This window comes from Paenibacillus rhizovicinus (assembly GCF_010365285.1).
GTDB lineage: Bacteria > Bacillota > Bacilli > Paenibacillales > Paenibacillaceae > Paenibacillus_Z > Paenibacillus_Z rhizovicinus.
In genome coordinates this window covers 2194731-2252401 of record NZ_CP048286.1, presented here as the reverse complement: position 1 = coordinate 2252401, position 57671 = coordinate 2194731, and the positions used below count along the sequence as shown (strand labels likewise).

Here is a 57671-nt window from a genome sequence, read left to right as displayed (position 1 = left end):
CTCAAATCAATGCTTTGTGCGAACGTTAATCCGAAATATTGGAGAAGGTGTTGAAGGATGGCGGTTGCGATCAAAGATTTGCGGCGGAGCTCGGGGCTTCCGCGGCGAGGGTGTTTCGTTCGTTGAAAGCCGGACATGCGCGCCGCGCAGGCGTTTCGCGGGCGCCTTAAGAAACGGCCTGCAAGGGTCGTGTACAAGGGTCGCCTGGGAAGCGGCAATCCGCTTCCGCTGTTCGGTCATCGTGCTGCGAAGCATTAGTCTCCATAAGGAAATGCGCGCCAGACCGCGATTTCCGCGACAATCGATGCATCTGCCGCGCAACCGGCACCTCGCCGCCCCCACCGCGCAGCCGCTCACGCCGCCGTCGTCGAGGCGAGGAAAAAAGCAAACAAAACCGCGTCGTGCGCTGATTTGGCGAACGATGCTTTTTTTTGCGTCTTTGGGGCCGAAACCGCATGAGTCCATAGGCCGAGAGACGGAGCATACCGTTCAAGATGGGCATCAGCGCCAAAAAAAGAAAGCGTTGACAAAAAATACAGCGTGGATTTAAGATGTTTATGCGAACGTTCGCAAAGAATATTGCATGATGAAGGCATTTACATACGTTGTATCTTGTGCGAACGTTTTCTGATTTATCACCTTTCGAGAGGTGTGATGAGATCGGCTTAAGGGGAGTCGGCTATTCGTCTGCATGCACGTCCGCACCAACCGCAATCATTCAAATTCGATTCGATCAGGAGGAGAAACAGTGAAAACAAGAAACAAACTCGCTATGCTAAGCAGCATGCTTTTGAGCTTGACCCTTGTCCTTTCCGCTTGCGGAGGAACGAACAACAACAGCAGCAACACCGCGAACGATACGAACAAAGCCAGCAATGCAGGCAGCGCCGACAAAACCAACAACGCTGGCACTAACAGCACGGCGAACGCTAATGCGGCAGATACGGAAAGCGCTTCCGATACGAATGCGGCGGCAGCAACGGAAGTGAAACACGACCCGGTTACGCTTCGAATCGTCAGCTGGGCAGGAGACGACTATGTGCCGCTCTACCAGAAATTCCACGAGAAGTACCCATGGATCACGATCGAGAACGTACCGGTTAACGGCAAGTCGATTCTCGAAGTCGTGGCTGCGAACCAAGCGGCCGGAACGCCTGCCGACTTGTCGTGGGTTGACCAAGACTTATACTCCTTCGAACAAAACGGCGTCGCCGAGGATCTGACCCCGTACCTCGATACGGATCCGACGATGCAAAGCGTGCAATTGAAGAACGGTTTGCTCGATACGTTCAAGATCAACGGCAAACGCGTAGCCGTTCCTTTCGTAGACGTGCCGATGTGGATTCTCGTCAACAAGGACCTGCTTGCCAAGAACGGTCTCGACATGCCGCCTAACGACTGGACGTATGACGATCTCCGCGAGGATGCGAAGAAGATGACCAATCCGGATGCGGGCGAATACGGCATGACGACGATGCCGGAATGGCAAATGCGTCTCCTCAGCACGAAGTCGATCGCGGACGGTTACGCGAACAACCTGCAGTTCATGAACACGGACCTGACGCAAAGCATGATGGGAACTCCGGGAGTCGTGGATGAATTCAAGTGGCTTAAAGAGTTCGTGACGAAAGACGGCTCGATGCTGAATTATGCCGACGCCAAAGCCAAAGGCGATGCCATGTCGAACTTCCTGAACGGCAAAACCGGCTTCGCGATCGGCGGAAGCTGGAACATTCCCGAGCTCCGGAGCAAAGCGAACTTCGATTGGGACGTTCTGCCGTTCCCGAGAGGCACGAAAGGCCAGCCTAGCTACAGTATCTGGGGCCCGATGACGCTGCTCGCAGGCTCGAAGCACAAAGCGGAAGCGTTCCTGTACATCAGCTTCCAATTCTCGAAAGAGATTCAGAAGTGGAAAATGGAGCAAGGCAACAACCCGGCGATCATCGATCCGGAACTGGATGCTTACTATGACCAAATCCCGCTGTGGAAAGACAAGAACACGGACGCGGTCCGTATCTCCAAAGAGAACGGCATCCCGGAAATGGGCTATATGATTCCGGCGTTCGGCGAATATCAATGGAACGGACTCGGCAACAAGATTATTTTCGAGGACGGAGACACCAGCGAACTGATCGCATCGGCCGAAGGCTGGAACAAGCGAACGCAAGAAGTGCGCGCGGCGTTGAAGTAGCCGATTCCTCGGTTGTTGTGGCTGTTGCGGCTGTTGTGTGATCGCTAGCACGGCATGCTGCGGAAGTCTCGTTACTTGTCAGAAGGCGCCGTGCCCGGGATTGCCCGGGCCGGCATGCCGCGGAAGCAGGGAAGAAGCGGCAGACCAGACTTTACTAGAGGTGAGTTAGGATGGGAAGCATCACATTCAACCACGTGTTCAAACAATACAAAGGCGAATCGCGCCCGGCCGTGAACGATTTCCATCTGACGATCGAAGAAGGGGAATTCCTCGTCCTGGTCGGGCCTTCGGGCTGCGGGAAGTCTACGACGCTGCGCATGCTTGCCGGATTGGAAGAGATCTCGAGCGGCGACCTGTATATCGACGGCAAGTTCATTAACTACACTTCGCCGAAGGACAGAGACATCGCGATGGTATTCCAGAACTATGCGCTGTACCCGAATTTGACGGTGTACGAGAATATCGCGCTCGGTTTGAAGCTGCGCAAGACGCCGATGTTCGATATCGAGCTTCGGGTTAACCGCGTTGCGCGCATTCTGGAGATTGCGCACTTGCTGGACCGCAAGCCGAATCAATTGTCCGGCGGCCAGAAGCAGCGGGTAGCGCTCGGCCGCGCAATCGCGCGCGAGCCGCAAGTATTCTTGATGGATGAACCGCTGTCGAACCTGGACGCGAAGCTGAGAGCGCAGACGCGCGCGGAGATCATCAAGCTCCAGAAGGATTTGAAGCGCACGACCGTATATGTGACCCACGACCAAGTCGAAGCCATGACGATGGGCACGCGCATCGTCGTGATGAAGGACGGCGTCATTCAGCAAGTCGCCCCGCCGCGTCAGCTGTACGATCGACCGGCCAACATGTTCGTCGCGGGATTCATCGGTTCGCCGCAGATGAACTTCATCACCGGCAACATCACGCTTGAGGACGGCCGTTACTACTTCAACAACAAACGAATGAAGCTACTCATTCCGAGAGAGCATGACCGGAATATAGCGCGCATGAACGGCGCGGTTCGCAACGTCGTGCTCGGCGTAAGGCCGGAGCACTTGCTCATTAAGCCGGCGTATTCCGAGGCGGACGAACGGAATGGCTACGTGCAGGGAAGCGTGCAATTCTCGGAAGTGACGGGCGCGGACAGCTACGTCTATTTCACCGTCGGCGATTCGAAGCTGATCGTACGCACCGATCCAAGCGATTCGTACCTCAGCGAAGAGGAGCCCGCAATCGGCTTTAACATGAACAAGGTGCACTTCTTCGATAGCCATACAGGCGTATCGTTGGCGGTTGGAGGAGATCAAGGATGAGGAAGAAGCGGACTCGAATCGCCATCCGGCTCGCGCCGATTCTCGTCATCCTCTTCGGCGGCTATCGCTGGGCTTATGGCGGGGAACCGGTCACTTACGCCTCGACCCTTACCGCCGCAAATATGCTGACGTACAAGGCTGCGGGAGATTTGCTTCCCTACGCGAAGGTGATGGCCGACAACCAAGTGACTGCCGAATCGTCATCCGGCGCGCCGATTGCGATCAAGGCGAGCGAATTCAGCGATTCCGCGCCTGACGCGCAAGCAGAGAAGACGAACGATGCGGACGGCGAGTCGCTGCATTGGAACAGCGACCAAGGGTGGGTGGAGTGGAGCTTCGACGTCGCGACCGCCGGCTGGTACGAACTCGATATCGATTATATGCCGCTTCCGGGCGGCAACGACTCGGTCATCCGCGGCATCCAGATCGACGGCAAATATCCGTTCTCGGAATCGCAGCACGTCGAGCTCGAGCGTCATTGGAAAGACGCGAAATACCCGTACGACCGCAACGAGATCGGCATGCAAGTCCGGCCGGAGCAGGTCGAGATCGCCGGCTGGAACGAGAAGGCGGTCAGCGATTTCACGACCTCATCCGAACCGCTGCTGTACCGGCTTGAAGCCGGGAAGCATACGCTTCGTCTTGTCGGCAACAAGGAGAAAGTTGCGCTTCGCTCGTTGACCTTCAAGCCGAAGAAGGCGATCAAGACGTATGCGGAGTATCAAACGGCGAACCCGGCTCCGTCGAGGGAGAAGGAATGGTACGGGAACGTCGAAGGGGAGAACTTCCTCGACAAGTCGAGTCTGATGATTCAGACGGATCACTGGTCGGAGCCTTATATCTCTCCGGATCCGAAAGGCCGCACGACGTATAACGTCATCGGCGGCGACAGATGGCGCAACCCCGGCGAGGCGATCGAGTGGACGATCAACGTGCCGGCGGACGGGTGGTACGAGATCGATCTGAAAGCCTACCAGAATTATCGCAATGGATTCAAAGCCTACCGCACGATCGAGATCGACGGCGCGGTTCCGTTTCGCGAGATGCTGCATTACCCGCTGCGATTCAACGGCGAATTCACGGTCGAGACGATTCGCGACAAGGACGACAAGCCTTACCGGTTTTATTTGACGAAGGGCGACCACAGGCTCAAGATGACGGCTGACGCTTCGGAGATGCAGCCGATTCAACTGGCTTTGAATAACGAGCTTCAGGCATTATCCGATTATGACCGTAAAATCCGCTTGCTGACGGGCGCGTATAGCGTCAGCTCCTTCGATGCGAATCTGGATACGACGAGAACGTGGGACATGAAGAAGTACGATCCGAACGTGGAGCAGACGATGGACGGCTTTATCAATCGCTTGTCGGACATCCGCGATTATATCAACGGCGTCAACGGCATCGATTCGGATCTCGCGGAAGGGATTCTAAGCTCGATCGACCTGCTGAAGGAGCTCCGCAAGAACGTCGACGAAATTCCGAACAAGATCGATACGTTCTCGACGATTCAGAGCAATATCGGCACGTGGATGACGACGCTCACGCAGCAGTCGCTGCTGCTCGACTTCATTACGGTCCGCACGCCGGATACCGATCCGGGCTTCAAGGTGCCGACCGCATGGTCCCGCATCCCGTACTCGATCAAAGATTTCGCCCGTTCCTTCTATATGGACTACGACGTCAGCAAGAAGAACGACAAGGATTCGCTGACGATCTGGGTGTCCCGCGGACGCGATTACGTCGACTTGCTTAACGAAATGATCGATACGGACTTCACGCCGAAGACCGGCATTCATGTAAACGTCAGCTTAATGCCGAACGCGAACCAGCTCATCCTGGGCAACGCCGCCGGCGAAGTGCCGGACGTAGCGCTCGGTATCGGCGAAGCGACGCCGGCCGACTATGCCATGCGGGACGCGGTGGAGGATCTGTCCAAATATCCCGGCTTCGAGGATGTAGCCAAACGCTTCATCCCGGGCACGTTCCGCGCCATGGCATACGACGGCGGCACTTACGGCTTGCCGGAGACGCAGAACTTCAGCGTAATGTTCTATCGTACCGATATATTCGACAGCCTGGGCTTGAAAGCTCCGGACACCTGGGACGACTTGTTCACGATCTTGCCGACGCTGCAAGAGAACGACATGACGATGAGCTATCCGAAGGCCGACTTCACCACGATGTTCTTCCAGAACGGCGCCGAGCTGTACGCGCCTAACGGGTTGAAGAGCACGCTTACGACGCCCGAGGGCATGGCTGCATTCAAACGCTGGACGGACCTGTACTTGAAGTACAATCTGCCGATCGATATTCCGGCCTTCTTCCAGCATTTCCGCAACGGGGACATTCCGATCGGGATCGCGGACTTTAACACGTACGTCCAGCTGCTCGTCGCGGCTCCGGAAATTACCGGTCACTGGAAGATCGCTCCGCTGCCCGGCGTGAAGCAAGCGGACGGCACGGTCGCCAGATGGTCTCCGCAGGGGATCTCGGCCGGCATGATCATGAAGAAAAGCGATAACAAGGACGAAGCCTGGAAATTCCTCCAATGGTGGACGTCCGACGAGGTTCAAGCGCATTACGCGAAAGACATCGAGTCGTATTACGGCATGGAATACCGCTGGAATTCAGCGAACACGAACGCGATGAAGACGCTCCCTTGGTCGAACGAGGATATCGCCGTGCTGCGCGAGCAGAGCAAATGGGCGAAGAACATGCCTTACGTGCCAGGCTACTACTTCCTCTCGCGGGAAATGGACTTCGCTTGGAACAGTACCGTATTCGACCGCGTGCCCGCGCAAGAGGCGTTAGAGAAAGCGCAAACGGAGATTCAACGGGAAATGGACCGCAGGCAGGTCGACTTCGGCATTAAGAAAACCGACGACCTGCATGTCCCGCAAATTAAGAAACCTTTTAATTGGGAGGAATCTCAATGATCAATACGGAGCTTTCTCCCGCGCTGGCCAAGGTTGGACGCAAGTCCGGCCTTGGTACCAAGCTTGGCCGATTCTTCAAAGAACTGAAGCGCGACACGTTCGCGTACTTGTTCATCGCGCCCTTCTTGATCTGCTTCATGATCTTCATCGTCATTCCGGTCTTCATGGCCGGCACGCTCGGATTTACGTCGTATAACGGGTTCGGCTCCCTGCACTTTATCGGGTTCGACAACTATCTCATGCTGTTCACGAACGACATCATCTTCTTGACCAAAGCGCTGCCGAACACATTCTTGTTCGCGCTCATCGTAGGACCGGGCGGCTATGCGTTGGCGTTCCTGTTCGCTTGGCTGATCCATCAGCTGCCGATCCGGATTCGCGACTATTACACATTGGCCTTCTACGCGCCGTCGATGGCCGGCGCCGTCGCGTTGTCGGTCGTATGGATCGCGGCGTTCAGCGGCGACCGCGTCGGATACGTCAACCGGTTCCTGCTCAAATTCGGCCTGATCGACAGTCCGGTCATATGGCTTCAGAATCCGGATTATTTGCTTAAAGTAATGATTCTCGTATCCCTGTGGATGAGCTTCAGCGTCGGCTTCCTGGCCATGCTGGCCGGGTTGCAGACCGTTAACCGGGAGCTGTATGAAGCGGGGAGCATCGACGGCGTATCCAACCGCCTGCAGCAAGTGTTCTATATTACGCTGCCGTCGATGAAGCCTCAACTGTTGTTCAGCGCCGTCATGACCATCGTCGGCACGCTGAAGGCCGGCGCCATCTCCACGCAGCTGACGGGGATGCCGGTTACGCCGCAATATGCAGGGCATCTCATCGTCAACCATATTGACGATTACGCCTTCATTCGGTTTGAACTCGGCTATGCCTCGTCGATCTCCGTCATGCTGCTGCTCGTCAGCTATTTCGCGATGCGATTCGCGTATCGGCTGTTCGGGTCGAAGGAGGAGATGTAGCCCGATGATCGCAACCTTTAGAAGACGAATGCGTAAAGTGACGCCTTTCCAAATCATCCTGACGGTTTGTTTCACCGGGCTGGCCGCGTTCATGGCGCTTCCGCTTATCTTCATTCTCAATCATGCGTTCAAGCCGCAGAACGAGCTGTTCTTGTTCCCGCCGAGATTCTGGGTCCATAATCCGACCTGGCACAACTTCGAAATCCTGTTCCTGCATGCGAGCAACGGGGCGGTGCCGTTCACCCGGTACTTGTTCAACAGTTTTCTTGTCACGGGAATAACGCTCCCCAGCGTCATCATCGTCAGTACGATGGCGGCCTACGTGCTGGCGAAGTACAACTTCCATTTCAAGGGTCTCATCATGGGGCTCATTACGCTGTCGCTGATGTTCGCGCCGGAAACGGTCAGCATCCCGAGATATTTGATCATCAGCGGGCTGCATATCAACAATACGTATTTCGGCCATGTCCTGCCTGCCTTGGCATCGCCGCTCGCGGTGTTCATGCTGATCGGCTTCATCTCGCAAATTCCGAACGAGCTGCTCGAAGCGGCCAAGATCGACGGTGCAAGCCAGCTCGGCATCTTCATGCGGATGGTGCTGCCGCTTACGGTGCCCGCGATCGCCACGATCTCGATCTTCACGTTCCAGGGCATGTGGGGCGATGTCGAAACCTCGACGCTCTTCATGCAGAGCGAGACGATGCGAACGCTCGCCTTCTACGTCAACAGCTTGGTGAGCGGTCTTCAGAATAGCGTTGCCGGCCAGAATATGGCGGCGGCGGCGGGTTTGCTGATGTTCATCCCGAACTTGATCATCTTCTTGCTCTTCCAGCGGAAAGTGCTCGAGACGATGGTCCATTCCGGAATCAAGTAATTAACTCCAGCAAAGGAAGTCGGAACAATGAAGAGATTGCTTGTTTTCCTGCTTCTGGCAGTGATTACAGTGCTGGCCGTGCCAAGCGAGGCTTATGCCCGGCTCCCCTATGTGACCACCTACTTCGACAAGAATCAAGGCACATGGACGCGCATTCAGGATTTCTACAAGCCTGTCAATGCCTTCAATGATGGATTCGACGAGCCTGTCGACATTCAAATCGACGCCAGCGATAAGGTGTACGTGGTCGATAAAGGCAGCGACTCCGTCTTCGTGCTCGACGATGACGGCAAGCTGATCACGACGATTTACGCGAAAGACGGACCAGGCTCGCTGGATGCTCCGGAAGGCGTGTTCGTCGCGTCCGACGGCAAGATCTATGTCGCGGATACCGGCAACGGGCGGATCGCCGTGTTCAAGAGCGACGGCACGTTCCTCCAAGCGTACGCGAAGCCCGATTCGCCGCTGCTTGCCAGCGATCCTTTCATCCCGACCAAGCTCGTCGTAGACCGGCGCGGCGTCATGTACGTGAACATGAAGGCATCTTACCAAGGGCTGATCCGGATCAATCCGAAAGGGCAATTCATGGGCTACTTCGGAGCGAACAAGGCGCATCAATCGTTCATGAACTGGATCAAGAAGCTTGTCCTGAACAAGGAACAGCTGAAGAAGGAAACGCCCAGCCTGCCGAAGCCGATCGCGAACGTATCGATCGACGCGGACGGATTCATCTACACGACGTCGGGCGGCGATTTCGGCAAGGCGGCGATACGCAAGCTGAACGCCGGGGGCGTGGACGCCTTCAACGGAAGAGAGTTTCAGCATAGCCATGGTATCGTCGACGTTGCGATTGACGGCAATGGTTTCATGTACAACATCGACCAAGACTTTGGCGGAATCAATGTCTTTGACCGAAACGGCGACGTGCTGTTCGACTTCGGCATGACGAACGTGAACACGCAGCAGTTCGGCGTGTTCGGATTCCCGACCAGCATTGCGATCGACTCGAAGAACAACATCTGGGTCGCGGACAGCGGGACGAGTACGGTTCATAAATTCCGAAGAACGGATTTTGGCAACGATGTCATGCAGGCGCTCGTCATGTATGCGGATGGCCGCTACGAGGACAGCAAGCCTTACTGGGATCGCGTATTCGAACGCAACGAGATGTTTACCGGCACCTACCAAGGCCTCGGGCAAGTGTACCTGGAAGAGGGAGACAACGCCAAAGCGCTGGATTATATGAAGGAATCTTTCGATACGAAAGGGTACTCCGAAGCGTTCTGGGAGATTCGGCTTGACTGGTTGCAGCATCACTTCCTGGCGCTGCTGATCGGAATCGTGATCATCGCCGTCATCCTGACTTACCTCCCTAGAACGGTGCGCAGGCTGCTGAAGCGGAAGCCGCTGCCGAAGTCGTTCGACAGGCCGCTTGCGGATATCAGGAACTTCTTCTACACGATGTTCCATCCGTACGAGGGGTTCTATCAAATGAAGGAAGCGCGCGTCGCTCCATGGATTATCATCATACTGCTCGTAGCAGTCGTGGCGATGAAGGTGATAGCAACGTATTATACCGGCTTCCTGTTCCATCCCGTCGATCTGTCGGAGCTGGACCTGTATAAGGACCTGGGATTATTCGTCGCGCCATGGGTAACATGGGTGATCGCGAACTATCTCGTCTGCAGCGTCAAAGACGGCGAGGGGAAGTTCCGCGAAGTCATTCAGGGCAGCACGTACGCCTTGGCTCCGTACCTCGCATTCTCCATACCGATTCTGATCTTGTCCAACATCCTGTCGCTGAACGAGAGCGTGCTGATCCATTCGCTTTCCTCCGTGATGATGCTGTGGATGCTCTCGATGTTCTTCGTGATGACGCAGGTCATTCATAACTTCGAGTTCGTGCAAACGATCAAGAACTCGCTGATCACCGTGTTCGCGATCTCGATCATTTGGCTGTTCGGCTTCATCATCTTCGGCCTGTCGACGAACCTGTACGACTTCTTCTACCAGCTTTACAAAGAGGTGAGTATGTATCGTTAACTTCATCAAGCTTCTATCCCTTCGCGTCAAACTCATAGCGGCCGCGGTTGTCGTCGTTCTCGTTCTCGTGCTGCTCATCCTGAGCGGGGGAGAAACGCCGTTCGATCAAGCGTTAGCCAACGCGGGCATACCCGAGCCGGCGAACGATCACGCTCCGCTCTACACGGGAGAAGCATGGCAGCCGGCAGCGGAAGCCGACGGCTACGCCAAAGCGCTGGAGAATGAAGAGTATGCGCTCTATTACCGGCCGGACAATACCCAGATCGCGGTTGTCGACAAGAAATCGGGAGCGCGCTGGACGAGTAATCCGTCCGAAGCCCAATTGGCGAACGAGGCGGTCAAAGGAACGCCGCTCCAAAACATGCAATCGACGTTCGTTCTGACCTACGTCATGAACGAAGGCAAAGACCAAACGCTCGAGAAGACCGTGAACGCCGTCGATAAGACCGTCGAGAAATCGGCGGTGAAGACGGATCGCGCGCTGCAAGTCAATTATCGCTTCCCCAAAGTCGGTCTCAGCCTCTCGATCCAATACGAATTGACGAAGGCGGGCTTGACGGCCCGGATTCCGACGGACGGCATCAAAGAAGAAGATAAGTACGTCGTCTATACGGTCAGCTTGCTGCCGTACTTCGGCGCGGCGTCCAGCGGCGAGAACGGTTACTTGCTGCTGCCGGACGGACCCGGCGGAATCGTGAAATTCGACAAGGCGCATATGAATCTCACGCAAGGTTATCTCAACCAGGTATACGGCGGGGAAATTACGAACGATAACAACTACACGAAGACATCGTACTCGCGCAGGGAGCAGGTATCGTACGGCGTCTTCGGCGTGAAACGCGACGATCATGCCTTCGTGGCGATTCTCTCCAAGGGCGGGGGTTCGGCGAGCATTGCGGCTAACCCGCCAGGTTCCAAAGTGTCGACGAATTTGTTCAACGTCGGTTCGGTCATGAGTTACCGCGAGAAGTACCTCTACTACCGCACGCGGAACACGCCTCCGATCGAAGACGTGCAGCCGGATCGTCTCGACACGGATCGCGAAGTCCAATACCGCTTCTTGAACGGCGACCAGGCGAACTATATCGGCATGGCTGGCGCGTACAGGGACTATTTGCAGGAGAACGACGAGATTCGTCCGCAGCTTCAGCAGACGGACCATATTCCGCTCTTGCTGGAATTGGAAGGCGGAAGCTACTCCTCGCAATTCAATAAGACGAAGTACGTCGCGGCGACCACGTTCCCGCAAGCGGCCGAAATCGTCCAAGGCTTGAAGGACAAAGGCGTAGCTAATATGACGGTCGCCTACTACGGCTGGCAGCATCTAGGGGGCAAAGACAGCTACGACCGCTTCCCGATCGAGCCGAGTCTCGGCGGGGCATCCGCCGCCAAGAGGTTCATCGCCGGGGCGAAGAAGCTTAACGTGCCGGTGCTGTTCTATGACGATTATCTCAATCTTTCGACGAAGTCGAGTCTCTCGGCAAGCGCGAACGGGATCCGCGGCATTGAAGGCATAACGACCGTCTACGACGGCTGGTACTTCAGCAAGCCGGCAAGAACGGTTGATATGGCGTACGACACCATCAACAAGCTCAAGTCGATCGGCGTATCCGGCATCTTGTTCGAAGCGCTCGGCGATACGACGTTCAACGATTACGACAAGAAGACGTATCTGACTCGCCAGGATACGAACGAAATCTATCAGGGCCTGTTGAAGTACACGCGTGAGAAGCTTGGCCAAGCAGGCGTATTCAGAGGGAACGATTATTCGCTGAAGGAATCCTCCATGGTCGTTAATTTCCCGCATGACTCCAGCTACGACTTCATGATCGACGAGACGGTACCGTTCTATCCGGCGGTCGCGCACGGCTTCGTATCGTATACGTTCGACGAGGGCAACTTGCGGAACGACGTGAAGACGGAGTTCCTGAAGGAAATCGAATACGGAGCGATTCCGTCGTTCTTCCTCACGTACGACGAGACGCGCAAATTGAAGGATACCGGCTTTAACTGGCTGTACAGCAGTCAATATTCGCAGTGGGCCGACCGTATCGGCGAAGAGTACCGGCAGTTCGACTCGCTCGCGAAGCTGTACAATCAGAAGATCGTCGGCCACGAGGAGACGGGCAGCAACGTATTCGCGACAACGTATGAAGACGGGACCCGCGTGGTCGTCGACTATAACAAAGGGACATTCGTCGTCGAAGGAGGGGGAAGCCAATGAACAAGCCGCTAGATATCGCTCGCCAGCGTTATTTGTATCTATTCAAAAAATACGGGGTCGGCATGCTGTTCATGCTTCCTTGGATCATCGGGTTCTCTGCGTTCGTCGCTTATCCGGTCGGTTATTCGATGTTCATGTCGCTGCATAAGGTCGACATTGGTCCGGACGGCTTTCAGTATCACTGGCTTGGCTTGAAGAATTTCCATGACGCTTTCGTCGTCGACAACGAGTTTCCGATCGACTTGATTTCGTTCTTCCAGCAGATGCTGCTCATGGTGCCCATTATCGTGATATTCGCGCTGCTGATGTCGCTCATGCTGAATCAGAAGTTCCCGGGCCGGTTCATTTACCGCGCGATCTTCTTCTTGCCCGTTATCTTCGCCACAGGTCAAGTATTAACGGAATTGTTCGCGCAGGGCGCCGGCGATATTCCGTTCGTCGACCAATACAACCTCGGACCGCTCATTCAGAAGTACGTCGGGCGCGAGTTCGCGGATACCGTCATGTACGTTCTGGGCAAGGTGATCTTGATTCTGTGGTATTCCGGCGTGCAGATTCTGATCTTCATCGCCGGTTTCCAGACGATATCGCCTTCGATCTACGAAGCGGTTCGCATCGACGGGGCGTCTCCATGGGACAGCTTCTGGAAGATTACGCTGCCGGCCAGCGTGCCGTTCATCAGCTTGAACATGCTGTATACGATCATCGACCTGTTCACCTTCCCGGATAACCCGATTATCAAGCACATTAAGAACAATATGGTCAAGATCGATACCGGATACGGCTATGCGAACGCCCTTGCCTGGATTTATTTCGGCTTTATCTTCGTCCTGATCGCGATTGTCATGTGGTTCTTCAGCCGAAGCATGAGTAGAAGGAGTGTTCGTTCATGAGTACCGGAGTATGGACGGAAAGGGCCGAGAAAGTCAGCCAAACGGTAAAAGGCATCTTCTGGAGCCGGACCTCGCAGCGGATCAAAGTATTCCTGCTCGGCCGCAGCCTCTCGGACGGATTGATCGCCAAGCTCGTGCTCTGCGTGCTGCTGTCCATCGTCGGCTATCTCTACATGCAGCCTCTGATCTACATGGTCAGTACGATGCTCAAGCCGCTTAACGATCTGCTCGATCCGACGGTCGGCCTGATTCCGAGGGAGCTGACCTGGGAGAATATGCACACCGCGTACAGGGGCTTGGTGTATGGGGAGGCGATTCGCAATACGGCTTTGCTGTCCGTATCCTGTTCGATCGTTCAAGTGTTCATCTGCGCGGTGACGGGTTACGCGCTGGCGAAGATGAACGTGCCGTTCAAAGGCTTCTTCTCGGCGATGATCATCCTGTCCTTCTTGATTCCGCCGCAAGTCATTATCATTCCGCTCTATGTCATCTACAGCAAGCTGCATCTGCTCGGCACGATTTGGGTATTCCTGGTGCCGGCCGTCTTCGGCCAAGGCGTCAAGAGCGCGCTGTTCATCTTAATTTTCCGCCAGTTCTTCAAGGCGCAGCCCATCAGTCTGGAAGAAGCGGCGAAGCTTGACGGAGCCTCGACGTTCCGGTTGTTCTTCTTCATCATGCTGCCGCTCGCGCGGTCGGCGTGCCTGGTCGTCTTCTTGTTCTCGTTCATCTGGTACTGGAATTTATATTACGAGCCGGGCATGTTCCTCACGAACAGTTTCACGCCGCTTTCGATCAGGCTCGATCACTTGCAGGAAGTGCTGAACCCGTCGCCGTTCGGCGCCAATACGGTGCAGTCGGATGTCGATCCGACGACCGAGAGCGCGAAGATGGGCGCAGCCTTCTTGATTATCGCGCCGCCGATCATCGTGTTCATGTTCCTGCAGCGCTGGTTCGTCACCGGTATTGAAAGAACGGGTATCGTGGAGTAATGTAGTTGAGAATCGCATAAGAAAGGTGTTGATTGTCATCGCGAAACAACTGCAGAGCTCGGCGGGTATCGTTCGCTTCGACCGGCCGGCATCCCGATGGGAAGAGGCGCATCCGATCGGTAATGGCAAGCTGGGCGCCATGGTGTACGGAGATCCCCGCAAGGAGAAGCTGGCTCTCAATGAAGACAGCGTCTGGTACGGCGGTCCGAGCGACCGCAATAATCCCGATGCGAAAGCCCATCTGGACGTCATCCGCGAGATGATCGGGGAAGGCCGCCTGCGCGATGCGCAGGAGCTGGCGGCGATGGCGCTATCCGGCGTGCCGGAGTCGCAGCGCCACTATATGCCGCTCGGTGATTTATCATTCGGTATGCGTCTTGCCCCTGGAGAAGTGACGGATTATTCGCGCGAACTCGATCTGTCCGAAGGGATAGTTCGCGTATCGTACCGCACGGATGATGTTCGGTATACGCGCGAGACGTTCGCCAGCTTCCCGGATCATGTCATCGTCGTCAGATTTACGAGCAGCGTCGCCGGCGGGATATCGTTCAAGGCGCGCATGACACGCGGCAATAACCGATACTACGACGCCCTCGCGCAAGCGGACGCCTCGACGATCGTCATGCGCGGCAATTGCGGCGGTACCGGCGGCTCGGATTTTCGCGCCGCTTTCCGGGCCGTCGCCGATGGAGGCAGCGTCAAGCTGATCGGCGAGACGATGCTTGTCGAGCAAGCCGACAGCGTGACGCTGCTCATCGCGGCGGCAACTTCGTTCCGCCATGCCGATCCGGAGGCGGAAGCGCTGCGGGCGCTGGACGCCGCGTCGGAACAATCCTATGAATCGCTGAGAGCCCGCCATGCCGCCGACTTCCGCTCGCTGATGGACCGCGTATCCTTCTCTCTGGCTTCTTCGGAGGCGAGCGAATCGGAGGAGGGGGAAATAGCGAATCTGCCGATCGACGAGAGATTAAAGCGCGTTCATGACGGCCGGTCCGATATCGGCCTCATACCGCTCTATTATCAATTCGGCCGGTATTTGCTCGTATCGTGCAGCCGTCCGGGGTCGCTGCCCGCGAACCTGCAGGGCATCTGGAACGACAAGATGATGCCGCCTTGGGACAGCAAATATACGATCAACATCAATACGCAGATGAACTATTGGCCGGCTGAAACCGGCAATCTGGCCGAGTGCCACGAGCCGCTGTTCGATCTGCTGGAAAGAATGCGCGAACCGGGCAGGCATACGGCGAAGGTCATGTACGGCGCGCGCGGGTTCGTCGCCCATCATAACACGGATATCTGGGCGGACACGGCGCCGCAGGATATCTATGCGCCGGCGACGTATTGGCCGATGGGCGCTGCCTGGTTCTGCCTGCATCTGTGGGAACATTATGCCTACGGGCAAGACCGCGCGTTCTTGCAGCAAGCGTATCCGACGATGAAGGAAGCAGCTACATTCTTCATCGACTTCTTGATCGAGACGAAGGACGGATATGTCGTCACTTCACCGTCGGCGTCTCCGGAGAATACGTACGTGCATCCGAACGGAGAGTCCGGCACGCTATGCCAAGGTCCGGCGATGGACAGCCAGATTTTGGCCGAATTATTCTCGGCATGCATGCGTGCGGCGGAATTGCTCGGCGTGGACGAGGAATTCGCTGCGCAGCTCGCGGGCTTGAGAGCGAAGCTGCCGGAGCCTCAAGTCGGCAGGCACGGGCAATTGCTGGAGTGGATGGAAGAGTATGAAGAGGCGGAACCCGGCCACCGGCATATCTCGCACTTGTTCGCCCTGCATCCGGGCACGAGATTCACGGTTCGCGAGACGCCGGAATGGACGGCTGCGGCACGCGTTACGCTGGAGCGCCGGTTGGCGCATGGCGGCGGCCATACGGGCTGGAGCCGCGCATGGATCATCAACATGTGGGCGCGTCTTGAAGACGGAGAGCAAGCGCACGGGAACGTGCAGGCGCTGCTGTCTCATTCGACGCTTCCGAATTTGCTCGACAACCATCCTCCGTTCCAGATCGACGGCAACTTCGGCGGCGCGGCGGGCGTTGCGGAAATGCTCATGCAAAGCCATGCGGGAGCGATTCACCTGCTGCCGGCGCTGCCGATAGCCTGGGCGGAAGGGCAGATCGCAGGCTTGCGCGCGCGCGGCGGCTTCGAAGTCGATATCGCTTGGGCGGACGGCAAGCTGACGCAGGCGGTCATTCGCCCGACAGTCGGCGGATGCTGCGTCGTTCGTACGGATTGTCCCGTAACGGTAACTGCGAATGGGCAGGAAATCGCGATCGAGGCGCTGGAAGCGGGGCTCGTGCGCTGGCAGGCGGAGGCAGGGATTGAATATAGGCTCCGCCGGCATTTATAAATGAGGAGGATTAACCCGTGATTCATACAAGGCATATCCAGAAGACGCTTGATAAGCTTAGGCGCCTGGAGGGGATTTATTGGCCCTACATCTTCGAGAAAGTCGACGAGCTCGAGGTTCGATTCTGGGAGACCGACGAGCATCTCTATCAGGTGCCGACCGAGAATGAAGCCTGGATTCCGGCCGCGAGCGGACAGGAGTGGGGCAAAGCTTGGGGCTCGGCGTGGTTCAAAGGAAGCTACTCCATTCCGGATCGGCTCGCGGGGAAGAACATCTACATCCGGGCGGAGACGGATGGCGTGGAGTCGTTCTTCTGGGTAGACGGCAAACCTTCCGGTATATTCACGCATGTCAAAGAAGCGGATAATCGGGGGAACCATCATACGCTGCTGTTGACCGCTTCGGCAGAAGCGGGACGCGGCTACGAGCTGGCGTTCGAGGCCTATGCCGGCCACCCCTGCTTCGGAACGCAGCCCCTTCAAACCTATGAATCGAATGACGGTTACCACTATCGGTTCGATCGCGTCTATCGTTCCATCGACGTCATGCTGTGCCGGGAGGACGTCCAGGCGTTCGTGTTCGACCTGCGGACGCTGAATCAATTGGCGAACGCTCCGGCCGTCGACGAGTTCAGAAGGGGGCAGCTCGTTCAAGAGCTTCTAAAAGTGTTCGAGATCGTCCTGCAGTCGCCGGAGGATGCGACGGAAGCGCAGTGGCGGCCGCTGCTCAAGGAAGCCCGCGCGATCATGGCGCCTCTGCTTGACAAGCGAGGGGGCGAATCCGGCCCGATCGCCGGTATCATCGGCCATTCCCACATGGATACGGCATGGTTGTGGACGAGGGACGAGACGATACGGAAATGCGCCCGAACGTACGCCAACGCGCTCTCGTTAATGGAGCAATATCCGGAATATACGTTTATTCAAAGTTCGGCCTTTCATGCGGAATTGATGCGGCGCCATTACCCGGATATCTTCGAAGGCATGAAGCGCAGAATCGCGGAAGGCCGCTGGGAACCGAACGGCGGCGTCTGGGTGGAAAGCGACTGCAATCTCGTATCCGGCGAGACGCTTGTGCGGCAATTCATCAAAGGACAGCGTTATACGAGGGAGCACTTCGGCTACACGGCCGACACGTTCTGGCTGCCGGACACGTTCGGCTACAGCGCGGCCATTCCTCAGATCATGGCCGGGGTGGGTATCCGTTATTTCCTGACGACCAAGCTGTCCTGGAATGACACGAATTCGTTCCCTTACGATACATTCCGTTGGCGTGGGCTCGATGGGACGGAAGTGCTCACGCACTTCAACTTCATCCACTGCTGGCCGGATGCGGAGTCGCTTATCCAGCGCATATACGGATCTGCGTACGGAAGCAACGGCGCGAGCGTTCAGAACGATCAGCGGTCACGCCCTCGCAACAATAAGAGGCTCGTCTCCTACGGCTTCGGCGACGGCGGCGGGGGACCTCAGTATGAAATGCTGGAGATGGCACGGCGAGTCGAAGATTTAGAAGGTGTCCCGAGAGCGGCCCATACGACGGTCAGCCGGTTCATGCAAGAGATGGAGGCGTCGTTCATCGATCCGCCCGTGCATGCCGGCGAGCTCTATTTCGAAGGTCATCGGGGCACGCTGACGCAGATGCATCAGATCAAACGGAATAATCGCAAAGCCGAGTTCGCGCTTCGCGATTTGGAACTCGCGGAGGTATGGAACAGGCTGAGCAGCGGTATATGGGATGAGAGAATGGCAGCACGCCGTGAACAGTATTACGAGACGCTGCTCATTAACCAGTTCCATGATATTTTGCCGGGCACGTCGATTCCCGAAGTTCATGACCGTGCCGTGCAGGAAGTGGGAGAAGTCATTGCCGGGGCGGCCGAGTCGACGGCCGCGCTGCTGTCGGAGACGAACCATGAATCCCGGGCGGATACGATTACGGTATGGAATACATTAGGCTGGCAGCGGGATGAGACCATTGCGGTCGAAGGGGTGCCGGAGGGGCTGGTTCCGGCGGATTCCGAGGTCGTGAGCCAGCGGATCGTGGACGGAAGCGGCAGAACGAAACTGCTCTTGGCCGGGGTCGGTTGTCCGGCGATGGGAGCTAAGCGCGTTCGGCTGGAGAATGGTGCAAGGAGCGCAGCGGGTACAATGAGCGCAGCAGGCACAAGGAGTACAACGGGTACAGTGAGTGTACCAAGCGCAATGAGTGCAACAGGCACAAGGAGCGCAGTGGGTACAATGAGCGCAGCCTCTCCTTTCGTCATCGGAGACGAGAGCATTGAGACGCCGTACGCGCGCGTGGTGTTCGATAACGATGGCTATATCGCATCGTTCGTCGATAAGAAGTCGGGCCGCGAGCTGCGAAGACCGGGCGGGAATCCCTTGAATGCGCTTCTGATGGGCGAAGACCTTCCTTGGGCCTGGGACAATTGGGACATCGACCGCGACGTGTTCGGCAAGCTCCAATTGCAGACCGGGCTCCAGAGCCGCGAAGTGGTTGCCAACGGTCCGTTGCAGCTGCGCATTCGTGCAGCTTATTCGATCGGCCATTCTTCCTCCGTCAGGCAGGACATTGTGTTTCATTCGAACACGCCGCGCGTCGATTTCGAGACAGTAATCGATTGGCAGGAGAAGCATCAGCTGCTGAAGGTTGGTTTCGACGTGGATGTGCTTGCGGACCGCGCCCGGCACGAGGTGCAATTCGGCCACGTTGAGCGCCCTACGCATACGAATACCTCTTACGATCAAGGCATGTTCGAAGGCTGCGCGCACAAGTGGACGGACTTGTCGGAGAATCGCTTCGGCGTTGCCCTGTTAAACGACTGCAAATACGGCGTTTCCGTCTTCGGTTCGGATATTCGGCTCACCTTGCACAAAGGCGGCACGCATCCGGATCCGCGGGGAGATCAAGGGATTCATGAGGTCACGTATGCATTTCTGCCGCATGAAGGCGGGTTCACGGCGGAATCGGTCATCCGTCCGGCGTATGAATTGAACGTTCCCCTTACGGCTGCCTTCGGCTCAGCCGGAATCGAAGCGCCTTCGCTCGCGGCGGTCGACGCAACGAACGTAATCATCGAGGCGATCAAACCGGCGGAGGACGATGATGCATTCGTGCTTCGCCTGTATGAAGCGGAACGATCGGGTGTCAGAGGAGCGAAATTGAAGCTTGGCCTAGTTTCGAGCAAGGTCGCGGTCACGAATCTGCTGGAGGAAGAGATTCAGGTGCTTCTTCCGGACGATTCGGGCGCGTATGCGCTGGATTTCAAGCCGTTCGAGATCAAGACGGTAAAAGTATATTTCTAGACGGTAGATGTGGGTTCATCCACAAACCATTTCACACAAAACAAGCCAGTCCGATCGCAGGCTGATCGTCTTCTCGCTTGCCTGTCTCGTTCCGCTTCTTCACACGGTTGCCGTCTCGTTCAGCGATAAGGCCGCGGCCGATGCGGGACGGGTACTGCTTACGCCGATCGATGCCACTACGGCTAGCTATGCTAAAGTGCTCGATGACGGCCAGTTCTTCCATTCGTTCTATATTTCAATCAAACGGGTCGTGCTCGGCGGTCTATTGAATTTCGTGCTGACGATCATGATGGCCTTCGCGCTTGCCAAGGACAGCAAGCAATTCCGGATGCGCAACGTCTACATGCGGTTCGTCGTCTTCACTATGCTGTTCAGCGGCGGCATCGTGCCGTGGTTCATGACGGTCAAGTCGTACGGCCTGCTCAACTCGATATGGGCGCTCGTGCTGCCCCATGCCGTGCAGACGTTCAACGTCATCCTGCTGATGAACTTCTTCCGCAACCTGCCGAAGGAACTGTCCGAAGCCGCCGAAATCGACGGCGCAGGACCTTGGTACATCATGATTCGCATGTTCGTTCCGCTGTCGCTTCCGGCGATCGCGACGGTTACGCTGTTCAGCATCGTGTTTCATTGGAACTCGTTCTTCGACGGCTTGATCTTGATGAACAAGCAGGATCAATATCCGCTGCAAACGTACATCCAGACGCTGGTCGCCCAGCTGAGCGCGCAAGCGATGACCGGCATGTCGCCGGAGCAGCTGGCGCAGGCGATGGCCGTATCGAACCGGACGTTCAACGCGGCGAAAATCATCATTTCGATGATTCCGATCATGCTGATCTACCCGTTCATCCAGCGTTTCTTCATTCACGGCATTACGCTCGGTTCCGTCAAGGAATAGCTTGGCGCCATGCACCGCTAGGACATTCGTTAAACTCACAGTTTAGCGAATGATCCAAACGGTGCATTTTTGTCTGCTTTGGATTCGGTTAGCCGATTTCGGTTTTCGGAAATACGCGTATTTTGGCGAAATATAGCGCAAATCCTGACAGGCTGTTGTCGAATGTATCTGTGCGTTCCACTTATGGGAAAAAATACAATCAAAAATAAAGAAGGAACATCTTTTTCGATGCAGAAGCTTATTATAAGACATAAAGTAAACGCTTACATAACTGCGTCCAGGCAGATATATAGATGACAAGAATTCTCATGATGTTGGAGGGTGATGAGGTGCATATTTACAAGGCAGCTGATTGCATACAGCAAGATGAGAAAATCGCGTTGAGTAAAATATCCGATCACGCAGTCGAACCGGAGCATACCCACAATTTTATCGAGCTTGTCTACATCCTGCATGGCTCGGGAATCCAACGTATCAATGAGCACAGCTACAATGTCAGGCGAGGCGATTTCATATGGATGAATGTCGGGGACAGACACTCCTTCCAGGCGGAGAAGGGCACGCAGTACATGAATATTCTGATCGAAGCCGACTTCTTAAGCGAACAATTGACGTCGCTGGGCCCTGACGGCGGCTTCTTCTCCCATCGGATGTTTCAAGAATTCCAGCATTCTCTGCAGCGTTCTTTCCACCATATCCGGTTCCAGGGCAAGTCGATCCTGGAGCTGGAGGAGCTGCTGGAGTCGATGTACAGCGAATACACGGCCAAGAAGAACGGCTATCGCGCGATGCTGCGCGGTTACACGACGCTGCTGCTGGCATCCGCGTTCCGCAGGATGCAGGACAATTTCGAACATGAGTCGGCGATCGATTTCCACGACTTGCTGCCCAAGCTGCTTTCCTACATCGAGCAGCATTACGCCTCGCCGATTACGCTTCGGGACCTGGCTAGAGAAAGTTATTATTCGCCGCAATATATCAGCAAGACGTTCAAATTGTACTGCGGGTATACGTTCACCGAATACGTGCAGGAAGTGCGGCTCCGCGAAGCGAAGCGCATGCTGCTCGAGTCCGGCGAATGCGCCGTCGCGATCGGCAAGAGCGTCGGCTATCACGATAAATCGCAATTTTACAAGTTGTTCAAGCAGTACTACGGCTTGACGCCGCTGCAGCTGAGAGAGCAGGCATCCAAACGATGAACCGGTTCCGGTACCGGCTTGAAACGCGTGTTCAACCCTGCAAACAATCGCATAAGCAGCGCCCAAAAAAGTCCCGCGCGGGGCTTTTTTTGTTTGCGCAATCTCGAAATTTGGCGAATTTTGTCATGGAGTAGACGATCTTTGCTTGTTGCCGACAGGCTGTTGAAATGTTTGATGTCCCACATAATAATGATGGTGAGTCCAAAAAACTCACAGACAAACAAACAAAAATATTGGAGGGTTGTGAATGAAGGTAAAGAGAAGGTTTTTGGCAGCTGTTCTTGTAACCGCTCTCATTTTGACCGCAGCGCTAACCGGGTGCGACAGCGGATCGAATTCCGGTTCCAAGTCGAACACGGCGAACAATTCCAAGAACGATGCAAACAAGCCCGCGACGACCGACACCACGAACAACGCATCCACGAACGACGCAGCGACGAACGACGCATCCACGAACAACACAACGAACAACACAACAACGGACAAACCTGCAGATGGGCAAATCAGCGAATTCCATCAATCCTCTTACTTTGACGGCAAGAACCTGCCGGACGTGAAAGACCGTTTGCCTGCCGATTACAAGATCACCAACGAAATGAACGAGGATCAGCTGAAATACGAAGTCGGTACTTACGGCGGAACTTTGAGAACGGTTACATCCGTAGCGAACTGGGATGCCGACGTGTTCGTCATGGATAACGAGCCGCTGCTCAACACGCCGAGTATCCTCGGCGAGAAAATTACCGGCAACGTGCTGAAGGATTACTTGCTCAGCGACGACCAGAAATCCATCTCGTTCCAAATGCGCCAAGGACTGAAATGGTCGGACGGCGTGCCCGTAACGACCGAGGATGTCCGGTTCACGGTCGAGGACGTGCTCAATAATCCGGAGCTGACCCCGATCTTCCCGCTGTACCTTCGTTCCGGAGGCGTAGCGGAAGGCGCGCCGATGAAGCTGGAAGTCATTGACGACTACAACTTCAAGCTTACGTTCGATCGTCCGTACGGCGGCCTCTTGATTCGCTTGGCCATTCAAGGCTGGCGCGGATATACGGAGCTGCTCAAGCCTGCTCACTACCTGAAGCAATTCCACAAGAAATACACGCCGCTTGCAGATATGGAGCCGGCTATCAAGGCAGCCGGATTCAAAAAAGGCGAGTGGGTCAACCTGTTCAACTACAAAGATATCACGAACTGGAAATTGAACCATTCCGAAGCGGTTGGCTTCCCTGTGCTGTACCCGTGGATGGTTACGAAAGCGACGAAGAGCGTGACGACGTATGAACGCAATCCGTATTACTTCAAAGTCGATACGGCCGGCAACCAGCTGCCGTACATCGATAAGATCGAAAGCACGCTCGTCAACGACATTGAAATGGTCAGCTTGAAGACCATTGCCGGCGAAGTCGACTTCTCGCGTGAATCGGCAGCGCTCGTGAAGATGCCGCTGTACAAAGAAAACGAGAAGAACGGGTACAAAGCCTTGCTGAACAATATGCACGTGACGCCGACAGACCTCTTCCTCAATTTGACGTACGACAACCCGAACTGGCAGAAGGTCGTTCAGGATGTCCGTTTCCGCAAAGCGCTCAACATGGCCATTAACCGCCAAGAGCTGATCGATACGATCTACTACGGCTTTGCGCAGCCGGGCAGCATCGAGGATCCGACGTTCGATTTGGATGAAGCAGGCAAGCTGCTTGACGACATGGGCTTGAAGAAGGACGCCAACGGCAAACGTTTAGGTCCGGACGGCAAAGTATTCACCATTCCGTTCGAAGTCGGTGCGCAAGCGCCGGACATCGTTCCTTACACGCAATTGATCGCCGAAATGTGGCGCGCGCTCGGCCTGAACGTCACGATGAAGACGATCGACCAGACGCTGTGGGGCACGCGCTTGGCGGCGAACGATATCCAAGCGACCGTCATCTGGACGCACACGCCGCTCTGGTACATGGGCGACTGGGGACAAGCGAACTGGGCGCCGGTGTGGGATCAATGGCATTCCAGCTCCGGCAAGAACGGCAAAGAACCGCCGGAAGACGTGAAGAAGTTCTACGCGAAGATCGACGAAGCGATGGCCGCCAAGCCGGACGACGCCAAGCGCCTCATCGAAGAAGTGAAGCAAATGATGAAAGACAACGTGTATTACTTCATCCCGCTCAGCGACGTGAAACAGCCGCTGATCGTGAGCGACAAGCTGCATAACATCCCGGCCGACAGCAGCTTCGCGATAGCAACCGACTTCAGCGGCGAACAATTCTTCTTCGGCAAATAACGAACTCGCGCACGTAACTCGCAGAGCCCAGCCGCGTGAATCCGTCGCGGCTGGGCTCCGGAGTTCGTTCGATCCGGTTTGCGGCGCAGCCGTTTCACCTTGAATGGGAGGGAACCGAATGATCAATTATATTTCCTATCGTTTACTGCAGCTGATCCCGCTGCTGGTCGCGATTAGCATTATCGTGTTTGTCATCATCCAGCTGCCCCCTGGCGACTTCCTGACCAACTATATCCAGCAGCTCAAGCTGTCGGGCAACGATGTGTCGGAAAGCGCCATCTTGAATTTGAAACAGCAGTACGGCCTGGATCAGTCGATGATCATGCAGTACATCTACTGGATCAAGGACATCGTGCTGCACGGCAATATGGGCCGTTCGTTCCAATTCAACATGCCGGTGGCGGACGTTATCTGGCCGCGGCTCGGATTGACGGTGACGATCTCGCTGATCTCGCTCGTATTCGTATGGCTCGTCGCGATTCCGATCGGCATTTATTCGGCCACGCACCAATATTCCATTCTTGATTACGTGTTTACCTTCATCGGGTTCATCGGCGTTGCGGTCCCTGGCTTCCTGATCGCGCTGGTGCTCGTCTATTTTATTTTTATCGAAACCGGGGTCTCGGTCACGGGGCTGTTCTCCCAGCAATATCTCGACGCGCCGTGGAGCATGGCGAGGGTGCTGGATATGCTGCCGAGGATGATTCTGCCCGTCATCGTCATCGGCATGGCGTCGGCCGCTTCGCTCATCCGCGTCACGCGGGGGATGCTGCTCGACGAACTGTCCAAGCAATACGTCATTACCGCCCGGGCCAAAGGGGTCTCGGAAGGCAAATTGCTCTTCAAGTACCCTGTCCGGATGGCGATCAACCCGCTCATCAGCACGATCGGCTGGACGCTTCCGGCATTGATATCGGGCGAGGTCATCGTCTCGATCGTCCTTAACCTGCAGACGACCGGCCCGATGCTGCTGAAGGCGCTCATGACGCAGGATATGTATTTATGCGGCAGCTTCATCCTCATCACCAGCGTCATCACGGTGCTCGGCACGCTGTTATCGGATATTCTGCTGGCGGCGATCGATCCGCGAATCCGCTTCGGAGGTGTCGGTGAATGAGCGGGTTAACGACGGTTATCAATCAACTGCGCACCCGGACCAGCCGGAAGAAGAAGTCGGCCGAGCAGCCGGACATGGACGTCGCCTCGCAATGGCAGCTGATGTGGTGGAAGTTCAAGAAGCATAAGCTGGCCGTTATTTCGGCCGTTATTCTCATCTTAATGTACCTGATCGTGCTGTTCTGCGAGTTCGTATCGCCGAACCTGTCCGATACGCGCTTCACGGCCTATAAGAACGCGCCGCCGCAGAAGATTCACTTCGTCGACCCGGACACGGGCTTCCAATTCCAGCCGTTCGTCTACGGCATGAAGGAGAGCATCGACAAGGAGACGTTCCTGCGGACCTTCGCCGAGGACAAGACGAAGAAATACCCGATTCGCTTGTTCGCGAAAGGCGAGTCCTACAAGATGTGGGGCTTCATCCCGTCCAACATTCATCTGTTCGGCATCGGCAACAAGGAAGGCTCCGCGATGTTCCTCATGGGAACGGATCAGCTTGGGCATGACCTGCTGTCGCGCATCATCTACGGCGGACGAATCTCCTTGTCGTTCGGGCTTGTCGGGATCATTCTGACGCTCTTCATCGGGCTGCTGCTCGGAGGCATTTCGGGTTACCTCGGCGGCGTATCCGATACGATCATTCAACGGATCATCGATTTTCTCATATGCATCCCGACCATCCCGCTATGGATGGCGCTGTCGGCGGCGGTGCCCCGGGACTGGTCGGCCGTCAAAATGTACTTCGGTCTTATCATCATCTTCTCGATCATCGGCTGGACCGGCCTGGCCCGCGTCGTGCGCGGCAAGATCCTCTCGCTGCGCGAGGAGGATTTCACGATGGCGGCCCGTCTGGCGGGCGCCGGCGACCTGCGCATCATCCGGAAGCATTTGCTCCCTTCCTTCGCCAGCTACATCATCGTTAACGTAACGCTGTCGATTCCCGGCACCATTCTGGGGGAAACCTCCTTGAGCTTCCTCGGCATCGGGCTGCAGGCGCCGGCGGTATCGTGGGGCGTGCTGCTGCAGGATGCCCAGAATCTGGAGACGCTCGCGCATCATCCGTGGCTGCTATGGCCGGCTGCCTTTATCATGCTCACCGTACTGATGTTCAACTTTCTCGGAGACGGACTTCGGGATGCGGCGGATCCTTATAAATAAGGAGTGGAACCTATGTCACAGCAGGACAACGTCATATTGGAAATGAAGGACGTCAAGGTGCAGTTTCGATTGGACGAAGGGCTGCTGAAAGCGGTGGACGGCGTCGACCTGCGCATCAAACGCGGCAAGACGCTCGGCATCGTCGGCGAAAGCGGCTGCGGCAAGAGCGTTACTTCCCAGGCGCTGCTGCGGATCGTGCCGAAGCCCGGCGAGGTGCAGGGCCAGATCAACCTGACGCGCAAGAAGAAGGACGGTACCTTCGAGGTCGTTGACCTTACCAAGCTCGATGCCCGCGGCAAAGAGATCCGGGACATTCGCGGCGGCGAAATCGCGATGATCTTCCAGGAACCGATGAAGGCGTTCTCGCCGATCCATACGATCGGCAATCAAATCATGGAAGCGATCCTGCTTCACTCGACGGATGACAAAGAGGAAGCTTACCGGATCGGCGTCGGCATTCTGCAGAAGGTCGGGATGTCCAATCCGGAACAGCGGATGAGCGAATATCCGCATCAGCTCTCGGGCGGCATGCGGCAGCGGGCGATGATCGCGATGGCGCTCTCCTGCAGCCCGTCCATTCTCATTGCCGACGAACCGACGACGGCGCTCGACGTGACGGTGCAGGCGCAGGTGCTGCAGCTGATCAACGACCTGAAGTCGAATCACGATACGTCCGTCATCTTCATTACGCATGATCTCGGCGTCATTGCGGAGATGTCCGACGACGTGGCCGTGATGTACTTGGGCAAAGTCGTGGAGTATACCGACGTCGATACGCTGTTCCACAATCCGAAGCATCCGTATACGCGGGCGCTCCTCAACTCCATTCCTTCGGTGATGCGGGAGAGCAAGCGGCTCGAATCGATCGAGGGAACGGTGCCGTTTCCGATGAATCTGCCGAAGGGCTGCGGGTTCTATACGCGCTGCAAGCTGGCGAAGGACGGCGTGTGCAATGTCGACGACGTGCCGCTTATCGAAGTGGAGAAGGGGCATTCCGTCCGCTGCCTGCTGGTGGACTCGGTCTAACATATATCTTTCGCGGAGGTGGTTCCATGACGCAAGAGGAGTTTGTACTGGACGTCCGTTCGATGAAGAAATATTTTCCGATCAAGCAAGGCTTCATGAAGAAAACCGTCGGCTTCGTAAGAGCCGTCGACGATGTTCATATTCAGATTCGGCCCGGCGAAACGCTCGGCCTGGTCGGAGAATCCGGCTGCGGCAAGACGACGCTCGGACGGTGCGTCCTGCGGGCGATCGAGCCGACCTCGGGAACGACGCTGTTCCAGAACCGGCAAGGCGAAGTCAAAGACGTCATGAAGCTGAACAACCACGAGCTGCGGGCGATCCGCCGGGATATGCAGCTGATCTTCCAAGACCCGTACTCCTCGCTCAACCCGCGAATGACGGTGCTCAGCATTATCGCGGAGCCGCTCATTTGCAACGGCATGGCCCGGGGCGACGCGCTCAAGGAACGCGTCATGGAGCTGATGGAAATGGTCGGCTTGAACAGCCGGCATCTGGAGCGGTACCCGCATGCATTCAGTGGCGGGCAGCGCCAGCGCATCGGGATCGCGCGGGCGCTGGCGACGAATCCGAAATTCATCGTCTGCGACGAAGCGGTGTCGGCGCTCGACGTTTCCGTGCAAGCCCAGATCATCAATCTGCTGCAGGATTTGCAGGAGAAATTGCATTTAAGCTATCTGTTCATCTCCCATGACCTTGGCGTTATACAGCATATTTCCAATCGGGTCGGCGTCATGTATGTCGGCAAGATGGTGGAGACCGCCGCGACGAAGGAATTGTTCAAGAACCCGCAGCATCCGTATACGGAAGCGCTGCTGTCCGCCAAGCCGATGCCGGATCCGCGCAAGAAATCGAACCGGATCATTCTGGCAGGCGAGGTTGCCAATCCGGCGAAGCCGCCTTCCGGCTGCTACTTCCACCCGCGCTGTCCCTATGCGCAGGACATCTGCAAGAGCCAGGCGCCCGAATGGAAGCAGGTCGGCGAAGGACATTATTCCGCCTGCCACTTCGCGGGCGAGCTGCAATTGCAAGGAGCTGTCGCCCAATGACGGCCATCGCCCTGATTTTGCTCGTCTTCATGGTTTGTTTGTTTCTGATCATGCTCGCTTCCATCTGGTACATGCGCTTCATGATGGCCAAGATCTTCGGCGAGAAGCATGCCGATCTCGAGCATATCACGTCGACCGGCATGATCCCGGAGCGTTGGTCGCTCAAGCATACGAAGAAGATGATCCGTCTGCAAGAGCAGGGGGATGCCGCCGCGCTCGGCATCGCGCAGCGGCTGGCCGCCCGCAGTTACGTGCGCAAGCTCCGCCGGTTATCGGCCTTTGTCAAGAAAACCAATCTCGTCGAGAACGAAGAGACGCGCCAGCTCATGCTGCGCAATATCCGGGAGGTTTCTCGCGAGTGGAGCGAAGAGGTGAGGGATGGATCCATTACTGCAGGAACATAGAAGGCAGACGCTGGCCGGATTCTTGTCCGTGGGACTGACCGTCATCCTCTCCGTCCTCGGCATATTCGACTGGCTGGCGATACGGGGGGCCGCCATCGACGTGTTCTCCTATATCGGCGTGGATCCGTACGCATGGCAAGCGGTCGAATACGGCACGTTCATTACGCTTGGCATCATCTGGCTCGCGTTCGTCTATTACGCGCAGCATTATTTGAAGAAACGGGCCGACGCGGGCAGGATTTGGTCGTCGTTCACGAAGCTGTTGGCCGTGCAGCTTGCGGTTCTGTTCTTGTGCGAGATGATTGTGTTCGCCATGGACCGGAAGAAGAATCCGGGGGACGATTGGCTCTTGGCTGCCGCCGAAGCCGTCTGCGCGCTGGCGCTGTTCATGGTGTCTGTCTTAATAGCGAAGAGGGCGGTCCCCTCAGACCAATGACCAGTACGGGAATCAACCCGTTATAAGGGGGAAGATCATGCTCGTCGCGGAAAGATACCAGTACATTCTACGGATGGTAAACGAGAAAGGAAGCATCCGCGTCGCCGAGCTTAGTCAATTGTGCAAGGTTACGGAGGAGACGATTCGCCGCGATCTGGATCGATTGGAAGGCGAAGGCCGGCTGCTTCGCAGCTATGGCGGGGCGATTCGCATCGTGCCGCAGTCGGAAACGCCCTATTTGCTTAGAGAGACGGTTCATGTGACGGAGAAACAGCATATATCCACGGAAGCCGCCACATTCGTCGAACCTAACGAACGGATCGTGCTGGATGCAAGCACGACGGCTTGGCATCTTGCCGCGCAGCTGCCGGATATCCCGCTGACGGTGGTGACGAATTCGCTGAAGGTCGCGTTCGTGCTCAGCGAGAAGAAGAATGTCGTCGTCATCAGCACCGGCGGAACGCTCGTCCCGAACTCGCTCTCCTTCGTCGGCCCTTTGGCGGAGCAATCGCTGGAAGAGTATTACGTGGATAAGGCGTTTATTTCCTGCAAAGGCGTGCATATGGAGCGCGGAATTTCCGAGTCCAACGAGCTGCAGGCCAGGGTGAAAAGGAAGATGGTCGGGATGGCGGAGCATGTGTACCTGCTGGCCGATTACAGCAAATTCAATACGCAGGCGTTTACGACGATAACCGGCTGGGACCGGATCGACCATCTCATCACGGATGCGCAGACGCCCGCCGAATACGTGCAGCAGCTCCGGCGGCGGTCCATCGACGTCATTCAGCTGCCGGATTGAAGGAGCGTGCGATCATGGAACGGAATGCCGGCTTGGATATCATCCGCAGCAGCGCCATACTGCTCGTCTTGTTCTGCCATGGGCTCGGTTTCTTCTTCATGTCCTATCACGATTGGAATCCGCTCAACTATGTGACCGGCTATTTGGGCGTGGAATTGTTTTTCGTGCTGAGCGGCTTCTTGATCGGGCGAATCCTGCTGCAGGAGATCGTGGAGAACGGCTCCTTGTCCCGGCTGGGCACCTTCTACGTTCGCCGCTGGTTTCGGACGCTGCCGCTCTACTTGCTGGCGGTAGCCATCACCTATCTGTTCGTCACGCACCATATGAATCTGACGAATCTCGTCTTCCTGCAAAATTTCAACGAGTCGCATTTGGCCTTCCTGCCGATCTCGTGGAGTCTATCGATCGAGGAATGGTTCTACCTGCTGATGCCGGTACCGCTGCTGCTCGCGGGCAAATTCCGCCGTAAGCCGGCGGCTTTCTTCGTCGTCTCGGCGCTGCTCATCGCGTTCTTCCCCATCCTCAGAATGTTCGAAGTGCACAACAATCAGCCGCTGTGGGATTACGGGGTTCGCAAGCAAATCCCGCTGCGTCTCGACAGTCTGGTGTTCGGCGTCATGCTGGCAGGGGTCAAGACCTACCATGCGGCCTTTTACCGAAAATATCTTACCGGCAAGACGTCCTTGCTGATCGCGGTTGCGGGGCTTGCCTATTTCAGCGGCTACTTGGTGTACAAAGGGATAGCGGAGCAGACGATGGATCATTCCTGGTTCGACCGGACGCTGCTGTTCAGCGTGGTGTCGTTGTGTATCGCGCTGCTGATCGCAGTCTTCGAGACGCATATCCCGCGCATGGGGCGGCTGCCGAAACTCCGCGGCTTCATCGGTTTCATCAGCGCCCAAAGCTACGGCTATTACTTGTTTCATTGGAATCTGTTCGTCTGGTTCAGCAAGGAAAATACGACGTCCAGCATCGGACACAGCTTGTATCTGCTCGTATTCGCGCTCATCATACTGATTGCGTTTAACTTCGTCGCCCATCGCTACTTCGAGGTGCCGATCATGAAACTGAGGGACCTCATCACCAAGAAATCAAAGCGTCCCGCGGTCGATTCGCCGGCTGCATGGGGCAATGAACCGCTTAAGTTCGATTGACTTGCAAGCAAGAAGAGGGGAGGGAGCGGGCGATGACCGCTTATGTCAAACCCATGGTCGACACCGCCGGCATCGTCAGCGCGATCAGCCATCATCTCGGGGAAGGCGCGACGGGCATTGCGCCCGTAAGCGGCGGGAATTTAAGCAGCGTGTTCGCGTTCAGCCTGAACGGCGCGGCGTATATCATTAAATTCAGCGATATGGAACATGCATACGAGACGGAAGGCTACGTCTCGAGACTGCTCAGACAGCAAGGCATTCCGTTCCCGAGGTGCATGGGGCAAGGGAAGGCCGGCCTGCTGGCGTATTCGATTCTGGAGCGCATCCCCGGCCGCAACCTTGTCGACTGCACGGCCGAAGAGCAGTCGCTTCAGCTGCCCGAACTGATTCGCATGCTGACCGCAATGAACCATATGGATGTCGGGGCGACCGGCGGCTTCGGCTGGATCCAGCCCGACGGCAACGGCGCATTCCCCGCCTGGCGGGATTATGTCGTTTCGTTCTTTGCCGACGAACAAACCGGGTTCTGGGAAGGGTGGCGCGAAATCCCCGGCTTGGAGCAAGACGTCGTCGATGAATGCTATCAGCGGCTGCTGGCCTACTCGGTCTACAATGAGCCGCATCGTCATTTCATCCATGGCGACGTGTCTCCGTGGAACATTCTATCGGATGGCCGGCGGATCACCGGGATCATCGACGGCAACTTCGCCTATGGCGATTTTATCGTAGACGTGGCTACCTTGAAGATCATGATGGGGGAGACGGACGTCGTGAAGGCCTACCAGGAATGCAGCGAGAAGCTGGGGATCGACATTCCGGATTTTCAAAAACGGATGATCGGCGCCTATTATTTCAAGGGACTGGACGGCCTTCGTTTCTTTGCCAAGATGGGACGGGACCGGGACTATCGGTACATGCGGCAATTCCTGCTATCGTTAACGAGCTAACCGCGGTGAATTATAAAGGAGGCTGTTAGTCGTGGCACTGTTCATGGTCAAGGATGTGACATGCGAATACCGGTCGGAGGCGCTGGGCATCGGCGCGGAGCGCCCGCAATTCAGCTGGCGAATCGAATCGGACCGCCGCGGAACGCAGCAGAGCGCCTATCGGCTCAGGGTTGCCGGCAGCGACGGGGATTTCGGCTCGCCGCTCTGGGATACCGGACGCGTAGATTCGGAGCAGTCGATTCAGCTCTCCTATGACGGACCGAAGCTGGCATCCCGTACCCGCTATTACTATCAGGCGATGGCGTGGAATCAGTCCGGCGATCCGTCCGATTGGAGCGAGACCTCCTGGTTCGAGACGGGGCTGCTCGGCAGCGATGAATGGACGGCCCGCTGGATTACGCCCGATCCGCGCGAGATCGACCCGCAGTCGGAAGCTTCGTACCTGCTCCGCAAAGGCTTTGCCTTGGATAAGGAAATCGCGTCGGCGCGCATCTATGCAACGGCGGCCGGCGTATATGAGCTGTTCGTCAATGGGGAGCCGGTCTCGGAGGATTTGCTCGCGCCGGGCTGGACCAGTTATTCAAGCCGGCTGCAATATCAGACGTACGAGGTGACGGGGCTGCTGCGGCAAGGAAGCAATGCAATCGGCATTCATCTCGGCGACGGCTGGTACAGGAGCGGCCTAGGCTTCGAAGGGAAGAATTTCCGATACGGCGAGCACCGGGCGGCGCTCGTGCAGCTGCATGTCGCCTATCAAGACGGTACGGAAGCCGTTATCTCGACCGATGACAGCTGGAAAGCGCAGATCGGGCCCGTACTCTATTCCACGATCTATCACGGCGAGACCTATGACGCGCGGCGCGAGCTGACCGGCTGGGCCGGACCGGATTTCGACGAGGACGAGTGGAAGCCGGTCGAAGCGCTTGACCTGAAGACGGATGTGCTGGCGGCGCAGGAGAATTGGCCGACGCGGGTAACCGAGACGATTCGTCCGGTTGCAAGCTTCGTGACGCCGGCCGGCGACCATGTGCTTGATCTGGGGCAGAACATGGTCGGCCGCATGCGGTTCACGGTTACCGCGCCGGCCGGCACGTCCATCGTGCTCAGTCACGCGGAGGTGCTGGGGCAGGACGGGAATATTTACTTCGGCAATCTGCGTTCCGCCAGGCAGCAGGTCTCGTATACGGCCAAGGGAGAAGGCGCGGAGAGCTACGCGCCGCACTTCTCGTTCATGGGCTTCCGCTACGTCAAGGTAGAGGGTTTCCCCGGTGCGGAGAACGGGCTTCCGCTGGATGCTTTCGCCGGGGAAGTGATGCATTCCGACATGGAGCCGACGGGAACATTCGAGTGTTCGGACGAGAGGGTCAACCGGCTGCAGGCCAATATCAAGTGGGGGCAGCGGGGCAACTTCCTCGACGTGCCCACCGATTGTCCGCAGCGCGATGAACGGCTGGGCTGGACGGGCGACGCGCAGGTGTTCATCAGCACGGCGTTGTTCAACTACCAAGGGGCGCCGTTCTTTACCAAATGGCTGCGCGACTTGAAGGCGGAGCAGCATGCGGACGGCGGCGTGCCGTTCGTTATTCCGGACGTTATCGGCGGCGCGAACTCGGCGGCCTGGAGCGATGCGGCTGTCATATGTCCGTGGACGGTCTATCAATATTACGGCGACCGGCGGTTGCTGGCGGAGCAATTCGAGAGCATGAAGGCCTGGGTGGAGTTCATCCGCGCGCAAGGCGAGCAGGAATACTTGTGGACCACGGGCTTTCATTTCGGCGATTGGCTTGCGCTGGATGCCAAGGAGAACAGCTACATCGGAGCGACGCCGAGAGAGCTCGTGGCAACGGCGTATTACGCCTATTCCGCGCGCATCGTGCGGGATGCGGCGCAGGTGCTCGGCAGGACGGAGGATGCTCGGCGTTACGGCGAGCTTCACCGGCATGTCGTGCAGGCATTCCGCGACGAGTTTATGTCGCCGAATGGCAGAATGACTGCGCCGACGCAAACCGCCCATGTGCTGGCGCTTATGTTCGATCTTGCGGGAGAGCAGGTTCGCGGCCGGGTTGCCCGGGATTTGAACGAGCTGATCGCCGAGAACGGCTGCCATCTGACGACCGGCTTCGTCGGTACGCCATACTTGTGCTTCGCGCTGTCGCAGAACGGCTATCACGACACCGCCGTGAAGCTGCTGCTGCAGACGAGCTACCCGGGCTGGCTGTATTCCGTTTCCAAAGGCGCGACGACGATTTGGGAGCACTGGGACAGCATCAAGGACGACGGTTCCTTCTGGAGCGACGACATGAATTCGTTCAATCACTACTCCTACGGCGCGGTCGGCGACTGGATGTACCGGAAGGTAGCGGGACTGGATATGGATGCAGCCGTGCCGGCGTTCAAGCGGATTCGGATCGAGCCGATGTTCGGCATGAACAAGCTGACGCATGCAAGGACTTCGCATCTCTCCATGTATGGGCGGATCGAATCCGGCTGGGGCATCGAGAACGGGAAGCAGATCGAAGTAACGGTGCGGATTCCGGCCAATTGTACGGCGGAAGTGATCTTGCGCGGAGCGGCAATCGCAGACTTAAAGGAAGGCGGGCAGCTGGTCGGGACCGTTGAAGGGATCCGCTCTGCCGTCGATACGCCAACGGGCGCCAAGCTTGAAATCGGCTCCGGCACCTATCGGTTCGCCTATGAGAACGGGGAGATCTTCCGCAATCGCTACAATGCCGATTCGAAGCTTGAAGAGTTGTTGGCCGACGAAGCGGCCGCAGGCGTGCTCCAGCGCCATATTCCTCAAGCGCTGACCGGACCGGCCATTCACTTCGTGAAGAAGCTGAGCGTGCAGCAGGTATTCGAGAATCCGATGTCCGCGATGACGGAGGAGCAGTTTAACGCCATATTGAGTGACTTAGCGGCCATCGGCTGATAGTTGATTGTTGCTGCATGGCGTTCCGGAGATCGAATAGACGGCATGATGACAGCCCGCCGTTTGCTGCGTACGCGCAGCAAATTGGAGGGCTGTTCGTGTTGTTCGGTGTCTTTCAACAAAAATTAATTAATTTCATTATTTTAATTATTTCATCTCATTAATTAAAATTTGTTTACAAAATAATAGTCGTGGCCTATAATCTTCATGGAAATGTAAGCGTGAACAAGCGTGAACAAGCTTGGTTCGGCAAGACGATGAATTCCCCATCTTCGCCTGAAGAAAGGAAGTAGGCCGACATGGCATTGGCGCATCTGGAATTTTTCTCGGAAACGTTAGGCATGCAAAGCGCGATCGACGTCATTCTGCCGGAGCGGGCGCGAGGCCAGGTCGGGCTTGCCCAAGGCGGTATTCGCCCGCCTTATCCGGTTCTTTATTTGCTGCACGGCGCTTCGGACAACCATACCTGCTGGCAGAGATTCACGTCCATCGAACGGTATGCGGCCAACAAAGGGCTTGTGATCGTCATGCCGGACGTTCAATTCAGCTTCTATTCGGATATGAAGCACGGCTTCAAGTATTTCACCTATCTAGCGGATGAATTGCCGGAGATCGTCAAAGGGTATTTCCCGATCTCGGATCGGCGGGAAGATACGTTTGCCGCGGGGTTGTCGATGGGCGGTTACGGCGCGTTCAAGCTTGGCATTCGCTGTCCGGAACGGTTCGCGGCCGTGGCGAGCTTGTCGGGAAGCTTGAATCAGCGCAGCCGAATCGCGACGGATTCGGAAATGCTCGGTTTCTCCAATCCGATTCTTCAGCAGATGGCCCGGCTGACGTTCGGGACGAGGGAGGAATACGATGGCAGCGATAATGATCTGGCCCATGTGCTCGAGCAATTGCTTGCTAGCGGCGCCAAGCTGCCGAAGTTCTTCCAGGCGTGCGGGAGCGCGGATTTCAATCTGGCGATCAATCATGCGTTTCGCGACCAATTCGCGGGAAGAGCGGATCTCACCTACGTCGAAGCGCCGAATGAGGGTCATGAATGGCGCTATTGGGATGCGGCCATCCGCGATGTACTGGATTGGCTGCCGATTCGCCGAGAGCTGTGACATCATGAGGGCGGGAAGCGTGCATCGGGGAAGCGGGGAGCTGATCTGCAAGTCGATATGATTTCAAATCGAAGGAGCGAACAAGATGAAATATGCGGTAGTGACCGGAGCGGATCGCGGTCTTGGCTATGCGATGACCGTACGGCTGCTGGATGCGGGCTATGCGGTATTCGCGGGGAGTTATTTGGCCGACTGGCCCGCGCTTCATCAGCTGCAAGATGAGCGGGGCGGGCGATTGGTCGTGCTTCCGCTCGACATTTCAAGCGGAAGCAGCGTCAGCGAGGCGGCGGCGCGCATCGCGGAGCGGACGGGCCGGCTGGATCTGCTCGTCAACAACGCGGGCATCGCGGGCGATCATGCCGGTCAAATTTTCGGCGACATCGATTACGAGAAGATCGAACAGATTTACCGCGTGAATGCGATGGGGCCGCTGCGGGTGACGCAGGCGCTCGGCGCGCTGCTGCTTCAGGGCGAGGATAAGCTCGTGGTGAATATCTCCTCCGAAGCGGGACAAATCAACCAAACCTGGCGCGAAGGCTGGTACGGATACTGCATGTCGAAGGCCGCTTTGAACATTCAATCCAATATTCTTCACAATCAGCTGCGCAAGCACGGCGGCAAAGTGCTCGTTATCCATCCGGGCTGGATGCAGAGCTACATGAGCGGCAAATTGAACGAGAAAGCGGCGATCACGTCCGATGAAGCGTCGGCAGGCATTATGAATGTCATAACCGGCTATTTGGCCGAAACGAACGAACGCGAACATCCGGCATTTCGGGACTATGCAGGCTCCGAGATGAGCTGGACGTAAAAGGGGGAAGCTGGCATGAGCGTGAAGGAATCCAGCAGCGCATTGCTATTGGGAGATTTGACCGCGCCGCGTTACCATCCTTTGCAAGCGGCGATGGAAGAGATACGGACGATCTTCGGAGAGGAGGAACTGGCATGGACCGTGACGGAAGATTACGGCTGCCTGCGCGGTTCCGAACTGGCGCCTTTCGACCTTGTCGTCTCTTATTCCGATGCGTGGAGAAGCAAGAAAGCGCGGGAAGAGGTCGCAGGACTGCTTGGCTACGTCAGCGGCGGCGGGGGACTGCTCGTCATGCACAACGGGATCTCGCTGCAAGCCGATCCGGAGCTCGCGCAGCTGATCGGGGCTCGCTTCACCGGCCATCCCGAATACACGTCGCTGCCGTTTCATCCTGCCGAAGGAGCGGCCGAGCATGAGATCATGCAAGGCATCGAGCCCTTCACGATCGACGAGGAGCCGTATCGTTTCCAGATGGACCCGATCGGCGAGACGACGATTCTAATGGAATACGAACATGAAGGAGCGAGATGGCCTGCGGCGTGGGCGCACGCGTTCGGCCTCGGGCGCGTCGTCTATCTGATGCCGGGTCATCATAACCCGTCCTTCCTGAACCCGGCTTATCGTCGATTGATCAAGCAAGCGGGACTATGGGCGCTGCGGCAGACGTAGCCCGGCGGAAAAGGCGTCATCGGATAACGATGACGCCTTTTCTCTACGCTTTGCGAACGGTCTTGCGGTATTCCTCCGGCGTAACGCCCTTATGCCGCTTGAACATCTGGCAGAAGTAAGACGAGCTCAATCCGCCGACTTCCGCTGCGATTTCTTGAATCGGCTTGGACGTGTTGGCGAGCAGCGAACAAGCTTCTCTGACCCGGCGAAGCCGAATATGGTCCGATAACGTCATGCCCGTCGAGGCTTTGAACAAGTGGGACAAGTGATAGGGGGATAAGAACAACGCCTCGGCGATTTCGTCCAAGCGGAAGGGCCGGCGGTAATGCTGCTCCACCCATTCCATAATGGTTTCCACATGCTTCAATGCCCGCGGGCCCGACTGCGTCTGAGACTGGGAGAGGCTCTCCTTGAACACGGATCGCTGCAGCAGGCGAAGCAGCTTCAGCATCGTGAGACCGAAGCTTTCCTCGCGTTCTTCGGGCGGTTCATGGAGGACGAGCTGAAATTCTTCCAATAGCCCGACTAACGGGTTTTCCGCTTGCAGCGTGAAGATTTGCTTTGACAAATTGCCCTTCCAAATGTGTTCGTAGAATCGCAGCAATCCGGGGAAAGGCGCCAAATAAGCGGCTAACACATGCGGATCAAAGGTGAGATTGGTGCGCACGTAGGCGATATCGGCGTTGAAAGGCACATCGACTAGATGAAGCTGATAGGGCTGCAACCAGAGCAGGGTTCCTTGGCCGATCGGGTAATGGCTGCCGTCCAGCATGACCTCTCCCTCGCCTTCGTAGATATACAGCAGTTCAATGCCCGGATGCGCATGGTAATAGCGGGATTGATCTGACTTTCGCTTGTGATTAAAGATAAAGGAGCCGAATTCGTAGGCGATCGGAACAACGTATGCCATCGTGTGATTACCCTCATATTCGCAATTTACCTCTATAATAGCACAACAAATCTAGGATGGATCGCACCTATACTGGAGGAAGAAAGCAAAATAGCTCGATCCACTAGGAGGCATCGCCCATTCATGAATTGGACAACTGCAATCGAACAGACGCTTCGCACGACGATCGCGAATTTGAGCCGCTTCAAGACGCGATTCCCGCATGTCAGCAACGGCGACGGCAAATACGAGCTGTTGGACCATACGAGCTGGACGGAAGGATTTTGGTCGGGCATCTTATGGTTGAGCTATGAATACACGAACGACGAGGCATTCCGCGAGGCTGCCGTCCAAAGCGTGGCTTCCTTCCGAGAACGATTGGAACAGGACAAGCAGCTGGACCATCACGATATCGGGTTTCTGTACTCGCTATCCGCCAAAGCACAGTGGATCATCGAGGGCGACGAAGCGGCCAAAGCATTGGCGCTGCAGGCCGCAGACGTGCTGATGAAGCGGTGGCGGTCAGGTTCGCAATTGATTCAGGCCTGGGGAGCGGAGGGCGATCCGGAGAACGGCGGACGCATCATCATCGATTGTTTAATGAACCTCCCGCTCCTGTATTGGGCGACGGAGCAGACGGGCAATCCGGATTATGCGGCGGCGGCGCGCATGCATGCCGAGAAAAGCCGGCGTTTCCTCGTGCGCGGGGACGATTCTTCCTACCATACGTTTTATTTCGATCCAGACACGGGCCATGCCATTCGCGGCGGCACCCATCAAGGGTTTCAAGACGGCTCTACTTGGACGCGCGGCCAAGCTTGGGGCATCTACGGCTTCGCGCTTGCTTACCGTTACTTCCAGGAGCCGGCGTTTCTGGAAACGTCCAAACGGCTGGCGCGTTATTTCATCGCGCATCTGCCGGAGGATCATGTGGCGTACTGGGATTTCGACGCCCCGCAGACGGGCGGCACGCCGCGGGACAGTTCGGCATCCGCGATTACCGCTTGCGGCCTGCTGGAGATTGTCGGTCATTTATCCGGCGACGATCCGGAGCGGGAAGTATTGCTTGCGGCTGCGCAACGGTCGATGGGCAGCTTGATCGAGCATTATTTTACGGCGGGGAGCGAGACCGAAGAAGGCTTCCTGCGTCATGGGTCGTATTCGGTGAGAGGCGGCGCATCGCCCGATGATTTCGTCATTTGGGGCGATTATTTCTTCCTTGAAGCGTTGATGCGGCTGAATAGCGGTGTTCCGGGCTATTGGTACGAGCGCTGAGGCTGGACTTTATTGAACGCGTAATACGAGCAAAGACCCCGCCGGCGATGTGCCGGCGGGGGTTATTTTGTTCCAAGGATTAGTGGGAAGAACCCGTCTCCAGGAACCGAAGCTGTTCCGGCGTCAGCAGCAGATCCCCGGCCGTGCAGCTGTCGCGCATGTATTCCGGCGTCTTCGATCCGATAATCGGGAAGACAAGGAACGGCTGCGACGTCAAATACGCGAGCGCAATGACGGTGCCGGTCGTTCCGAGCTCGCTTGCCAGCTGCTGGACGCGATCCAAGAGATCGAAGCAGCGATCGTTAAAGAAGGTCCGTTCCACGTGGGCCGAGCTTCCTTGCGCACCCGCTGCTTGTCCGCGCGCATACCGGCCGCTGAAGAAGCCGTTCGCCTGCGAGGAGAAGGGGATGACGGCCATGCCGGTTTCCGCATAGTAGCGCCGGTCTGCTTCCAAGTCATCCGTCTCCGAGCCGGTATAATAGCCGGCGAGATTCCAATACGGCTGATTGGCCACGAACGGGGTCAGTCCATTGGCAGCCGCATAGGCCTGCGCTTTCTTGATCCGCTCCACGGTCCAGTGCGAGCAGCCGATATGACGGATTTTGCCGGCAAGCACCTGGCTGTGGAGCGTTTCCATGATTTCTTCGACAGGCCTGCTCGGCTCATCGCGATGCAGCCAGTACAGGTCGATATAGTCGGTGCCCAGCAGCTGCAGGCTTTCATCGATCTCTTGATGAAGGACGTCTCGTCCGAGTCTGGCTTGGTGCGGCGTTTCCTCTTCGGGATGCCCGCCCTTGGTGGCGAAAACAAGCTTCTCGCGGTTGCCCCGTTCCTTCATCCACTCGCCGAGCCGGGTTTCGGTCAAGCTTCTTCCCATGCCAAGCCAGTTATCGTAGGAATGCGCCGTATCGATGAAATTGCCGCCCAGCTCCAAATAAAGATCAAACAGCCGGAACGCATCCTCGCGGGACATGCCTCCCCCGCAGCCGCCCGTCCCCATGCAGATGACGGAAGCGTTCAAGTCCGTACCCGGTATGAACTGATATCGCATTTCTCCCATGACCTCCCCATAAATAGCATAGTCGTTGCATCAACTTGAGCATGCCATGTTTTGCGTGGCGTGGCAATGTACAATAACGAACGCCAAGTCGAACTCGCGGCCTCGCGGCATAAGCTAGAGCAGACGGGAATTTTCTACGGCGAGAGGGGCATGCCCATGGACAACAACATCCGGACCGATTTCAGCGACGCGATGTCTTACGGGGACTATCTGCATTTGGACGACATTCTGTCCGCGCAGCATCGGCTCTCCGGTCACCACGACGAAATGCTGTTTCTCATTATTCATCAAGCAAGCGAGCTGTGGATGAAGCTGATCCTTCACGAGCTGTATGCCGCCGCCGAGAGCATCCGAGGCGGCGATCTCGAGCCGTCGTTCAAAATGCTGTCGCGCGTATCGCGCATACAACAGCAGCTGACGCAATCGTGGAGCATCCTCTCGACGCTGACGCCTGCCGAATACATGGGTTTTCGCCATTCATTGGGGCAGTCCTCCGGCTTTCAGTCCCATCAGAACAGGCTGATCGAATTTGCGCTCGGCAATAAGAACGCCCGTATGCTGGCGGTCTTCCGGCACAAGACGGAGCTGTACGCGCAGATGCAGGAGGCGCTTCGGGCGCCGAGCCTGTACGACGCGGCAATCGGCGCATTGGCGACGCGCGGACTGCCCGTCGATCCAGCGGCGCTGAACCGCGATTGGTCGCTCGACTATGAGCCGAACGCGAGCGTGGAAGATGCGTGGCTGACGGTGTACCGCGACGTGGACCAGTACTGGGACCTGTATGAACTGGCAGAGAAGCTTGTCGATATCGGCAGCCAACAGCAAATTTGGCGGTTCAATCATATGACGACGGTGGAACGGATCATCGGCCATAAGCAGGGGACGGGCGGGTCGTCCGGCGTGACGTATTTGAAAAGGGTGCTGGATCAGCAGTTCTTCCCCGAACTTTGGAGTCTGAGAACGAAGTTATAGCCGGATTCGCCAATGACGGCGCAAATAGATAGCGATTAACAGGGAGGCAGGCCGCGATGCGCACATGGATCGATATCTCGCAGCCGCTCGACGAGCGGACGGCCGTCTGGCCGGGAGATACGCCGTTCGTTTACGAAGTGGCTTGGGGCAAAGCGGAGAGCGGGTCCGTCAATGTCGGCCGCGTAACGATGAGCATTCACACCGGCACGCACGTCGACGCTCCGTTTCATTTCGATTCAGCGGGCAAGAAGGTATCCGAGTTGGACCTTGACATCTATATGGGTAAGGCGCGCGTCGTGCATTTGCCGGACGCGGCCTCCATCGGAATCGACGTGCTAGCCGGTTTCGACCTGGAGGGCGTCGTTCGCTTGTTGATCCGTACGGATGCGTGGACGGACCGGCAGCGGTTTCCGCAGCGCATTCCGCCGGTCGAACCACAAGCGGCGGCTTACCTGGCGGCGCGCGGCGTGCGTCTGATCGGGCTTGATTTACCATCCGTCGATCTCCTCGACAGCAAGGAGCTGCCCGCCCATCATGCGCTCGCGGAGCAGGGCATTCATATTCTGGAAGGGCTCGTCCTGGATCATGTGGCGCCGGGAGACTATGAGCTTGCCGCCCTTCCGCTGCCCTTGGTTCATGCCGACGGGAGCCCGGTGCGAGCCGTATTGAAGCAGCTTGTTTAGCAGTTATTCCGCTTGCACGAGGCTGCCCAAGTTCGCTATCTCGACCTGTACGTGATAACGGACCTTTAATTCCGGATAATAATCGCTTCGCCACTTCGCGAGCTTCTCGAACGGGATTTTGCTTCGGAAATGATTGCCCATCCCCATCGGATCGGCGCCGGTTTGAATCAGCTTGTCCGTGACCTGCTTCAGGTTTTTCGAGAACAGCGTTTCGAGATCCGATACATGCTGGCTCTTGGACTTCTCGGTCCTCGATTCCGAGAGCGAGGTTTGCAATCGAAGCTTGCCGACCAATTCCGGACCGTTCCCGGTCATCCTGCTGCTCCAATTCATATGGGCGGCCAGGATAGTGAGGCTTGCATTCTGCAGCACCTCGACGTCGGCGCCGTAATAGCGGTTGGTGACCACGTTCACGAACAGCGTCTCTTGATCGCTCAGGCGGCCGATCATTTTCCCTTCCTTCATCAGGGCGGAGCCATCGAATTCGAGCACCGTTTCGCGGCCCGGCTTAATGATCGGAAGCAGGATGTCCTGCGTATAGGATCGTGTCGAGACGAAAGATTCCATCAAGCTGGTTTTCGCCGTTTTGGGCGTCCATCCGGCGCGTTTGTTCGCGAATTTGTAGAAGGTCGTGATGTCGTTCGTTATGGCGTTCTTCGTATTGCTTAACAATTCCACCATGTCGCCGCTGGTTACCGCAAGCAATGTCTTCGGGGAAAACATCGTAGAGCGGATGGCATTGGCCATTTCATCCTTCAGACCTTCTTGGGCGATTCCTTGACTGACGACGATGAGCTGTATGCTGAGCAGATCGATGTAATTCTCGACATCGACCCGTATGACGTCAATGCCTTCGCTGACCGTCGCGGCTTCCCTGGAGACGACTTTGACGTTCAGCTTCCGCTCTGCAGGGATCGGGATTTGCAGCGAGACTTTATACCTTTTCTCCTGCCCCTTGGAAATCCCCATAATGACCGGGACGGTGCGATGATTAATGTCATGATAATCCCAGCAGCCCGTCGTCATCAGGCCGCAGCCGAGCCAGACGGCGAGAAGCCGCACCCCTATTCGTAATCGCTTACGCACGCGGCTGTCCTCCGATCTTCGCCCGATTGCGGTAATAGACGCTGGCTATCGAAAGGATGAACAGCAAGCCGAAACGCAGCGGCCCGCCCGAGCGCAAAAACTGTTCCAAAGCTTCCAGACTGGGAATGTAAAAAGCGACGACGATCCCAAGCGCCCCCACGGTTACCGGATTCGTAATCAGTCTCGGAACGATGGAGGAATTAATGGCAAGCTGCCTTGTCAGCCAAAGCAGACCGCTGATGTTGATCAACGTGCTGAACAAGATGGCCATGATGTAGAACAGGGAGATCCGCTCGAAGAAAAACCATTTTACCCGAACCGTGTCCAACAGCAGGATTAACGGGAAACGAAGATCATCCGCGACCTCTTGGCCGAATGCGCTGATCGGGAGATAAACGTTTGACAAGAATAAGAAGAGTGAAACGACCCAGGCGCCCCACAGCCACCGCTTCTCGGATGCGGCATAGGGCCCGAAGAAGCCGATCAGGGCGAAGACATTGACGAAGACGGATATCGCCGGCAGAATTCGCGGTTCATCCATGAAGTCGAGGGTCGGCTTGAGCGGGAAAATCATGAGTATGTTCATGTATTTCACGGCGGACAGGAAGCTTAAGAACGCAAGAGGAAGACCGAAGCTGCCGATGACCAGCGATAGCCGGAGCAGCGAATCGCGCCCGGCGTAGGAAACGCTCAGCGCGGTAACGAGCAGCATCGCAAACAGCACCCATAACGGAGTGTGAGGCAAATACAGGATGCTTAGAATCTGGGCATGTCCTCGGACGATGACCCCGATGGCCAGTATGTTGCTAATGATGAACGGCCAAACCAAGCAGTAGCGAAACCATTTGCCCGCTTGCTGGAATTTCAGAAGAAGATCCGTCTTCTCGGCGCGTAAGCCTCCGACAAGCAGACGCAGCAGAATGCCTTGGAACAGCCAGCCGAGGATGATGACGAACCAGTGGCCGGAAGGCTGGGACTGAATGACGCTTTGCGGGTACACGAACATGAACAATCCGTACTGCAGCACGAGATAGAAGGTCGCTACGCTGATTCCGCGGCTCATGCTGTTCACTCCTTCTTGGAAATGGGCTTGAAAGGGATCATTGGCTGCCGCATCAGCGTAGCCGAGCTGATGAGCGAGATCAGAAGATAGAATCCGCACACGATGCCGAGCGGTCCGAATATTGAGGCAAAAAAGAGCATGATATAGCGCCATAACCGGATCACGAGCGCAAAATGATACCCGATGACAGTGAAATTGGCGATTGTAGAAGCGGCAATGATGATAATCAGCAGGCTGCTGACCAGATTCGCTTCGACGACGGCCTGTCCGAGTATAATGCCGCCGACCATCGTCATCGCGGGGCCGATGCTCTTCGGCAGCCGAACGAGCGCTTCGAACAACATTTCGATGATGAACAGCAGAATAAGCGCCTCCGTCAAGGAGGGGTAAGGAACGCCGACCCGGCTCAGCGCGATGGAGTAAATGAGCTCGACCTTCATGACGTCCGGATTCACCGATATAAGAGCGACATAAGCCGCGGGCGCGGTGATGGCGATGAGCACGCCAAGGATCCGAAACGCGACGACCATGAACTTGATCGCGGGCGTGTACTCGCGGTCCGTATCCGCGATGAACAGGTCGGGCAGCTCCACGGGGACGACGACGGCTTCCGGATAGCCCTCGACGAGCAGCACGATTCGTCCTTTCTTCAGGAAGAAGGCGACCTCGTGCGGCGACTCCGTCTTGAAGAACGAAGGCATGGGATTCCATTTGGGCCTTCTGCACAGCCAGCCCGAAATTTGCTGAAGAGAAGCGAACGGGATATGCGCATGCGCGCGCAGCGCCTGCTCGATATCGGCCGCGAAAGCCGGATTCGTCGCGTGCGCAAGCGAAAGCACCATGATTCTTCGCTTCTCGCGGGAGCCGATGTCGACATGCGCCTGCTTCAGATCCGGGGAACGAAGCTCGCTCCGGATCAGCCCGAGATTGGTCGTCAGGTCTTCGATGAAGCCGGTTTGCGAGGAGACGAGAATGTTCTGATTATTCGGCGTGCCGATCGGGCGATACAGCTGCTGCTCTACCGATTGCACCCAGGCCGCTCCCGTTCCTTCCGGCTGCAGAATAAGCGTTCGGCCTTCGAGAAGGCCCAGGACCAGGTCCCCGCCCGGCGCTTCCGCGCCAAGATTGCCGAGCAGATCCTCCCAATCCGCCGCGTGTTCCCGTCCGGCTTCCGACATGCGCCGGGCGGTTGCCGCCACGTCCACCAGACTGGTCAAAGCGATCATTTCGAAGGAGATCCCGCATATTTGAATGGGCTGAATGTGGAAGTCCAATGCATGCCCCAGTTGCTCAACGATTTGTTTTCGCTGCGTCTTGCTGCGCTTTACAAGCATTTTCCATCACCTGACCTCTAGCATTGGCAATCCCACCCATAATTATGTAGGTTGCGGGCATTGGAAGTACGGCTGCCGGGGGAAGACGCGATTTCGTAAATTTCTGTATTTTACGTTGGTATGTACTTGATTAGCTGGTTGGGGTGGTATAGAATATCATTAATATTCAAAATACGTTGAGAAGGAATAGTACGATTTTCTAAGCAATCAGAGAGCTGTTGGACGGTGCGAAACAGCGGTGGAGAAAATCAGAACTCGCCTTGGAGTTGTTCGCTGAATCAATACAGTAGGTGGAACCGGGAGCCTGGCCGTTACAATCAGGAGGATAAGGGTTTGCTTCTTTGCGAACCTGCATCTGCTAAGTGCATGCCAATTTCGGCATGAATTCGGAGTGGTACCGCGTAAGACGTCAAAGTCTTTCGTCTCTGTTATATGGAGACGAAAGACTTTTTTTGCGTTCCGTCCTAATCGGGACGGATCAACTGCAGATACTCTCGAAAGGAATGACATCCATGAAAAATGTTGAGAAATACGCCAGAGGCTATTTTATGCCTGCAGAAACAAGTTTGAATTGGACGAAGAAAGAATACGTAACCGAGGCGCCGACGTGGTGCAGCGTCGATCTTCGCGACGGCAATCAGGCGCTGGTCGTTCCGATGAACTTGGAGGAAAAGCTGGAATACTTCAAGATGCTGGTCGAGATCGGGTTCAAGGAGATCGAAGTCGGTTTTCCTGCGGCGTCGGAAACGGAATTCGTCTTCTTGCGCACGTTGATCGAGCAGAATTTGATTCCGGACGACGTGACGATCCAAGTGCTGACGCAAGCGAGAGAGCACATTATCCGCAAAACGTTCGAATCGCTGCAAGGCGCGAAACAAGCCGTCGTTCATCTGTACAACTCGACCTCCGTGGCGCAGCGGGAGCAAGTATTCCGCAAATCCAAAGAGGAAATCATCGATATCGCGATTGCCGGTGCCAAACTGCTCAAGCAGATCGCAGAGGAAACGGAAGGGAACTTCCGGTTCCAGTATTCGCCGGAGAGCTTCACGGGCACGGAAATCGATTTTGCGCTCGATATTTGCAACAGCGTGCTTGACGTATGGCAGCCTACGGCAGAGAAGCCGGTCATTATCAACCTTCCGGCAACGGTTTCCATGTCGATGCCGCATGTCTATGCGAGCCAAATCGAGTATATGAGCAACCACTTGAACTACCGCGAGCATGTTATCGTGTCGCTTCATCCTCACAACGACCGGGGCACGGGCGTAGCGGATGCGGAGCTGGGCATGCTGGCCGGCGCTCAGCGGGTCGAGGGCACGCTGTTCGGCAACGGGGAACGCACAGGGAACGTAGACATTGTCACGCTGGCCTTGAACATGTACTCGCACGGGGTGGATCCGAAGCTGGACTTCACGAACATTCCTGCGATTATTGCCGTGTACGAACGATTGAACAAAATGCGTGTGAGCGAGAGACACCCGTACGGCGGCGAACTCGTATTCACCGCTTTCTCCGGTTCGCATCAGGATGCGATCGCCAAGGGTCTGAAATGGCGCGAGGAAGTGGATCCGGAACATTGGGCGGTCCCGTATCTGCTGATCGATCCGAAGGATATCGGCCGGGAGTACGAGGGGGATATCATTCGCATCAACAGCCAGTCCGGCAAAGGCGGTATCGGATTTATCCTGCAGCAGAAGTACGGCCTCGACCTTCCGCCGAAAATGCGCGAACACTTCGGCTACTGCGTGAAGAACGTATCCGATCAGCAGCAAAAAGAGCTGATGCCGAACGAGATCTACGATATTTTCGTGAAGGAATACGTGAATCTGACAACGCCTGTCGAGTTCGTGAAATTCCGCTCTTCCGACGACGAAGAGTTCCAAACGACCGTCACCATCCGGACCGGCAGTGTCGTCAAGGAAATTACGGGCACGGGAGACGGCAGGCTCGATGCCATCAGCAATGCGCTGCAAACGCATCTCGGCTTGAATTACTCCGACCTCGTTTACTCGGAGCACGCGCTGGAAACAGGCTCGAAATCGCAAGCGGTATCTTATATCGGCATCAAATCGGCGGAAGGCAAAGTGTATTGGGGCTGCGGAATTCATGTGGATATCATGACCTCGTCGATCAAGGCTCTGTTCAGCGCCGTGAATCAAATGAGCGTTTAAGGTCATTCGACCTGCTCCGTTTCCGGTGAACCGCAATTAAAAGCAAACCAAAGAAACCGTTTCTTATTAAGGTGGGGGGCTCCCCAGCCATTAATAAGAGACGGTTTTTTTTTTGTATGGCGTGCCCAGAGGCACGCATCTTCTAGCCGGTGAAAGTCCGGTCGCGGGAGGGGCCAAGCCCCCGCGTAGCTAGGATACTTGCGTATGGCGAAATCTGTGCGTAAAAGCGTATCGACAAAAGTACCTGTCGGAGACAGGGCGAGCGACATGTCAGGCCGTAACATGAAGTGAATCCTGCCGCGTCGACAAAAAGGCCTCGCAAGAGGGACAAGAGGAAGCCGAGTCTTGCGTACATGGACGAAGGCCAAGGAAGCTGTCTAGAACTTGGAGCGATAGCGAAGAATCCTCCGGCGTAAAGGGATCGGCATGGCATGAAAGAAGATGCGGTGAACTGGGGAGACCCTCCCCTGCACGGAAGGAAAGTTTTTTTTTTTGAAACCGTAAAGAGGCGCTCTATAAGCCCAAAAGGTGAAGTGAGCCGTCTGCAGGAAGGGAGTCCGAGGGGCGCATAGTACCGAAGAACGCAGGACAACACAACCTGCGGGAGGGAAGGGGCCCTGCTTTGTTCAAGCTAATCAAGGAGGTACGAGTGAGTGAATGCCAAATGGCTAACGACACCGAAGGAAAAAGTTCAACAACTCCAAGAGAAGCTAGGTCATGCTGCCAAGAGAAACAAGCGTAGAAAGTTCCATGCGTTGTACGACAAGGTCCACCGAATCGATGTGCTACAGGAAGCGTGGCGAAGAGTGCGGGCAAATAAAGGAGCGGCAGGCGTAGATGGTGAGACGATGGCGGACATTGCGAAGATGGGTGAAGACCAGTTCGTCGCACAATGCCAAGAACAGTTGCTCCAGAAAACCTACCGTCCTCAGCCCGTACGCCGCCACTATATCCCGAAGAAAGATGGACGCAAGCGTCCGCTCGGCATCCCGACGGTGAGAGACCGCGTCGTACAAATGGCAACGAAACTAATTGTGGAACCGATCTTTGAAACCGATTTTCAGGAATGCTCATTCGGCTTTCGTCCGAAACGAAGCGCGAAACAAGCGCTGGAGCGAATCCGTAAAGCCTGCAACCGCAAAGGGAATTGGGTGGTCGACGTCGACATCCAAGGCTACTTCGATAACATCAACCAAGAGAAGCTGATGAAGCTGGTGGAAATGCGCATCAGCGACAGACGCGTACTCAAGCTGATCCGGCAATGGCTCGAAGCAGGCGTGATGGAAGAGGGGCAAGTAAGACGCTCGGACCTTGGTACGCCACAAGGCGGGGTGATCTCACCACTGCTGGCGAACATCTACTTGAACTACTTCGATCTAATATGGGAAAGGCATGGCAGAGAAGTAGGCGAACTGACGCGGTATGCAGATGACTTTGTCGTGGTGTGCAAGACAAAGAAAGAAGCGGAGCATGCATTTAAGCTCATTCAAGCAATTATGGCGCGACTGGAACTGACCTTGCACCCAGAGAAGACGCGGATTGTGGGGCTATGGACGGGAGAAGAAGGATTTGACTTCCTGGGGATGCACCACCGAAAGACGAAAGCAGAGACGGGCCGGAACCAAGTGTACTACACGACGCAGCAATGGCTTTGCAGAAAAGCAGAGAAGCATGTGCGAGAAGTCGTGAAAGAACGACTCGCGCCACCCAACATGAGGCAAGTGTCGTTTGAAGAACACGTGAACTGGCTCAACTTGAGAATCCAGGGTTGGAAGAACTACTACGCGACACCGTACAGCGTGAAGTGGATGACCAAGCTAGACTGGTACATTCGGCAACGGCTAACGAAGTGGTACGCAAAGAAGCGCCAACGTAGCAACTGGCGCGGTTTCGGACATGAAGTTAAACATCTTAGCCAGACGTATGGATTAAAAACGCTTGTGTAGATCGCATGCGCATGAAAGACGAACATCGGAAAGCCGTATGAGGGAAAACCTCACGTACGGTTTGATGAGGAGGGGCTGAAAGAATTCAGCCCTTTACTCTAGTGGCGTACAAGATGGATGCAGCGAAGCGGAGGGAAGACGGCGGTTCGAGTACCAATTCGTTCGTATGCCGATACCGGGATCGCTATGGAATCGAGTCGATGTGCACGTTATCGGTACCGAAGTCGAAGTCTGGGTTCCCGCTGCCAAGCAAAACCAGCCACCAACCAGCCACCAACCAACCACCCAGCCACCCTGCCAACCCGTGATCTCGCCAACTCGTCACGCAGCCACCCCGTCACCCCGCCAAAATGCTGCGAATCCTACAAGCCTTATTTGATTAAAAAGTAACATTTTGAAATTGTAACGAACTCCACACACGCTATTTCAAGCAAAAGCTCGAAAATGACCCATTTTCGAGTGTTTTCCACGTAATAAGGACGCTGGAGTTCGTTAGATTAATTGAACCCCCGTTTATGAGAAAATAAGCGCGATACGATTTGTTAGCGACGGACAGTCCGCGTCAAATAGCTGACTGGCCGATCATCGGCGTCACTCGGCTCGATAGGCGGTTACGATTAGCGACGGACAGTCCGCGTCAAGTAGCTGGCTGGCCGATCATCGGCGTCACTCGGCTCGATAGGCGGTTACGATTAGCGACGGACAGTCCGCGTCAAGTAGCTGGCTGGCCAATCATCGGCGTCACTCGGCGCGATAGGCGCATTACGATTAGCGGCGGACAGTCTGCGTCAAGTAGCTGGCTGGCCAATCATCGGCGTCACTCGGCGCGATAGGCGGTTGCGATTAGCGACGGACAGTCCGCGTCAAATAGCTGACTGGCCGATCATCGGCGTCACTCGGCGCGATAGGCGGTTACGATTAGCGACGGACAGTCTGCGTCAAGTAGCTGGCTGGCCAATCATCGGCGTCACTCGGCGCGATAGGCGCGTTACGATTCGGGAGGCATCCGAGCCGAGCAGGACGCATGCATGCGACCCGCAATCAGACCCGAACGGCTTTACACTTTACACAAAAAGACCGAATCGTGACTTGATTCGGTCTTTTTTTACATTTCATGGATATTTAAGCCGCCAGATTTACAATTCTTTAGCCTCGGTTTTACGCAGAAAGAACATCGCTGCTCTAATCTTGAGTTGTGGGAACGGTCCCATGTGGGAACGGTCTCATAGTCTTGAAAGGGAGTGCATCGTGGATAATCCGACTATCAAAGAAATCGCCAAGCATGCAGGCGTGTCCAAATCCACCGTTTCGCGGATCATTTCGGGCAAGGGCTATTCCAGTCCGGAAGCGCGCGATAAGGTGCTCGGGCTGATCGAAGAATTGCACTATAAACCGAATGCGGTCGCAAGAGCCATGGTATCGCAAAGAACGCATAACATCGGCGTGCTCTTGTTCAGAAGGGATCATCCGATCGCCTCGCATCCCTTCTACGGGAAAATCGTCGACGCTGTCTTGCTGGAAGCGGCGCGATTGAACTATTCCATCTTCGTGACGACGGATCACGATATGTCATACCGTTCGGCCGACTTCATGATGGAGAAGCGGGTGGACGGGCTCATTCTCATCAGCCGGCTGCAGCAGAACGTCATTGATCATATTACGAGCTTCGGCGTCCCCTTCGTCATGGTGAACGGCTCGACGGACGTCGACGGCGTCATTCATATCGTCAATGAGGACGAAGAAGGCGGAAGGATGGTCGCCGAGCATCTGACGCAAACCGGGCATGAACGGATCTTCATCATTGCTGGACCGCAGAGCCATCGCAGCCATCATTTGCGCTTGAAGGGCTTCATGACCTACATGAGACATGTCGGGATCCAAGACTCCGAGTCGACCATTCAAGCCGCGGCGACTTCGAGTTTCGGCGATGGCTACGAGATCATGAGCCGCCAGTGGGACGCTTTTCGGAAGGGCGGTCATACGGCACTCTTCGCCACGAACGACATGCTCGCGATGGGCGCGATGAAATTCCTGCTGGAGCAGGCGGTTCGCATTCCGGAGCAAGTGTCGGTGGCCGGCTTCGATGACGTCGATTTCGCTTCCATGTTCTCGCCGTCGCTAACGACCATTCGGGTGGATGCCGCTGAGATGGGCACTCAGTCCGTCCGGCTGCTGGATCAGTTAATCCGGCAGGAAACGAACGTCTTGCCTCCCGGTCAGCTGAAGCCCCGGCTAATCGTCAGACAATCGACCGCATGCTCAGCGAAAGATCAATCATTCAACGACTAGCCATCTAACTCGACTAGCCATCTAACGACTAATCATCTAACGACAAGCCACTCAACGAAAAGCATCTAACCAAACACCAACCCGAGAGGAGCGACAACCATTCATGCGCTGGTATTTCAAAGCGTTGGGAACGCGAAAAATCGTCGAATTCATCGTCCTTGTGCTCTTCGTCATCTTCTTCCTGGGGCCGCTGCTGAATCTAGCCATTCTGGCCTTCACGGGAAAATGGAACTATCCGGACGTGATGCCGCATCAATGGTCCATGAAATGGTGGACCTTCGTCTTCAAGCAGGAGGACATCCCGCAATCGATCGGGCTATCCTTCATGATCGCCGCCATCGTAACGGGCTTGTCCATCGTGCTGTGCATCCCGGCGGCTTATGCCTTCGCCCGCATTCGGTTTCCGTTCAGCAAGTTCTTCCTGTTCTCGTTCCTGCTGACGCACGCCTTCCCGAAGATGGGGCTGTACGTCTCGATCGCGGTGCTCTTCTACAAGCTGGGTCTCATGAACACGCTGCTCGGCGTCGTGCTGATCCATATGATCAACGTGCTCATGTTCATGACGTGGATTCCGACCGCCGCCTTCCGGAACGTGCATCAAGCGCAGGAAGAATCGGCGAGAGACGTGGGAGCGGGCCCGTTCCGGGTGTTTCTCAAGATTACGCTGCCGATGGCCTTGCCGGGCATAATCGTCGCCTCGATCTTCACGTTCCTGAACTCGCTCGACGAAGCGCAGGGGACGTTCCTGGTCGGGATCCCGAATTACAAAACGATGCCGATCGTCATGTATTCCATCATCAGCGATTACCCGGCCTACGCCGGGGCGGTATTCTCCATCATTTTGACGGCTCCGACGATTATTCTGCTGCTCGCCGCCAAACGTTTCGTAAGCGCGGATGTCATGTCCAGCGGATTTACGCTGAAGTAACGAAGCAACTATCGCAAGGCTAAGGAGGCCATTATGGGTATGCAGGGCATTCAAGATAAACGCATTTCGGACAGGCTGGACAACGAAGACAGTCAGAATCTTCAAGGCAATAGAGACATGAGAGAAGTGCAGGACAAGCGGGCGATCCAGCTCTCCGTTCAACAATTGTCGAAACGTTACCGCACCGGCGAAGGCGTTACATCGATCTCGCTCGACGTGCGCAAAGGCGAGCTCGTGACGCTGCTCGGTCCATCCGGCTGCGGCAAAACGACGGTGCTGCGCAGCATCGGCGGGTTTCTCGAGCCGGATTCCGGCGACATTCTGATCGAAGGCGCGAGCGTGCTCAAGTCGCCGCCGGAGAAACGTCCGACCTCGATGGTGTTTCAAGGCTACAATCTATGGCCGCATATGACGGTGTTCGATAACCTGGCATTCGGTCTTAAAATACGCAAGATGAAGAAGGCGGATATCCGCAAAGCCGTCGAGGATGTCTTGAAGCTGGTTCGCTTGCCGGACGCTCAGAACAAATATCCCGGCCAGCTCTCCGGCGGCCAGCAGCAGCGTATCGCGCTGGCCCGGTCCTTGCTGTTGAAGCCCGCCGTGCTGCTGCTGGACGAACCGTTCTCCGCGCTCGACGCCAAGCTGCGCCATGAGATGCGGGAGGAGCTGCGCGAGATTCAATCGGAGACAGGTCTCACGATGGTATTCGTCACGCACGACCAGGAAGAAGCACTGTCGATTTCCGACCGCATCGTCGTTATGAATCACGGCAACATCGAACAGATCGCATCGCCGCAAGAGATTTACGACCAGCCGAACACGCTGTACGTCGCGCAATTCATCGGCAAAATGAACTTTTTGAAAGGGGTGATTTCGGAAGGCCAAGTAACCGTAGGGAAGTTGAAATTTCCGAACTCGAAATCGTTGTCCGGCGGGGTATGGCTGGCAATCCGGCCTGAAGATGTCATGATGTCAAGTCAAGAACAAGAGGGATTGCCCGGCGTCGTCAAACAGATCATGATTCTGGGTCACTATGCCGAAGTGTCGATTCAATTGCCGGAGTACGGCGTTATCCGGGCTTTTCAGCCGCGGGATGCCGTCAAAGAGCTGAATTCGGGCGATCCGATTCGCGTCAGTTTCAAGAAAGTCATTACTTATCCGGAAGCTTAGTCCTACCGGTCCCTAACGAATCTCGTAACAAGAATCCCAAACGAATTTCCAATGCCAAGGAGGCAAAATCAGCATGCTGCGTAAAAAATCCGCTCTGACTCTATTGACCGTAACGACCGTTACCGCCGCTCTTCTCGCCGGATGCGGGAACTCGAATAATGCCGAGAACGCCAATGCCGGCGCGGCAAACAACAGCAAAGCGAATAACGCCGCGGCGGACAATGCTGCAGCAGACAACGCCGCCGCTAACGCAAGCGGCAACGCGGCCCCGGCGAACACGACGGCCGATCCGGTTGAATTCAGCTTCTACTTCACGGGCTCCGAGAACGTCAAGAACTTGTGGGACACGCTGATCCCGATGTTCGAGAAGGATCATGCGAACATTAAGGTGAAAGAAGTATACATCCCGTCCGGCACGGGCGCGCAGCCGACGTATGACCGCATTCTCGCGGCGAAGAAAGCGGGCAAAGGCTCCGGCGACATCGACTTGTACGAAGACGGCCTGAACAACGTGACCCAAGGACAGAAGGACGATCTGTGGGAAACGCTCGATCCGGCTAAAATCGCCAACCTCGCCTCCATCGACGCCAATACGATGAAAGACGTCTCCAACCTGGCCGTTCCTTATCGATCGTCCGCCGTTATCCTTGCCTACAACAGCGAGAAGGTACAGACGCCTCCGAAGACGCTCGACGAGTTGTTCGCCTGGATCAAGGCGAATCCGGAGAAATTCGCTTATAACGATCCGTCCACCGGCGGAGCAGGAAGCTCGTTCGTTACGACGACGCTCTACAAGACGCTGCCGGAAGACGCGCTGCACAACACCGATCCGAGCATCGAGAAGCAGTGGGACACAGGCTTCAATACGCTGAAGGACCTCGGCAAATACGTATACGGCAAAGGCATCTACCCGAAGAAAAACCAAGGCACGCTCGATCTGCTCATCAGCGGCGAAGTGGACATGATCCCGGCTTGGTCGGATATGGCGCTTGAGCAAATCGGCAACGGCCAGCTGCCAGCCACGACGAAGCTTGCGCAAATCACGCCGGGTTTCACCGGCGGTCCGACGTACCTGATGGTGCCGAAGCTGTCCGAGAAGAAGGACGCCGTTAATGAATTCCTGAACTTCGTCCTGTCGCCGGAAGCGCAATCCGTCGTCGTAACCGCCATGCACGGCTTCCCGGGCATCAAGCTGTCGAACATGCCGCAGGACATCCAGGATTCCTTCAAAGGCGTGGCAGAAGGCTTCCGGACGTTCAACATCGGCGATCTGGGCGACGACATCAACAAACGCTGGCAGAGCGACGTAGCTGCGCAATGATGACGAAACAAGTGAAAATGGGGATACTGGGACTGCTTCTGGTCATCCCCTCTTTTCTTCTGCTGTTCGTCACGGTGGTCATTCCGATCGCAGTCTCCTTCAAGGAAAGTCTGGTCAACAAGGATGGCGGGTACGATCTGTCGAATTACAAATACCTGTTCACCGACAAGCTGATGCGCCAAAACATCGTATTCTCGCTGGAAGTGACGGTTATCTCGGTCGTGATCGTGCTTATTATCAGCTATGCGCTGGCCGCTTACATGCGTTTCAATAAAGGCAAATTAGTCGCTTGGATCCGGAATATGTACATGATTCCGATCTTTATCCCGTCGGTCATCGCGACGTACGGCCTGATTCAGCTGCTGGGCAACCACGGCTGGCTGTCCCGCTGGGTACTGCTGCTTGGCGGCGGCGAAATTCCGCGCATTATTTTCGATATGAAAGGCATCATCATCGCGAATTTATGGTTTAACATTCCGTTCACGACCATGCTGCTCGGCTCCGCCTTGGCGGGCGTGCCGGATTCGGTCATGGAAAGCGCGAAGGACGTAGGAGCGGGGAAGCTGCGCCTCTTTACCCGGTTCATTCTGCCGCTTACCTATAAGACGCTGCTCGTGGCGGTCACCTTCGTCTTCATGGGCGTCATCGGATCGTTTACCGCGCCATTCCTGCTCGGTCCGAACGCGCCGCAAATGCTGGGCGTGTCGATGGAGCAGATCTTCGGCGTATTCCAAGAGAAGGAACAGGCATCCGCGCTGGCGTTCTTCACGTTCCTGCTCTGTTCGGTCATGGGGTATTTCTACATTCGCAGCATGGTGAAGGAAGAAGGTGCGCGTTCGTGACGAAACGCCTTGTTCTGGAAGCGGAAGGGCTGGTCAAGCCGGTCTGCTCCAAGACGCATATTGCGTATAGCTTTCATTTGGACCGTCGCGGAGGCAAGCTCTGGATCGATTTCGCGTATGAACCGAAGAACCTCGAGGACCGGGAGCAGTCGCTGCCGCTGATCGCGGCCGGCGTCGAGAAGTATACCGAGCCCGCGCAGCGCGAGCGTCTCATGGAGAAGTGGGAATCGTTCCTGCCGCTCAAGAATTTAATAACCGTCTCGGTCGACGACCCGGACCGGCACCGCGGCGCCGGCCATCGGCACGACCCCGAGCAGCTGCTGTTCATCGGCGGGCGGGAAGCATCGCCGGGTTTTTCCGGCGGCGAACTGATCGAGGGGTTGTGGCGAGTTACGTTAAGTCTGCATGCGATCGTGACGGACGATTGCCGTTACCGGTTGCGAATTCATCATGAGGAGGCCTGACAATCATGCGCTGGATGGCATGCGAGCTGCACAGTCATACGGATCACAGCGACGGCAGGCAATCCTTGCAGGAGCTTGCGCGGGGAGCGCGGGCG

44 protein-coding genes and 1 other annotated feature (1 of these 45 only partly in view) are annotated in these 57671 nt (G+C 56.2%); of the genes, 39 read left to right on the top strand and 5 right to left on the bottom strand.

The features are described from left to right. The first annotated feature begins 748 nt into the window (after window positions 1-748). The 27 genes from GZH47_RS10205 (at window position 749) to GZH47_RS10075 (ending at window position 38083) form a co-directional block, all read left to right on the top strand. Window positions 749-2191, top strand: coding sequence for a type 2 periplasmic-binding domain-containing protein (locus GZH47_RS10205; RefSeq protein ID WP_162640001.1), 1443 nt, complete (start codon window positions 749-751; stop codon window positions 2189-2191). Window positions 2192-2361: 170 nt separating this feature from the next. Then, on the top strand, window positions 2362-3495 hold the full coding sequence (locus GZH47_RS10200) for an ABC transporter ATP-binding protein (RefSeq protein ID WP_162640000.1): 1134 nt from the start codon (window positions 2362-2364) through the stop codon (window positions 3493-3495). After that, a complete protein-coding gene (locus GZH47_RS10195; RefSeq protein ID WP_162639999.1) occupies window positions 3492-6434 on the top strand; it encodes an extracellular solute-binding protein in 2943 nt (980 codons plus the stop codon). The genes GZH47_RS10200 and GZH47_RS10195 overlap by 4 nt, the downstream gene beginning before the upstream one ends. Further along, entirely contained in the window at window positions 6431-7405 is a 975-nt protein-coding gene (locus GZH47_RS10190; protein ID WP_162639998.1) for a carbohydrate ABC transporter permease, read from the top strand. Before GZH47_RS10195 ends, GZH47_RS10190 begins: the two co-directional genes overlap by 4 nt. Before the next feature lie 4 nt (window positions 7406-7409). Next, window positions 7410-8279, top strand: coding sequence for a carbohydrate ABC transporter permease (locus tag GZH47_RS10185; protein WP_162639997.1), 870 nt, complete (start codon window positions 7410-7412; stop codon window positions 8277-8279). A gap of 27 nt (window positions 8280-8306) precedes the next feature. Further along, on the top strand, window positions 8307-10322 hold the full coding sequence (locus tag GZH47_RS10180) for a YIP1 family protein (protein ID WP_162639996.1): 2016 nt from the start codon (window positions 8307-8309) through the stop codon (window positions 10320-10322). Window positions 10323-10389: 67 nt separating this feature from the next. Beyond that, a complete protein-coding gene (locus GZH47_RS10175; RefSeq protein ID WP_162639995.1) occupies window positions 10390-12546 on the top strand; it encodes a DUF5696 domain-containing protein in 2157 nt (718 codons plus the stop codon). Then, the gene (locus GZH47_RS10170) at window positions 12543-13439 is read left to right on the top strand and encodes a carbohydrate ABC transporter permease (protein WP_162639994.1); all 897 of its coding nucleotides are present in this window, start codon (window positions 12543-12545) and stop codon (window positions 13437-13439) included. The genes GZH47_RS10175 and GZH47_RS10170 overlap by 4 nt, the downstream gene beginning before the upstream one ends. Next, window positions 13436-14428: a carbohydrate ABC transporter permease gene (locus tag GZH47_RS10165; protein ID WP_162639993.1), complete on the top strand. Its 993-nt coding sequence runs from the start codon at window positions 13436-13438 to the stop codon at window positions 14426-14428. Before GZH47_RS10170 ends, GZH47_RS10165 begins: the two co-directional genes overlap by 4 nt. A 25-nt stretch (window positions 14429-14453) precedes the next feature. Further along, complete coding sequence (locus tag GZH47_RS10160) at window positions 14454-16796, top strand: glycoside hydrolase family 95 protein (RefSeq protein WP_162639992.1); 2343 nt, start codon at window positions 14454-14456, stop codon at window positions 16794-16796. A gap of 17 nt (window positions 16797-16813) precedes the next feature. Then, window positions 16814-20104, top strand: a complete 3291-nt coding sequence (locus GZH47_RS10155; protein ID WP_162639991.1) for an alpha-mannosidase — start codon at window positions 16814-16816, stop codon at window positions 20102-20104. A 7-nt stretch (window positions 20105-20111) separates the two neighbouring features. Further along, on the top strand, window positions 20112-21002 hold the full coding sequence (locus GZH47_RS10150; RefSeq protein ID WP_162639990.1) for a carbohydrate ABC transporter permease: 891 nt from the start codon (window positions 20112-20114) through the stop codon (window positions 21000-21002). A 380-nt stretch (window positions 21003-21382) separates the two neighbouring features. After that, window positions 21383-22201: an AraC family transcriptional regulator gene (locus tag GZH47_RS10145; protein WP_162639989.1), complete on the top strand. Its 819-nt coding sequence runs from the start codon at window positions 21383-21385 to the stop codon at window positions 22199-22201. A 247-nt stretch (window positions 22202-22448) separates the two neighbouring features. After that, the gene (locus GZH47_RS10140) at window positions 22449-24479 is read left to right on the top strand and encodes an ABC transporter substrate-binding protein (RefSeq protein WP_162639988.1); all 2031 of its coding nucleotides are present in this window, start codon (window positions 22449-22451) and stop codon (window positions 24477-24479) included. A gap of 118 nt (window positions 24480-24597) precedes the next feature. Further along, a complete protein-coding gene (locus GZH47_RS10135; protein ID WP_162639987.1) occupies window positions 24598-25596 on the top strand; it encodes an ABC transporter permease in 999 nt (332 codons plus the stop codon). Then, window positions 25593-26753, top strand: coding sequence for an ABC transporter permease (locus GZH47_RS10130; RefSeq protein WP_162639986.1), 1161 nt, complete (start codon window positions 25593-25595; stop codon window positions 26751-26753). The genes GZH47_RS10135 and GZH47_RS10130 overlap by 4 nt, the downstream gene beginning before the upstream one ends. Before the next feature lie 12 nt (window positions 26754-26765). After that, window positions 26766-27779 (top strand): ABC transporter ATP-binding protein, encoded by a 1014-nt coding sequence (locus GZH47_RS10125; protein WP_162639985.1) that lies wholly within the window; start codon window positions 26766-26768, stop codon window positions 27777-27779. A 26-nt stretch (window positions 27780-27805) separates the two neighbouring features. Beyond that, window positions 27806-28825, top strand: coding sequence for an ABC transporter ATP-binding protein (locus GZH47_RS10120; protein ID WP_162639984.1), 1020 nt, complete (start codon window positions 27806-27808; stop codon window positions 28823-28825). Continuing rightward, the gene (locus GZH47_RS10115) at window positions 28822-29229 is read left to right on the top strand and encodes a hypothetical protein (RefSeq protein WP_162639983.1); all 408 of its coding nucleotides are present in this window, start codon (window positions 28822-28824) and stop codon (window positions 29227-29229) included. Before GZH47_RS10120 ends, GZH47_RS10115 begins: the two co-directional genes overlap by 4 nt. After that, the gene (locus GZH47_RS10110; protein WP_162639982.1) at window positions 29204-29665 is read left to right on the top strand and encodes a hypothetical protein; all 462 of its coding nucleotides are present in this window, start codon (window positions 29204-29206) and stop codon (window positions 29663-29665) included. The genes GZH47_RS10115 and GZH47_RS10110 overlap by 26 nt, the downstream gene beginning before the upstream one ends. A 37-nt stretch (window positions 29666-29702) precedes the next feature. Further along, the gene (locus GZH47_RS10105; protein ID WP_162639981.1) at window positions 29703-30464 is read left to right on the top strand and encodes a DeoR/GlpR family DNA-binding transcription regulator; all 762 of its coding nucleotides are present in this window, start codon (window positions 29703-29705) and stop codon (window positions 30462-30464) included. 14 nt (window positions 30465-30478) lie between these two features. After that, window positions 30479-31618: an acyltransferase family protein gene (locus GZH47_RS10100; protein ID WP_162639980.1), complete on the top strand. Its 1140-nt coding sequence runs from the start codon at window positions 30479-30481 to the stop codon at window positions 31616-31618. A gap of 32 nt (window positions 31619-31650) precedes the next feature. Beyond that, window positions 31651-32565 (top strand): aminoglycoside phosphotransferase family protein, encoded by a 915-nt coding sequence (locus GZH47_RS10095; RefSeq protein ID WP_162639979.1) that lies wholly within the window; start codon window positions 31651-31653, stop codon window positions 32563-32565. Window positions 32566-32596: 31 nt separating this feature from the next. Continuing rightward, window positions 32597-35494: a family 78 glycoside hydrolase catalytic domain gene (locus GZH47_RS10090; RefSeq protein WP_404823769.1), complete on the top strand. Its 2898-nt coding sequence runs from the start codon at window positions 32597-32599 to the stop codon at window positions 35492-35494. A 299-nt stretch (window positions 35495-35793) separates the two neighbouring features. Beyond that, window positions 35794-36603, top strand: a complete 810-nt coding sequence (locus GZH47_RS10085; protein WP_162639978.1) for an alpha/beta hydrolase — start codon at window positions 35794-35796, stop codon at window positions 36601-36603. An 85-nt stretch (window positions 36604-36688) separates the two neighbouring features. Next, window positions 36689-37414 carry an SDR family oxidoreductase gene (locus tag GZH47_RS10080; RefSeq protein ID WP_162639977.1) on the top strand — a complete coding sequence of 242 codons (726 nt, stop codon included), beginning with the start codon at window positions 36689-36691 and terminating at the stop codon, window positions 37412-37414. A gap of 15 nt (window positions 37415-37429) precedes the next feature. Then, window positions 37430-38083, top strand: a complete 654-nt coding sequence (locus GZH47_RS10075) for a ThuA domain-containing protein (RefSeq protein WP_162639976.1) — start codon at window positions 37430-37432, stop codon at window positions 38081-38083. 43 nt (window positions 38084-38126) lie between these two features. On the opposite strand, the gene GZH47_RS10070 is transcribed toward GZH47_RS10075, so the two are convergent. After that, the gene (locus tag GZH47_RS10070) at window positions 38127-38993 is read right to left on the bottom strand and encodes an AraC family transcriptional regulator (RefSeq protein WP_162639975.1); all 867 of its coding nucleotides are present in this window, start codon (window positions 38991-38993) and stop codon (window positions 38127-38129) included. 123 nt (window positions 38994-39116) lie between these two features. On the opposite strand from GZH47_RS10070, the gene GZH47_RS10065 reads away from it, so the two are divergent. Then, complete coding sequence (locus GZH47_RS10065) at window positions 39117-40247, top strand: glycoside hydrolase family 88 protein (protein WP_162639974.1); 1131 nt, start codon at window positions 39117-39119, stop codon at window positions 40245-40247. A gap of 79 nt (window positions 40248-40326) precedes the next feature. On the opposite strand, the gene GZH47_RS10060 is transcribed toward GZH47_RS10065, so the two are convergent. Continuing rightward, window positions 40327-41298: an aldo/keto reductase gene (locus GZH47_RS10060; RefSeq protein WP_162639973.1), complete on the bottom strand. Its 972-nt coding sequence runs from the start codon at window positions 41296-41298 to the stop codon at window positions 40327-40329. A 159-nt stretch (window positions 41299-41457) separates the two neighbouring features. Here GZH47_RS10060 and kynA point away from each other — a divergent pair, with 159 nt between their 5' ends. After that, window positions 41458-42279 carry a tryptophan 2,3-dioxygenase gene (gene kynA / locus GZH47_RS10055; RefSeq protein WP_162645167.1) on the top strand — a complete coding sequence of 274 codons (822 nt, stop codon included), beginning with the start codon at window positions 41458-41460 and terminating at the stop codon, window positions 42277-42279. A gap of 56 nt (window positions 42280-42335) precedes the next feature. Continuing rightward, the gene (kynB, locus tag GZH47_RS10050) at window positions 42336-42962 is read left to right on the top strand and encodes an arylformamidase (protein WP_162639972.1); all 627 of its coding nucleotides are present in this window, start codon (window positions 42336-42338) and stop codon (window positions 42960-42962) included. Between the two features lie 3 nt (window positions 42963-42965). On the opposite strand, the gene GZH47_RS10045 is transcribed toward kynB, so the two are convergent. Genes GZH47_RS10045 through GZH47_RS10035 form a run of 3 tightly spaced genes read right to left on the bottom strand, consistent with a single transcriptional unit; the run spans window position 42966 to window position 46445 of the window. After that, window positions 42966-44048: a Ger(x)C family spore germination protein gene (locus GZH47_RS10045; RefSeq protein WP_162639971.1), complete on the bottom strand. Its 1083-nt coding sequence runs from the start codon at window positions 44046-44048 to the stop codon at window positions 42966-42968. Continuing rightward, window positions 44041-45111, bottom strand: a complete 1071-nt coding sequence (locus GZH47_RS10040) for a GerAB/ArcD/ProY family transporter (RefSeq protein ID WP_162639970.1) — start codon at window positions 45109-45111, stop codon at window positions 44041-44043. Before GZH47_RS10040 ends, GZH47_RS10045 begins: the two co-directional genes overlap by 8 nt. A 5-nt stretch (window positions 45112-45116) precedes the next feature. Next, window positions 45117-46445 (bottom strand): spore germination protein, encoded by a 1329-nt coding sequence (locus GZH47_RS10035; RefSeq protein WP_162639969.1) that lies wholly within the window; start codon window positions 46443-46445, stop codon window positions 45117-45119. A gap of 167 nt (window positions 46446-46612) precedes the next feature. After that, window positions 46613-46875, top strand: a binding site (T-box leader). An 82-nt stretch (window positions 46876-46957) separates the two neighbouring features. Here GZH47_RS10035 and leuA point away from each other — a divergent pair. From leuA to GZH47_RS09990, 9 genes are all read left to right on the top strand, one after another. Further along, complete coding sequence (leuA, locus tag GZH47_RS10030; RefSeq protein WP_162639968.1) at window positions 46958-48616, top strand: 2-isopropylmalate synthase; 1659 nt, start codon at window positions 46958-46960, stop codon at window positions 48614-48616. Between the two features lie 653 nt (window positions 48617-49269). Then, window positions 49270-50562 (top strand): group II intron reverse transcriptase/maturase, encoded by a 1293-nt coding sequence (gene ltrA, locus GZH47_RS10025; protein ID WP_162639967.1) that lies wholly within the window; start codon window positions 49270-49272, stop codon window positions 50560-50562. A 1248-nt stretch (window positions 50563-51810) separates the two neighbouring features. Next, window positions 51811-52851: a LacI family DNA-binding transcriptional regulator gene (locus GZH47_RS10020; protein ID WP_225446428.1), complete on the top strand. Its 1041-nt coding sequence runs from the start codon at window positions 51811-51813 to the stop codon at window positions 52849-52851. A 103-nt stretch (window positions 52852-52954) separates the two neighbouring features. Next, window positions 52955-53779: an ABC transporter permease gene (locus GZH47_RS10015; RefSeq protein WP_162639965.1), complete on the top strand. Its 825-nt coding sequence runs from the start codon at window positions 52955-52957 to the stop codon at window positions 53777-53779. A gap of 117 nt (window positions 53780-53896) precedes the next feature. Beyond that, on the top strand, window positions 53897-54949 hold the full coding sequence (locus tag GZH47_RS10010; protein WP_162645166.1) for an ABC transporter ATP-binding protein: 1053 nt from the start codon (window positions 53897-53899) through the stop codon (window positions 54947-54949). 73 nt (window positions 54950-55022) lie between these two features. Next, complete coding sequence (locus GZH47_RS10005; protein ID WP_162639964.1) at window positions 55023-56270, top strand: extracellular solute-binding protein; 1248 nt, start codon at window positions 55023-55025, stop codon at window positions 56268-56270. After that, window positions 56270-57112: an ABC transporter permease gene (locus GZH47_RS10000; protein WP_162645165.1), complete on the top strand. Its 843-nt coding sequence runs from the start codon at window positions 56270-56272 to the stop codon at window positions 57110-57112. Before GZH47_RS10005 ends, GZH47_RS10000 begins: the two co-directional genes overlap by 1 nt. After that, window positions 57109-57576, top strand: coding sequence for a hypothetical protein (locus GZH47_RS09995; RefSeq protein WP_162639963.1), 468 nt, complete (start codon window positions 57109-57111; stop codon window positions 57574-57576). Before GZH47_RS10000 ends, GZH47_RS09995 begins: the two co-directional genes overlap by 4 nt. 5 nt (window positions 57577-57581) lie before the next feature. After that, on the top strand, window positions 57582-57671 hold the 5' portion of the coding sequence (locus GZH47_RS09990; protein WP_162639962.1) for a CehA/McbA family metallohydrolase. The gene runs 906 nt beyond the window's last position; only the first 90 of its 996 coding nucleotides appear in the window; the start codon lies at window positions 57582-57584; its stop codon lies beyond the right edge, outside the window.

What these genes read in the sequence shown, in the direction of transcription:
- GZH47_RS10200 (WP_162640000.1), top strand. Translation starts at nt 2,362, where the DNA reads ATGGGAAGCATCACATTCAACCACGTGTTCAAACAATACAAAGGCGAA.
- GZH47_RS10195 (WP_162639999.1), top strand. Translation starts at nt 3,492, where the DNA reads ATGAGGAAGAAGCGGACTCGAATCGCCATCCGGCTCGCGCCGATTCTC.
- GZH47_RS10190 (WP_162639998.1), top strand. Translation starts at nt 6,431, where the DNA reads ATGATCAATACGGAGCTTTCTCCCGCGCTGGCCAAGGTTGGACGCAAG.
- GZH47_RS10185 (WP_162639997.1), top strand. Translation starts at nt 7,410, where the DNA reads ATGATCGCAACCTTTAGAAGACGAATGCGTAAAGTGACGCCTTTCCAA.
- GZH47_RS10180 (WP_162639996.1), top strand. Translation starts at nt 8,307, where the DNA reads ATGAAGAGATTGCTTGTTTTCCTGCTTCTGGCAGTGATTACAGTGCTG.
- GZH47_RS10170 (WP_162639994.1), top strand. Translation starts at nt 12,543, where the DNA reads ATGAACAAGCCGCTAGATATCGCTCGCCAGCGTTATTTGTATCTATTC.
- GZH47_RS10165 (WP_162639993.1), top strand. Translation starts at nt 13,436, where the DNA reads ATGAGTACCGGAGTATGGACGGAAAGGGCCGAGAAAGTCAGCCAAACG.
- GZH47_RS10150 (WP_162639990.1), top strand. Translation starts at nt 20,112, where the DNA reads ATGTGGGTTCATCCACAAACCATTTCACACAAAACAAGCCAGTCCGAT.
- GZH47_RS10140 (WP_162639988.1), top strand. Translation starts at nt 22,449, where the DNA reads ATGAAGGTAAAGAGAAGGTTTTTGGCAGCTGTTCTTGTAACCGCTCTC.
- GZH47_RS10135 (WP_162639987.1), top strand. Translation starts at nt 24,598, where the DNA reads ATGATCAATTATATTTCCTATCGTTTACTGCAGCTGATCCCGCTGCTG.
- GZH47_RS10130 (WP_162639986.1), top strand. Translation starts at nt 25,593, where the DNA reads ATGAGCGGGTTAACGACGGTTATCAATCAACTGCGCACCCGGACCAGC.
- GZH47_RS10125 (WP_162639985.1), top strand. Translation starts at nt 26,766, where the DNA reads ATGTCACAGCAGGACAACGTCATATTGGAAATGAAGGACGTCAAGGTG.
- GZH47_RS10120 (WP_162639984.1), top strand. Translation starts at nt 27,806, where the DNA reads ATGACGCAAGAGGAGTTTGTACTGGACGTCCGTTCGATGAAGAAATAT.
- GZH47_RS10115 (WP_162639983.1), top strand. Translation starts at nt 28,822, where the DNA reads ATGACGGCCATCGCCCTGATTTTGCTCGTCTTCATGGTTTGTTTGTTT.
- GZH47_RS10110 (WP_162639982.1), top strand. Translation starts at nt 29,204, where the DNA reads ATGGATCCATTACTGCAGGAACATAGAAGGCAGACGCTGGCCGGATTC.
- GZH47_RS10105 (WP_162639981.1), top strand. Translation starts at nt 29,703, where the DNA reads ATGCTCGTCGCGGAAAGATACCAGTACATTCTACGGATGGTAAACGAG.
- GZH47_RS10100 (WP_162639980.1), top strand. Translation starts at nt 30,479, where the DNA reads ATGGAACGGAATGCCGGCTTGGATATCATCCGCAGCAGCGCCATACTG.
- GZH47_RS10095 (WP_162639979.1), top strand. Translation starts at nt 31,651, where the DNA reads ATGACCGCTTATGTCAAACCCATGGTCGACACCGCCGGCATCGTCAGC.
- GZH47_RS10085 (WP_162639978.1), top strand. Translation starts at nt 35,794, where the DNA reads ATGGCATTGGCGCATCTGGAATTTTTCTCGGAAACGTTAGGCATGCAA.
- GZH47_RS10080 (WP_162639977.1), top strand. Translation starts at nt 36,689, where the DNA reads ATGAAATATGCGGTAGTGACCGGAGCGGATCGCGGTCTTGGCTATGCG.
- GZH47_RS10075 (WP_162639976.1), top strand. Translation starts at nt 37,430, where the DNA reads ATGAGCGTGAAGGAATCCAGCAGCGCATTGCTATTGGGAGATTTGACC.
- GZH47_RS10070 (WP_162639975.1), bottom strand. Translation starts at nt 38,993, where the DNA reads ATGGCATACGTTGTTCCGATCGCCTACGAATTCGGCTCCTTTATCTTT.
- GZH47_RS10065 (WP_162639974.1), top strand. Translation starts at nt 39,117, where the DNA reads ATGAATTGGACAACTGCAATCGAACAGACGCTTCGCACGACGATCGCG.
- GZH47_RS10060 (WP_162639973.1), bottom strand. Translation starts at nt 41,298, where the DNA reads ATGCGATATCAGTTCATACCGGGTACGGACTTGAACGCTTCCGTCATC.
- kynA (WP_162645167.1), top strand. Translation starts at nt 41,458, where the DNA reads ATGCCCATGGACAACAACATCCGGACCGATTTCAGCGACGCGATGTCT.
- kynB (WP_162639972.1), top strand. Translation starts at nt 42,336, where the DNA reads ATGCGCACATGGATCGATATCTCGCAGCCGCTCGACGAGCGGACGGCC.
- GZH47_RS10040 (WP_162639970.1), bottom strand. Translation starts at nt 45,111, where the DNA reads ATGAGCCGCGGAATCAGCGTAGCGACCTTCTATCTCGTGCTGCAGTAC.
- GZH47_RS10035 (WP_162639969.1), bottom strand. Translation starts at nt 46,445, where the DNA reads ATGCTTGTAAAGCGCAGCAAGACGCAGCGAAAACAAATCGTTGAGCAA.
- leuA (WP_162639968.1), top strand. Translation starts at nt 46,958, where the DNA reads ATGAAAAATGTTGAGAAATACGCCAGAGGCTATTTTATGCCTGCAGAA.
- GZH47_RS10015 (WP_162639965.1), top strand. Translation starts at nt 52,955, where the DNA reads ATGCGCTGGTATTTCAAAGCGTTGGGAACGCGAAAAATCGTCGAATTC.
- GZH47_RS10010 (WP_162645166.1), top strand. Translation starts at nt 53,897, where the DNA reads ATGAGAGAAGTGCAGGACAAGCGGGCGATCCAGCTCTCCGTTCAACAA.
- GZH47_RS10005 (WP_162639964.1), top strand. Translation starts at nt 55,023, where the DNA reads ATGCTGCGTAAAAAATCCGCTCTGACTCTATTGACCGTAACGACCGTT.
- GZH47_RS10000 (WP_162645165.1), top strand. Translation starts at nt 56,270, where the DNA reads ATGACGAAACAAGTGAAAATGGGGATACTGGGACTGCTTCTGGTCATC.